Genomic DNA, 56785 nt, shown 5'->3' with positions numbered 1-56785 from the left:
AACCTTCAGCACCGCGCTGACCGCAGCTAACGCCGCGTTCAACGGTACGGTTCAGTACTTCTTCGATGATGACACCACCGACGGCTTCCTGTTTGTCGATACCGACCTGGACGGCACCGCCGATCTCGGCCTGGTTCTGACCGGTGTGGCCGCCATCGTGGCTGGCGACATCGTCTAAGTCGAACCGACATAGATACGGAAAAGGGCGGCCCGAGGGCCGCCCTTTTTGTTTGGTGAGCGCCGGGTTTGCATTGCTTTAACGGCCGCAGAGAGGTGGTTGCCGAGCTTGTGAATCCCGCCCGGCCGCATGTCCGGCAAAAAAGCATGGCGCTGTCGGGGAACTATGGTAATCCAACCGCCGAGGAGAGGGCGATACCGTCCCAAATTAGGCGGTTATCCGGCATTCCCCACCCGTTTAACCAACTGGCATAGGCCGTTGGTTTCTAAGTTCAGAAAATTGATAAGGACGCTAAGGAGTCCCGCGACATGACCGTAACCCTGTTTTCCCAGCTAACTGACGGCCAGACACTTGCCTTCGATCCGGAAAACGATGTCCTCATCATCGATACAGCCACGGCCGCTGATACGCTTATTTTCGATAATCCTGATTTAAGTACGACCATTAATGCGGGCGGTGTCACGATCCGTATCGTGGGCGGCATTGGTGGCTTTACCTCGGACAACATCACCTTTGCCGACCTATCTGCCTTTGTCATTGGTGACAATACCACCGGCCTGGCGCTGGATGATGTGTCAAACACCTTCGATTTTGGCACCGACTTCAACATCAATACCGAGAGCAGCCAGTATATTGGCCTAGGCGGCAATGATGATGTCGACTTCGCCAATGGCTCGAACCTCGCTTACGGCAACACCGGTCGTGACACCTTTGATGGTGGTACCGGCATCGACATCCTCTATGGCGGCCAGGATGATGACGAGCTGGACGGCAGCGACGGCGACGACATCCTCTATGGCAATAAGGGCGATGACAGCATCGATGGCGGCAATGACGACGATGTTCTCTATGGCGGTAAGGGTGATGACACCCTGGACGGTGCTGGTGGCGATGACAGCCTGATTGGTGGTTCGGGTGATGACAGCATCGCTGGTGGTGCTGGTGATGACCTACTCCTCGGTGGCGTTGGCGATGACAGTCTGAATGGTGGCAGCGACAACGACATCCTCTACGGTAACCAAGGCGCTGACTCGCTTCGCCTCGCTGATGACGATCAAGGCTTCGGTGGTCAGGGCGATGACCTGCTGAACGGCAGTGGCGGCGGTGAGCTGACCATGTATGGCAACAAAGGTGCTGATACCCTTGAAGGTGGAACCGGTAACGACGCCCTTTATGGCGGGGCGGATAATGATGTTCTGACCGCCAGCGCCGGTGAAGACGTAATCCTGGGCGGCAAAGGCGATGACAGGCTGATCATTGATAGAAACAATTTCGACGGCGTGACCGGTAACGACACGCTGTTTGGCAATGACGGCGATGATCTATTTATTTTGGACGCGACCCAAGCCTCCCAGCAATCGATCCTGCTGGGCGGTGCTGGCACCGATACCTTGATCGTTGGTTCCGATACGGCCGTTGGTACGCTAACTGGCAGTATTGTGTTCAGCTCTGATCTGGCGGGCTTTGAAAATGTGCTGATCCACTTGGAGCGAGCGGGTGGTTTCGAGGTTGAGTTTACAAACGTTACCTCGGGACTGAACATTTCAGGTGGCCCGCTGATCACCAACGAAGATCTTGGTATCCTTGGTGGTGAGGGCGCTGACACCATTACTGGTGCAGATGGCAACGATAGCCTGGACGGTGGTCAAGGTAGCGACTTCCTGACCGGTGCGGATGGTAATGACCAGCTTAATGGCGGCGACGGTGATGACACGCTTGATGGTGGTGCTGGCAATGATAGCCTAACCGGAGGTGACGGTGCTGACAGTATTTCTGGTGGTGATGGCAATGACAGCATCACCGGTGGCGATGGCCTTGATACCCTGTTAGGCGGCCTCGGCGATGATAGCTTTTTCATAAATGCTGGTAGCCATCATATGGCTGGCGAGATCATCGATGGTGGCGATGGTCAGGATACAATCTTCTTTGGTGGCTCAAATAGCGACCCAGATTTGGTTCTTGATCCCGCAACCACAGGCATTGAGACGGTTGATCTGACTGGTGTTTTCAACATCAACCTCGATGCCTCCGTGATTTCAACCAACCTGACCATTAGCGATAACAGTGGCAACAACGTGATCAATGGCGGCAGCGGTACCGACATTATCATTGACGGCACTGGCGGTGCTGACACCATCAACGGTAATGCTGGTGACGACAACATCGTGGATGGCTCGGGCAACTCGGTCCTCGACGGTGGTGCTGGCCTAGACATCATCGATGGCGGTACCGGTGACGACATCATCATTGGCGGCGCGGGTGGCGACAGCCTCGTCGGTGGCGGTGGTGCCGACACCCTAACCGGTGGCACGGGCGTCGATACGATCAATGGTGTTGCTGATGGCGATGCTGACGTGTTCGTCTTCGCCGCTGGCGATAGCGGTATCACCAGCCTGTCTGCTGACACGGTTGAAAACTTCACCACCACCACTGACTTCTTCGAGTTTGGTGGTGATGCTGGTACCGGTACGAACTTCACCGATGCCAACACCGGTGGTGCAACCTTCAACACTGCTTTGACCGCTGCTAACGCCGCGTTCAACGGTACGGTTCAGTACTTCTTCGATGATGACACCACCGACGGCTTCCTGTTCGTCGATACCGACCTGGACGGCACCGCCGATCTCGGCCTGGTTCTGACCGGTGTGGCCGCCATCGTGGCCGGCGACATCATCTAAGTCAGACTGATACAGATACGGAAAAGGGCGGCCATCGGGCCGCCCTTTTTGTTTGCCCGACCAGACCCCTTGCCCTTGATCACTGTTCGCAACGGCCAACTTCACGTAAGGTGGTTGCCAATGATGGGTGGGGGCTCAATCAGTGATTGTGAAATCAGATACTCTCAAACGGGACCCGGATGGGCGGCAATCGGCCTTGAACGCGCCGAGCCACCACATGTCCTGGAAACGGCGCCGGCCCGTTGTCGCGCGGGCGCAGCGTCGCCTTTGGTCGCGATTAAAGCCGTTGGCAAAGGCGTCACCAGACTTGGCCTTAACCTTTCGCCGCGACTACCCAATCATGCTAGGCCCCGATCTGGGCGTGATTGCTGATATCGCCTGCGTCGAGCTGGCCCTCATCATCACGGTGGAAGATGACGTCGCCTTAAAGCGGATGAGCCCGGCCGAGCTTGAGCATGAGGCCATAGCTAAGGCAGCGCTGGAGGATGCCGAGTGGCTTATGCTCAACCTCTGGTACCGCGATGTGATGGAGCGGATGGATGGCTGCCTGATCCAGATTGACCGCGCCATCATGCGCGCGCGGGAGGCGTTTGAGTAAGCCTAGCCTAAGCGGACAGCGCTAAACGGCATCGATCTTCGCAATGACCTGCTGCAGATGCTCAATCAGCTTCGGTGTCGTCTCATGGCGGTTATCCCAGAGCAAGCGATACCAGCTGAGCCGCTTCTCGATCTGTTGCGATGAGAGCCGCTCACGGCTGACATAAGCCCGTGCGTTATCACCCAGGCGTTTTGCCTCTTTCAGATCCTTCGCCAGTTTCAGAAGGCTAGCGCCGAACTCATCCGGTTGTTCCAGTAGTAGCCCTGTCTGGTCGTGTTCCAAGGTAGCTGAATAGACCGTTGGGCTTGCCAGCACCGCCAATCCAGCGGCACCCGCTTCAATGAATTTGAGATCCGACTTACACTGATTGAATAGATTGTCATTGAGTGGAAGAAGGGCAGCTTCGCAGCGGCCCAAAATCTCGAGGTATTTGGGGTAGTCACAAGTTGGCGTGAAGCGTTTGATTTTGGTCTCTAAGGCGTCGAAAAAGCCCTGGTCATGGATCACCTCAAAGCCAATCTGGATGCCGGCTTTCTGTGCTTCGGCCAGTGCCTTATTGATGCCCGGCATGATCGGGCCCCAATCCTCTTCCCGGTTAAGGGCACCGAAGAACACCCGCAGACGGTTATCAGTGAAGTTCCGCCGCTCTGGCAGTTGCATCACCGCATTCGGAAAAACCGCGATGTCCGGTTGATAGGGCGGTGGCTGCTGATCCTTGAAGATGTTGGCCAGCACTTGCGTTGATGTCTGCACGCCATGGCAACCAGTCAGGGTCAAATACTCGTGCTTCTCAATCCCTTCCCATCGCATCGTGTGGTCATCAAACTCAGTGACGACGATGTAGCCCTTATTCACGATATTCAGCAGGCTCTTTGCCGCCTCATAATGATGGACGGGGCGTTGCCAGATCATAACCTTAGGTTGCTCGGCGGGGCGCTCAAATAGTGATGCCGATCTGACCGTCGCATGGACCTCAATCTCAGGCAGGCTGGCAGCTGATTGTAGCGGCTGACCAACGCGCACATCGTTCACCCCGCCAACCGGCCGCAGCATGATAGATTGCAGCAGCATCCGCTCCGATGGTTTCCCCTGCTTAACACCGCGGACCACGAACTGAAGTGGCTTAGCCTTGGCGGCGAACTGCTCTGGCGTCATGCCGAGGGCGGGCAGGGACGGCGCCATCATCTGGGCAAACTTCTCAAAGCTATGCTCGCCACGCTGCAGGATGAAATTGCGCGGGGTGACATCCGTGGTGCGGAGGCCAGCCTGGCTGAACAGGTCGATCATGTTTTGAAGGCTGAACCAACGCAGGTGCGTCCGGTCGAACAGGCCCTCTGAATGGTATTCAAAGCCCCGGCCCATAACGGCCTGCATGAACCACCAATTCTGCACATTCGGGATGCAGGTCATGAGGCAACCGCCATCGCTCAATAGCTTGGCGAAGTCGCTGACCACCTGCCACGGGTCATAGAGGTGCTCTAGCACATCACCGAAGATGATGGCGTCAAACGGCGCACCATTGGCGACCTCATCGGGCAGCTGGTCCTTATCCGCATTGAACAGATAGACCTCATCCAACCGATCCTTCGCCATCTCAGCGGCATCTGGGTCAAGCTCAAGCCCGACATACTCAACATCTGGATTGCGCGCCTTAAACGCGTTGCCGAGGGCACCAGCACCGCAACCAAGCTCCAAAACCCGCTTTGCGGTCATGGGAATCCGGATCAACAGGTCATCATTAACCCGGTTGTAGTACCCACGGATTGGCTGGCCATCGGCGGTGGTCGTATCTTGTTTGGAGGCAGGTGCGGACATGGGGCACTTGTCAATCAATGGAAGATGGTTTGGATGCCGGTGTCATGCCACGGGTCAGGGGCTAGCGCCAGTCTTGGATGCCGGTTTGCCTGTGCCAGACCATCACTTTCCCCTTTCACCGTTTGGCTGGCTTGGATAGGAAAGGGCACTGGTTTTCTAGCTAATGGTTGGTTTCGCGATGGCGCGGATATTTTGTGCATGGGAGTTTGGGGCTGGGCTTGGGCATTTGACCCGGCTTGTCCCGATCGCGCGCCGCCTACATGACGCGGGGCATGACATTGTCCTGGCGGTGCCGAACCCCGATGCTGCCAAGCCGGTACTGGATAAGAACTTTCCAGGGGACCGCAGCCAATATCGCCTGCAGGTGATTAAGGGCGGGCATTGGAAGGTCAAAAACAACGACCCGGACATGCGCAAGAAGCCAACCCATGTGTTGGCTGATGTTCTGCAACTATTCGCCTATCACGATTTGGACGAGCTAGAGCGGCAGACGCGTATTTGGCGTGATCTGTTGGATGAGCATAAGCCAGATCTGATTGTCGCCGACTTTGCACCAACGCTACGTTTGGCCCATTGGGGCGATGTGCCCTTTGTCATGACCGGCAATGGCTACACTGTGCCGCCGGGCGGTCGTGCCCTGCCACCAATTCGGCCCTGGCAGACCAATCTGCACCCCTTCAGCCGTAAGAATGAGGCCGCCGTTCTCATGGCGATGAACGAGGTGAGGGAGCGCTTAGAGGGGCCGCCGGTCGATTATGTCGGCGATATGCTGAACGGCCATCGCTCTTACGTTTGTACGATCCGGGAGTTTGATCCCTATCGGCCGCACCGGCAGCAGCCGACCCTGATGCCGTTCAACGTGCCCAACATCACGAAGTTCCCGACGATTGAGCAGCGGGGCGGTGAGAAGGCGCCGATCTTCATCTATCTGCCGGCCACCCACCCCATGCTAAAGGGCATCCTGAAGCTGGTCTCAGACCGTGGGGTACCAGCCCATGTCTATGTGAGCAGCATTCCAGCTGAGAAGCTGGCCCCATTCGCGGGCAAGAACGTGGCGATCCATCGCCGCCCGATTAATTTTGAGGATGACCTGTGGAAGTTCCGCGGCATCATTCACCATGCGGGGCTGGCAACCGCCTATGCCGCCATTAAGGCCGGTACGCCGCAGCTACTACTGCCGGTCAATCTTGAGCACACAATCACGACCCGTGGCGCCATGCACCTTGCTGGGTCACTCACCGCCGATGCGAAGGATAGCGATATGAGTGCGGTCGGCGATGCGCTTGATCGCATCTTGACTGACCGTAGCCTCTGGCAACGAACGCATGAGGCCGCGAAAGCCGTCTCAACCCGTAAGCAGGGCGACGCGGTTGGTGAGGTCGTGCATGGATGCCTGGAACTAATCGGCGCAAAAGCGATTAGAAATACCGGGCCGAGCCCTCAGACCATTCAACGCATTCAGGAAGATATGGTGATGGGCGGCGGGGCCGACATCATCATCGATGGGCCAGAGAAGTCGAGCGAAGCGGCGGCGAGTTAAGGCGCAGCCCTAGTCTTCCAACAGCCCAAGAAGATACTGGCCATAGGCATTCTTCTTCAGTGGCTCTGCCAGCTTGATCAGCTGCTGTTCATCAATCAGGCCGCGGCGGAACGCAATCTCTTCAAGGCAGGCAATTTGCTGACCTTGTCGGTTCTCAATCGTCTGCACGAATTGGCCGGCTTCAATCAGGCTGTCGAAGGTGCCGGTGTCGAGCCAGGCGAAGCCACGACGCATGACCTCAACCGACAGCTTGCCCCGTTCCAGATACAGGCGGTTCAGGTCGGTAATCTCCAGCTCCCCACGCGGTGACGGCGCCAGATTAGCGGCCAGATCACACACCTCAGCGTCATAGAAATAGAGGCCGGTGACGGCATAGTTCGACTTTGGCTGCTCGGGTTTTTCCTCAATCGTGATCGCCCGGCCCTTGTCGTCAAATTCAACAACGCCATACCGCTCCGGGTCGCTGACGTGATAGCCGAAGACGACGGCGCCATCCTCAACCTCGGAGGCGCGGCGAACCATTGATTCAAGATCGTGACCAAAGAAGAGGTTATCGCCGAGGATCAGGCAGCTTGGCTCGCCATCGATGAAATCCCGGCCGATGATGAATGCTTGCGCAAGGCCGTCAGGGCTCGGCTGGACGGCATATTCAAGGCGCATGCCCCATTGGCTACCATCGCCCAGCAGGGTCTTAAACGCGGCATTGTCATGGGGGGTGGTGATGATCAGCACTTCGCTAATGCCAGCCAACATCAGGACTGAGAGCGGGTAGTAGATCATCGGCTTGTTGTAGACGGGCAGGAGCTGCTTACTAACGCCGCGGGTGATCGGATAAAGCCGGGTGCCGCTGCCACCGGCGAGAATGATGCCCTTCATCGGTTTAGTGCCTTTTCAACGTATTGGATTAGCCAGCCTGGTCCAGCAGCTCGCTCACCACCTTCTCAAGTGATTGCTGCCATGGCTTGGGGTTAAGGCCGAGGCGGTCAGCGATCAAGCTGCAATCCAGGACCGAATTCGCCGGACGCTTCGCTGGCGTTGGATATTCATCCGTGGTGATGGCCTCAACCTCTGGGCGCCGTTGCCAGTGCGGTTCGGCGAGATCAAAGATCGCATCAGCAAAGCCATGCCAGGTGGTCGCATTGGCGCCGGTGTAGTGATAGGTGCCCCAGATGCCGCTGCGCTTATAGGTTAGGACCTGACGCATCGCATCGATGCAAGTCTCGGCGATATCGGCTGCAGCGGTTGGGATGCCATGCTGATCGGCAACCACCCGCAATTCATTACGGCTCTCACCAACCCGTAGCATGGTTTTCACGAAGTTATTGCCATGGGCGCTGTAAACCCAGGCGGTGCGTAGGATCAGGTGTTCTGCGCAGGCCTCGCGAACGGCGATTTCACCAGCGGCCTTTGACCGGCCATAGGCGCCGATGGGGGCGATGGGGTCATCCTCAACATAGGCGCCGTCTTTACTGCCATCGAACACGTAGTCGGTGGAGATGTGCAAAATAGGGATGCCCATATCCTGGCAGGTCGCAGCCATGGCGCCTGGTGCTTCGCCATTAATGATGGTGGCGAGCTCTTCCTCTTCCTCTGCCTTGTCGACAGCCGTGTAGGCGGCGGCATTGATCACGCCGTCGGGGCGGTGCTGTTCAATGACATTCCGCAGGCTGCTGGGCTCACTAAGATCGGCTTCATCCCGATCAATGCAGGTGAGGCGAATTGCATCCGGGGCATCCGGATCGGCAGAGGCGCGTTTGCCGANCTCTGTGCCAACCTGGCCGCCAGCGCCGGTTACGAGAAGGTGGATAGGCATAGAACTAACTCAGTCGCGTCAATAAAGCTGGGTTAGCCGTTGGCGGCCTTAAGGCCCAAACGCTGTCCAGCGTAGTTGGCCTCACGGATCTCTTGCCACCAATCTTCATTACCCAGATACCACTCAACGGTGTCGCGGATGCCGGTCTCGAATGTCCATTTCGGCGTCCAGCCAAGCTCGCGATCAATCTTGCTGGCATCAATAGCGTAGCGCTGGTCATGGCCCGGGCGGTCGGTGACGTAGCGGATCAGCTCACGACGACTGGACATGCCTTCGAGGGCCGGGGCCAGTTCATCGAGGTGATCGCAGATGGCATGCACCACCTCGATATTCTGCTTCTCGTTATGGCCACCGACATTATAGGTCTCGCCCGGCTTACCTTGGCGAAGGATGGTGACGAGCGCATCGGCGTGATCGGCCACATGCAGCCAGTCACGGATATTGGTGCCCTGGCCATAAACCGGTAGCTCTTTGCCCTTTAGGCCATTGATGATCATCAGTGGGATCAGCTTCTCAGGGAACTGATACGGCCCGTAATTATTTGAGCAGTTTGAGGTCACCACTGGAATATGGAAGGTGTGGTGCCAAGCCCGAACCAGGTGATCCGACCCCGCCTTACTGGCGGAGTAGGGGGAGTTCGGCTGGTATTGGCTTTCCTCAGTGAATAGCCCTTCATCGCCTAGCGAGCCATAAACCTCATCGGTTGAGATGTGGTGGAACCGGAACGCGGCCTTTGCCGTGTCGTCCAGCGTGCTCCAATAGCGAGCTGTCGCATCCAATAGGGTGTAGGTGCCAACAATATTGGTTTGGATGAAGGCGGCTGGCCCGTCGATTGAACGGTCAACATGGCTCTCAGCGGCCAGGTGCATCACCGCATCAGGCTTGTAGGTTGTGAAGCAGCGATCAAGCTCTGCCGCATCGCAGATATCCACCTGCTCAAAGCTGTAGCGTGGGTCTTGGTCGATGCTGCTAAGCGCCGTAGGCGTCGCGGCATAGGTCAGCTTATCGATATTGATGACCCGGGCACCGGTTTCACCAATCAGCTTGCGAATAACCGCGGATCCAATAAAGCCGGCCCCGCCGGTGACAAAAATGGTGCTGGTGAAATTGTCGCTCATGGCTCGCTTAATCCATTACTGCGTATGGGTGAAATAGGTCGGGCTATCAGCCAGGGTTGGATGCTTGGTGTCCTTTTCAGACAGCACAACGTCATCCGCCTTAACTGGCCAATCAATACCGATATCAGGGTCGTTCCAGGCAATGCCCCGATCAGTTTCCGGGGCGTACTTACCGGACACCTTATAGACCACCTCGGTGTCGGGTTGCAGGGTGCAGAACCCATGGGCAAACCCAACCGGTACAAAAAGCTGGTGCCAGTTCTCTGCACTCAGCTCCATGCCAACCCATTGGCCAAAGGTTGGCGAGCCGTGGCGGATATCAACCGCGACATCAAAGATGGCGCCGCGCACCACCCGAACCAGCTTGGCCTGGGGGTGTGGGTCAGTTTGAAAGTGTAGGCCCCGCAGGGTGCCCGGACGCGCTGATAGCGATTGGTTGTCCTGAACAAACTCAGCCTTGATCCCGGCCTCAAAGAACCGCTCTTTGTTGTAAGTCTCTGAGAAGAAGCCGCGGTGATCACCGAATTTCTGCGGGGTGATCAGCTTAACTTCTGGGATGGCGAGGGATTTGACGTCCATCGTGTCTAACAGCTCTCTAACGGGCTAAATGCTGAATGCGCTTGATTGCGCATGGCTATCTGGCAAAACAGCGTGGCGTTTTGATTTGGCCCAACAGCCACTATGCCGTCGGCCATGAAAGACGCTTGCTGTCATGTCGCGCTGTGTTAACGATTTAAGGCCTTCAGGTCGAGTGCTGAGGGCTTAAAAATCCCTGGAAATCCGCATATCACCCATCGGTTTTTCAGCTAGTACCCCGTCTTGGGCCAATTTGGGCAATTTCACTATGACCATCGCCGTGATCATGCCGAGCTATAACGGTGCTGCCTATCTGGGCGCACAGCTCGACAGCATTCGTCATCAGACCCGGCCGCCAAGCCAGGTGCTGATCCGCGATGATGGGTCTGGCGATGCCACCAACCTCATGCTGAACCGCTGGGCTAAGGACTGGTCGGCAATCCGGGTGGTTGAGGATGAGCATAGTCATCTGGGGGTGACGGCAAGCATCCAACAGCTGCTTAAGGTTACCGCTGACCAAACCGACGTCCCGTTGATTGCGCTGGCAGATCAAGATGATGTTTGGCTGCCTGAGAAGCTTGAATGGGCGGAGGCGTGGCATCGCGAGGTTGGGGATGATCAACCGGCGCTCTACTGCGCTGGTGCTAATCTGGCAGGGCAGAATATGGAGCCGTTGGGCCGGGCGCCAGTCTGGCGCAAGCCCATGGGGCTGCGAAATGCCTTGGTTGAGAATATGGCGCTGGGCTGCACCACGGTGATCAATCGCAAGGCGCTCGATCTGTTAGTCGGTGAGTGGCCAAAGAGTGTGATTGCCCATGATTGGTGGGCCTATCTGGTGATTGCTGCCCATGGTGGCCTGATGCATTACGATGAGCGGCCGGTGCTGAACTACCGACAGCATGGGCGCAATGCGATTGGCTATCTGCCGTCTGTCGCTGGGCGCTGGCGACGTCGCTTGGGGCGGTTATTTGGTGGCAGCATGCCGCCATTGTTTGCCCAGGCGCGGGGGCTCTTGAGCCAATACGGCGATGCGATGTCACCAGAAGCGCGGGCGGTGGTCGATGAGTTTCTGGGGCTGTCTGACGGATGGCAGCGATTGCGCGCACTAATTCAGCCGGTCGGAGAGCGCCAGCGACTGCTCGACAACATCGCGCTGCGTCTCCTAATCGCGGGCGGCTCCATTAAGTGACGTTGTGATAGTCACGATACCAATCGACAAATTGCTGTAAGCCGTCGGCCATGCGGGTCTTGGGCTCAAAGCCAAGCTCTGCCTTGCTTCGGGTGATGTCTGCATAGGTTTCAACAACGTCGCCAGGTTGGGCCGCAACACGCTCCAGCTTCGCCGTATGGCCCGTTGCAGCTTCGATAGCAGCAACAAAGTCCTCCAGCGTTTCCGCCTGGTTGTTGCCTAGGTTGTAGACCCGGTGCGCGGCGCGTTCGCCATCGATTTCCCTGGGTCGATCAATCGCTGCCACCACACCGGCGACGATGTCGTCGATATAGGTGAAGTCACGGCGCTGCTTGCCATAGTTGAAGAGGCGGATCGTTCGCTCTTCAAACATCGCCTTGGTAAAGATGTAGGGCGCCATATCCGGACGCCCCCATGGACCGTAGACGGTGAAGAACCTTAGGCCGGTCAGGTCGAGATCGTAGAGATGGGCATAGGTCTCTGCCGTTAACTCTGCTGATTTCTTAGTCGCCGCGTAGAGCGATGCCGGGTGGTCCGTCCGGTCTGTCTCCGACCAGGGCATCTTGGTATTGCGACCATAAACCGAGGAAGAGCTGGCATAGACCACATGTGGTCGTTGCGGTAGCTGCCTTGCGAGCTCAAGGATCGCGACCTGGGCATGGATGTTGGCATCCACATAGGCATGGGGGTTCTCGAGCGAGTATCGAACCCCAGGCTGTGCCGCTAGATGAACAATGCCGTCGATCTCGCCCAGCTCATCCGTCGGGGTTTTCAGGCCCTGACAGAAGGCGGTGACCTCCGCCTCGATGAAGCGATAGCCAGATTGATCAGCAAGGGTTGCCAGCCGTGCCTGTTTCAGTGACCGGTCATAGTAGTCATTGATGCTGTCCAGGCCGATAACCCGATGCCCCTGGCCCAGCAGTGAATGGGCCACATGCATGCCGATAAAACCGGCGACACCGGTGACGAGATACTGGCCCATGGCCTAGTCATGCCTCTGGTTCTCGGCCCTGTTTAGGGGCGGCTAGCTATCGCTTGGATGGCGAGTGCCCTGGATAACGATTAGTTTTCTGGCGCTGCGTTCAGGATTGGTGCGTTGCCTGCGGGTTGACCCTCCGGAACCACCAAGAGTGAGCGTGGGTTTGCTTCACGCCAATCATCGACGAAATCGCCAGCCATCTCAGCGGTCAACTCACCGATATAGCTGCCATGGTTGCTGAGCTCTGATGAGGCAATAAACGCATCATCCCAGAGCACAACTTGGGCAATGGCGCCCTCTGGCTTGGTTGGGTGCGGCACTTGGGTGAAGTAGTTCACGCTAAAATCAACAGCTGAGAAGCAGATCTCACCAACCGCTGCGGTGCTGATGTTTAGGTATAGGGTCGGGCCAGCCTCAGCCAAAACAAGGCCGGTATCGGCAACCTCAGCTCGGATCTGCTCGGCCAATACGGTGCGGTCCAGGCCACATTGCTCTGATTGCTCGGACATGCGCTCGACCACCAGCACCATTTCTTTCAGGGCTTCCAGGCCTTCAGCAAAGTTCTGTGCCTTTGCCTCTTGGGCGGTGGCGAGTGATGTTGCTGCGACCAGGGCGGCGGCGGCAATGCCGGTGTGGCTAAGGAATTGGCTGAACATATGGGGCCTCATGGTGCTTTTGTCCGCGAGCCGCAGATAACCGGGCACGCCATTTACGGCGTTCGTAACCTTCGGTTGTTCCCGAATGCGGCGGCGAGCCTTCGTGATTTTGTGGCTGGTTGTATCCTAGCTAGGTCCAGCTACAGTCTTGAATCTTCGACATTATTATGCCGGAAGCGGGGGGTGATTCGCAATCGGTCTGATGCTCAGCTTGTGGGAAAGCCCAAGGATTAACGCCGTTGGTGGCAGGAAAGCTGCCTTTACAAGGCGTTGATCACGTAACCGCGACTAGGCGTTAACTACGGTAAACCTTTTCTTTCTGTGGCTTATTTTGTATAACTGGTGTGATCGGCGAGAAAGCTGTGTGTGACATCAAGGGGAGAAGCCAATATGTCCGATATTCAGTTTCCGCGTGGTCAGCAGTCTGTTGCTGAACTCGCAGCGGCCTCTCAGGTCGCAAACAACACCCCGCCAGCGCAAGACGCGCCTGAGGCGGCCGAAGCTCCACCAACCAATCCGGCGCTGTTCATTAGCCCGCGTGCTGTTATCGAGGACGGTGACGTCTTGGTGCAGTTCCGTGATGCTAATACCGGCGAAGTTATTCGTAGCTTCCCGCCGGATCAGGCGAGCTCGGTTTACCAAAACCAACAGCAGAATAACGAGCGTGTGGCCGCTGATGCGGCAGCGGCAGCGGCGCCAGGCCCATTTGATGTGGCACCGGCACCAGCTGAGGCAGCTCCAGCACCTGCTGCTGCAGCTCCAGCTCCGGCACCAGCTGATCCAGCGCCTGCTGCTGAGGCTCCATCTGCTGCACCGGCCAGCTCTGGTGGCACTGAAGCAGGCAATCTGACTGCTGCAACCCAGGCCCCATCAAGTCAGGCCAGTGGCAGTGATGCTGCCCCTGATGATGGCGAGATTAGCCTGACCAGCGCCTAAGCCTAGCTAGGTAAACAATTTTGAAGAGGGCTCGCTTCGGCGAGCCCTTTTTGTTTTGGCGCATCAGAATGCCGAGATGGCAACGCGGAATAGCGATCTTTGATTGTTTCCGTTTTGTCGACAAAAGGCCCGATATCGCCTTTGATCTTTCGTAATTAGCGCATAAAACACTATTAGAAACGAAGGATTGTAGAGGTGGGGTGTTCGATGGCACCGAGGTTTTTGGCAGATATCGTTGGTCAGTTGTCGATGGAGTTAGCAACAAACCAAGCCGTGTCAGACTTGGCCTATGATTATAGAGCGCAAAAGGCCGTTGAAGGTGTGCTCGATAGCTGGGGGCAACGTCGTTTTGAGCCTCTAATCAACGTTAACTCTTCCGCCCAAATCTCAATACCGCTTTACGCCGGTGATGGCCTGGTCGCCAAGGTGACGCCGGCCCGTTATGAGGACACCACGCCCAAGCCGTTCGTCCTGCCGGCCATTCAACGTAAGACGATTGAGTCCGACTATGTTGAGTATCACGTGCAGATGTTCCCATTCGTCGCCACCGGTGGTCTGGGCAAGGTGGATGTTGAACATATGCGTCGGCAGTTGGATGAGGCCGGGTATGAGTTCGCCAATGGCGATGACCGTCCGGACAATCTAGGTCGCCTGCCTGGTGGTGAGTTGGTGGTTGTCGATCATGGTGCGGTCCAGCCAAAGCGTGGGCACCGGGCCCAACCAAGCGATGCCAATGAGTGGCTGACCAAGGTTCACCAGATTTACGGCCCGCTCTACGGTCCTGACGGCGTTAAGCCACAGTCAGAGGAAACTAAGTTCGACCGCCGCCCAGCCAAGCCGCATCTGGTCATGCACTACAATGAGACGGCGGCAAAGCCCAAGCAGCCTGAGCAGGCCCCCGTCTGGCAACGCTTGCTGGGCTTAGGTCGCTAAACACACCCAACACAGCCCCCTGATCACAAACTAGCAACGGTCATTCGCAAAGGCCCGGCTTTCCAGCCGGGCCTTTTTGCGTTTGGCCGTGCTTTGCCATGGAGCACACCATGCCTTCAGCCCACCCCACAACTTCCTGGGATTTTGGCCTTCATCACTACGATATGGCTTGGGCAAGCCATCACATAAGGCTGGATATCGCACCGGCGTTATCAGCCTGGCAGCCATTGGTGGCTGAGGTGGTTGGTGAGCTTGATCAACTTATCGCAACAGACCTGACCATAGGGCCTGCGGTAAACAATGAGCCACGGATTGAGTTCAGGTCACTTACGCAAACCGGGGCGCCAGATGGGCCGGGCGTGCTTGGCTATGCCGAGCTCTATGTAAGCGATGATTTCTCAACGATTGTTGGCGGTCGTATTGGCCTGCACGTTGATTGGCAGGGTCAGGCGCTAGCAACCTATGTCCTGCGGCATGAGTTGATGCATATGCTGGCCGCCACGCTCGATTACACGGTACTAGACCGGATTAGTGGTGATCCGGAACAACGTGCCCCCGGGCCGTTACAGACGGTGATGAGCTATGAAGCTGATGGCAGGCAGGATGGGTTTGGCGCCGCTGATATCGCCTGGCTTCAGACCCTGTTTGGCCCATCCCCAGATGATGATGTGATCGTTGGCGGCCCGGGCGCTGGCAACATCTTGGGTGGTACTGGCGATGACATAATCTATGGCAATCAAGGTGCAGATTGGCTCTACGGCAATCAGGGCGCTGACACCCTGTTTGGTGGTCAGGATGCCGACTGGCTGCATGGCGGCCAGGGTGATGATCTGCTGATCGGTGTGAAGGGGGCGGACACCCTGATCGGCGGCCTTGGGCAGGATACGATTGTGGCTGATGCCAATGATGTAATCATCGGTTCATATGGTGATCTAATACTGATGGCCTGAGCAGGCGATGAACGCTAAACCTGCCCACGCTCCAAACGAACACCACCTCTTAAACGGGTCTAAAGCACCCGGGATCCGTTCGCGCTGAACCAAGAACTATGACGATGCAACAGCCAGCTCAGCGTTCAATTAAGCTTGGTATTCAAGCCTTCCTCAACGGCGACAATCAGCAAGCCTATGAGCAATTTCGCCAGGCTATTGAGCTTGCGCCAGAGCACCCTGATGGCTGGATCAACATGGCAATCCTGCATAGACGTGCCGGCCAGTTGGGAGAGGCGCATGCGTTTATAAACAAGGCGTATGAGCTGCGGCCTGACAGTGCGGCTGTCCTCTCAAATATGGGCAGCGTACTGGGCGATATGTACCGGCATGATGAGGCACTGGAGTTCCATAAGCGTGCGGTGACTGCCAGCCCAGACAACCAGGGGATGGGGCGCAATCATCTACAGGCACTTAGGGAGGCTGGGCAGTTCGAAGGGTTCCTGGCTGGTTGTGAGGCCTATCTCAAGCGGCATCCAGACGACACATCGGTTCGATGGTTCAAGGCGCAGGCTCTGTTCTACCTTCAGCGGTTCCCGGAGGCCTGGCGGGCCATAGAGGAGCGCTGGCAAATCGCAAACATTCGGGGCGCGCTACCGACTGATATTTCATGGTGGCAAGGTGAGCCATTGGATGGGCGCTCAATCCTAGTGGTGGATGAGCAAGGGTTCGGCGATAGCATTCTATGCAGTCGCTACATTCCGCTTTTGGCTGAGCAGGGCGCAAACGTGACGCTCTTATGTCGGCCAGCGTTGCATGACCTATTCAAAGACCTGCCTGCCAATATCGTCGGCGAGCTGGCCGAGAATCAGCCATTTGAGTGTGCTGCGATCATTCACCGCTTTTTCAAAAGCTCCCCCGATGATGTTGGAGGTGACCCAACTGTCAGTCAGTCTTTTGACTACGCGACGGCCATGATGAGTCTACCGGGTTGGTTCAAAGCCAACCTTACGGAGGCGCCGCCAGCATCGCCGCCTGTTCATAAAGATGAGTTGCTTCCCCCATCGCTGCAGAAGCCATTGGATGAAGCAGGGGAGGCGTTGAAGGTCGGCATTGTTTGGGCCGGTAATCCCGAGTTTAAGCGCAATGCCCAGCGTTCTGCGCCTTTGAGCCATTTTGCCGATCTGGCCACGGTACCTGGGGTTCAGCTGTTTAGCCTGCAAAAGGGCCCAGCCGAAGCCGGGCTGGAGAGTTTGGATGACCCAGGCGCGGTCACGCCGCTGGGGCTTCACCTAGGCAACTTCACCCAAACCGCAGCGGTCATTGAGCAGTTGGACCTGATCATCATGACCGATACCTCGGTTGCCCATCTGGCGGGCGCACTCAATAAGCCGGTTTGGAACCTGCTTGATACTTGTCCGTACTGGATATATGGGCTGACCGGTGAGGCCACGGGCTGGTACCCCAGCATGCGCTTGTTCCGGCAAACGCAGCCAGGCGATTGGGCACCAGTATTCGCGTCCGTGAAAAGCGCATTAACCGCGTTGGCGGAAGAGAAGAGCGGCTAGCGATATTGGATAAAGAGGGCTGGTGCTGCCGGAGAGAATTGAACTCTCGGCCTCTCCCTTACCAAGGGAGTGCTCTACCCCTGAGCTACGGCAGCGTACCCGTGATCAACGCGGGTGCAACATCACCAGCGGATCGAGCGCGGAACATACAGAGGGCGCCCCCGGGACGCAAGCCGGATATTGGCCACCGGGCGTTGGTTTTTTCGGTTTTGGCACTGTTATCCCGAGAATGCCGCGAAACGGCCATGGCAATGGCTTGATTCTGCCCGCCCCGCTGGGCCATAGAACTGGGTTCATATTGCACCGCGAATAGCTGGTTTCAGTGTTCCCCGGTGTGATCAGCAGGAGTAACGGCAATGGGTGATGAAGGGCAGGGCGATCGCGCCGCCCGGCGGGCAGCTGCGCTGCGTGCCAATCTTCGCCGCCGTAAGAGCTGGCAACGGGATCAGTCCAAGCCAGCAAAAGATGAGATCGCCGCTGAACCGGATAAAGGGGCAGCAGATGGAAGCGATCAAGATTGACGCGTTAGAAGGTAAGACAGGCATGGGCATTCTTCCCGATCATTGGATCCGCAAGGCCGCGACCGAGAAGGGTATGATTGAACCCTTCGTTGAGAAGCAGAAGCGTGAGGGCAACATCTCTTACGGGCTGTCCTCCTATGGCTATGACGCCCGGTTAGCGCCGGAGTTCAAGGTCTTCACCAATGTCGATAATGCGCTGATTGACCCCAAGGATTTCTCAGAAACCGGGTTTGTGACCCGCACCGGTGATCACTGCATCATCCCGCCGAACAGCTTCGCGTTGGCATCTACGGTTGAGTACTTCCGCATCCCCCGCGATGTGCTGGTGATCTGCCTTGGCAAAAGCACCTATGCCCGCTGTGGCCTGATTGTGAATGTGACCCCGCTGGAACCTGGTTGGGAAGGTCACGTCACCCTTGAGATTTCGAACACCACCCCGCTGCCAGCGAAAGTTTATGCCAATGAGGGCATCTGCCAGTTCCTGTTCCTGCGTGGTGAGGGGGAGCCTGAAGTCTCCTACGCTGATCGGGCAGGCAAATATATGGGCCAGAAGGGCGTAACCCTGCCGCGCCTGTAAGCGGCGTTGGGCGATAGGAGAACCGACGGTGGATCAGATCAGGATTGAGGGCGGACGGCCGCTCAACGGAACCATCAAGATCAGCGGTGCCAAGAATGCGGCGCTGCCGCTGATGGCGGCTACCCTGCTATCGGATAAGCCGCTGGCCCTGACCAATGTGCCTGATCTCGCCGATATCCGGACATGCGCCGATCTGCTTGCCCATCTAGGCGTGAAGGTTGATCGTCCAGGTGACAGCCAAATCACCCTGACCTCAAACGGGCCTAAGGACCTTGAGGCGCCCTATGATCTGGTTCGTAAGATGCGTGCCAGTATCCTTGTGCTCGGCCCCATGGTGGCCCGCTATGGCGCGGCCCGGGTGTCGCTGCCCGGTGGCTGTGCCATTGGCAATCGGCCCGTCGATTTGCACCTAAGCGGTCTTGAGAAACTGGGCGCCGAGATTGAACTCGCCGGCGGCTATGTTGAGGCGAAGGCACCAAATGGCCTGATCGGCAGTGATGTCGTGTTCCCGAAAGTCTCGGTCGGTGCCACGGAGAACCTCATGATGGCGGCCGCCCTGGCCAAGGGTCAATCCCGCCTGATCAATGCTGCGCGCGAGCCGGAGATCACCGATCTTGCCGAGTGCCTCAATGCCATGGGCGCGAATATCAGCGGTGCTGGTACCGACATCATCACGATTGAGGGTGTTGAGAGCCTGGGTGCTGCCACCCATCCCGTCATCGCTGACCGGGTTGAGACCGGCACCTATGCCATGGCAGCAGCCATCACCGGCGGTGACCTGACGCTTGAGGGCGGTGATGCCAAGCATCTGGGGGCCGTTATCGCAACCATGGCCAAGGCTGAAATTGCCGTGGAAGAGGTTGAGGGCGGCCTTCGGGTTCACCGGCAAAACGGCCGTATCCTTGGTGTGGACGTGATGACCGAACCATTCCCCGGCTTCCCCACCGATATGCAGGCGCAGCTAATGGCCCTGATGACCCGGTGTGAGGGGGCGGCCATGCTGACCGAAACCATCTTTGAGAACCGGTTTATGCATGTGCCGGAGCTTGCACGGATGGGGGCCAATATCACGGTCCATGGCGCCTCTGCCTTGATCCGTGGTGTGCCGAAATTGATTGGCGCGCCTGTAATGGCCACCGATCTTCGCGCCTCGGTCTCTCTGGTGCTGGCTGGTTTGGCCGCTGAGGGTGAGACCACGATCAATCGTGTCTACCACCTCGACCGGGGGTATGAGCAGTTGGAAGCCAAGCTCGCGCAATGCGGTGCCGTCATCGAACGGGTGCAAGAAGCGGCCTAGGGTTTGCCGCCTGCCATCCGATGGCGATAGGCTAATCCTCATGAAGTTTGGCGCCCTCAAATCCGTTGGTCACAACATTGCTGACTCGCTGGCAAGCGGGTGCTGTCTGCTGATCGGTGACTATTTCCAGAATGTCTTCGGTGAGGCATCGAAGAGCCCCGATAGCTTTATCGAGATCGATTTCCTAACCGGCGACATTACCGGTGGGAGGGCATCGCCTAAGCTTACCGCCGCAGCGAGGGAGCTGGCAGGCGTGGTCCCTGACCAATGCAGTAAGCAAGGCGTTGAGATTGAAGCCGTCGAAACACTCACTGCCAGGTTTCTGAGTGATGCCAAGGGCCGCCGCTTTATCGTGACGGTCGAAGACAAAGATGGCCGCCGGTCGGTGGATGAGTATCTGGGTACGCCCGGAAAACGAGTGCGAGAGCTCGACGCCCACGGGCGTATTCGGCGTAGGTCGGGCCATAAAGGTGACGAGTCTACATGAGTACGTCCAACGCTAAGGTGTTGAAAAAATGAAGTTTCAACCCAGCTTAAAGCGATGTTTGGGCGATCCCTGTTGACCGGAAACGCTGAGGGCGTTTAATGGCCACCATGACCAAGAAGCAAACCAGTGACGAGCTAGCGCCTCGCGCTTTGCGCCTACGTGCGGTTGATGAGGAGGATCTCTTCATCGTCTCGGCGATGGCGCAGGATGCCATCGTGCCGGTGCGTGACATTGGTTATGACGAAGAGATGCTTCGCTTTGCCATGGTGGTTAACCGCTTCATGTGGGAGCGGTGTGACGCCAGCGTTTTGGAAGGCGAGCCGGATGACGCAAGTGAGGCAGCAGACGATGCCGCATCTGATGAAGCCACTAAGTCCTCCGATGATTGTTTCTATCGCACCCTAACCGCGATCCGGTTTGAGCAGGTGAGCCGGGTTGAGCAGCGCGGGATTGATCCCGGCGATGGTTGGAAGATGTTGGACCTGCTAACCATTGAATGGGTGGATGAGCATACCGTGCTGATCCATTTCGCCGGGGATGCCAGCATTCGCCTGACGATGGTTAAGACCGAATGCCATTTTGAAGATCTGGGGGAGGCATGGCCGACCCAATGCCGGCCAACCCACAATCTGGATGGCAGCCGCACGGTTGAGTGCGCGGATGAGGCCGAGGCCGTGGCCCGCACAGGTGAACCAGCCAAGGTCGAGTAGGGCAGTTTAGCCAAACACTCGATCTAGGATTTGCGCCAGACCCATGGCCGCTACCCGGCTGGATGGCTTGTAAAATCAGCGCCAGCGGGTCAAAACTCCCAAACACCGAACAGAGTAAGATAACAAGGCGCCAAACCAAGTGGCCGCATCCTCTTCAGACACGCTGACCATCGCCGTCCCAAAGGGCCGCATCCTTAAGGAATTGCAGCCCTTGCTATCACGGGCTGGGATTGAGCCAGAGCCCGCCTTCTTTGACAAAGAGGCGCGGCAGCTTCGCTTTGCCACCAACCAGCCGCATGTTGAGCTGGTGCGGGTGCGCAGCTTCGATGTTGCGACCTTCGTGGCGTTTGGCGCTGCCCAGATCGGGGTCGCCGGTCGGGATGTGCTGCTTGAGTTTGATTTCCCCGAGCTGCTCTCACCGGTTGATCTGCGCATTGGTGCCTGCCGCCTCTCGGTTGCTGCGCCGAAGGATTTGTTGGATCGCGAAGACCCGAAGAGCTGGAGCCATGTTCGCGTGGCGACCAAGTATCCCAACATCACGGCTAAGCACTTTGCCCGGAAAGGTATCCAGGCTGAGTGCATTAAGCTGAATGGCGCGATGGAGTTGGCACCGACCCTCGGCCTCTGCCGCCGTATTGTAGATCTGGTTTCTACCGGCAGTACCCTTAAGGCCAATGGCCTCGTCGAACTGGATGTGATCACCCAGATCACCTCTCGATTGATCGTCAATCGCACCGCATTGAAGACGCGACCCGAGGTTTTGGCCCCGCTGATCCAGCGCTTTGAGGAGGTGCGTGATGCCGCATAGGCTGGCCCTCAGCGATCCAGACTTTGATGCTCGCTTTAAGGCACTACTCGGTGCACGGCAGGGTAGTGATAGCGATGCCGCCAATGCCGCACGGGACATCATCGCCCAGGTTCGGGCCGATGGTGATGCGGCGCTGATTGCGCTGACCAATCGCTTTGACCGCCTATCTCTAGCGGCGCCCGATGACCTGCGTCTGTCACCCGAGCGTCTCAAAGCTGCGGCGGCTGACTGTCCGGTTGATGTGACCGATGCTCTGCGTTTTGCCGCGGACCGCATTCGTAGTTTCCATGAGCACCAACGGCCCAACAATCTGTTGTTGGATCAGGATCATGGGATGCAGCTGGGTTATCGGTTTACGCCGATGGATGCGGTTGGTTTGTATGTGCCTGGCGGCACGGCCGCCTATCCAAGTTCGCTGCTGATGAATGCCATCCCGGCACAAGTTGCGGGTGTTAAGCGGCTAGTTGTGACAGTGCCGACCCCAGATGACGCATTATCACCGGCGCTGGCCTCGGCGCTGCTATTGCTAGGCATTGATGAGATCTACCGTGTTGGTGGCGCCCAGGCGGTTGCGGCCGTCAGCTATGGTACAGAGACCATTGCGCCAGTTGATCTGGTTGTTGGCCCCGGCAATGCCTATGTCGCGGCGGCAAAGCGTGAGGTTTATGGGCAAGTCGGTATCGACAGCCTGGCGGGACCATCTGAGATCCTGGTTATCGCTGATGATAGTGCAAACCCGGATTGGATTGCCGCTGACCTGCTGTCCCAGGCTGAGCATGATGAGGCAGCACAATCCATCCTGATCACCGATGATGCGGCCTTTGCCGATCAGGTTGCCGAGGCAGTGGATCGGCAGCTTGCAGCCCTGCCACGTCAGGAGATTGCCGCGGCCAGCTGGTCAACCCATGGTGCTATTATCACGGTGCCCGCATTGGCCGATGCAATCCCGCTGGCCAACCAGGTTGCCGCCGAACACGTTGAGATCATAAGCCGGGATGAGCAGGCGCTGGTGGACGGCATCCGACATGCCGGGGCGATCTTTATTGGCGCCTATAGCAGTGAACCGATTGGCGATTATGTCGCCGGCACCAATCATGTGCTACCAACCGCAGGCAGTGCACGTTTTGCCTCCGGCCTTGGTGTGATGAACTTCATGAAGCGGACCAGTTTGATCCGGTGCACCGAGGGTGCATTCCCTGACCTCGCGGGCCCAACCATCGCGTTGGCCGAGGCTGAAGGGCTGGGCGCCCATGCTGAGGCTATTCGTCAACGCCTGCCAAAGGCGGCGGAGTAGGGGCCATGGGCGAGAGCACGGATACCTATCGCATCACTTCCGTTGATCTTGATGAGCGCACCGTCGTCCGGCGCAGCGCTGAGATTGAGCATGAGCGGGCAGTCGCGATCTTTGACCTGTTGGAAGAGAACGCCTTCAAGCCCAAGAACTTGCCAGCCGGGCCTTATGCCATCGCCCTGGCTGTTGAGGAGCAGCGGCTGAACATTAAGGTTCAGAATGCCGACAAGTCGGAAGAGCTGGGCGTGGTCGTCCTGCAGCTTCGGCCATTCCGGCGGATCATCCGCGACTATTTTTTAATTTGTGAGAGCTACTATAGCGCGATCAAGGATTCCTCCCTGGCACAGATTGAGGCGATCGATATGGGCCGCCGCGGCCTTCATAATGAAGGTGCCGACCTCCTAACCGAAACGCTGTCCACTGATGTCGAGCTCGACAATCCAACGGCGCGACGTCTCTTCACCCTCCTTTGTGTTCTGCATATTCGTGGGTGATCTATGACAGCGATGAGTGAGCAGAAGACAGATCAGGACGGTGAGGGGACACCAATGATCCCCGACGCTGGGGCTGCTGTCTTATTCTCCTGCACGTTGAATTCGGTCCGCTCCCCAATCGCTGAAGCGTTGATGAAGCATCTGACGGGCACGCAATACTACGTTGATAGTGCGGGTCTGCGCCGCGCCGTTGGCACGGAGGATAAGCCCCGTGCCCACCCAATGGCGGTCCAGATCGTTGAAGAGCTAAGCCTCGACCTCTCCCGCCATAAGGCGAAGACCTTTGATGATCTGCGCGGCGAAAGCTTCGATCTGATTATCACTTTGAGCAAGGAAGCGTTTGAGCGTGCGCAGGAGATAAGCCGCCTGAACGCTTGTGAGGTAGAGTACTGGCCCGTGGATGATCCGCTGCTGGCCGAGGGCAATCAAACCAGCCGACTCGCTGCATTTCGGGCCCTGCGGGACGATCTAGAAGCCCGAATCAAAGCCAGGTTTGCACTAACGGCAACCGGCTAAGTACGGAAATCGTTGCCTAGTCGCTGGTTTTCTGCGTTTCCAAGGCAACATTTGGCCCCGTTGCCACCGCGAACCGCTCTCACTTTCCTCAGTTTTGCGAAGTTCCGGTGTTTTTTGGTATGTTACTTGCCATATTAGCAGGTGATCCGGTTGGACTTTGTCTAACCGAGTTTATTTTGTTGGGTGCCAAACAGATTTTTTGGGGGCGTACATGCCTACTATTCCAGGCGGCGTTGTTAATGTCAGCGGCGATGGCCTTTCCGGCCAAGACGAAGCGTTCATCAGTGATTTTCTGAATCAGAACTCCGTAACTGACGATACGACCACATTCACCACAGTTACATCCGACACCACGATCACAGGAACTGGTGGCGAGACCTACACCTTGCTGTCGAGTGGCGCGGACAATGCGACGGGCTCCAGCGATTCCGATTTCGTGGTCGGCAACTCTGGTAACAACCAGATCATTGGCGGTGCTGGTAACGAGACGGCATTTGGCGGTGATGGTGGCGACACCCTTGATGGTGGTGACGACAATGACGTTCTCTACGGCGGTGGCGGCGATGACTCAAATGTCGGCGGCAACGGCGATGATGAGCTTTACGGAAACGCCGGTGCTGATACGCTGAATGGTGGCGCAGGTAATGACGCGCTCTTCGGTGGTCAGGGTAATGACGTGATCACCGGTGGTGATGGCGACACCTTATTTGGTAACGCTGGCAGCGATATGGTTCAGGGTGATGGCTCTGAACAGCGCGCCTATGGCAACCAAGACTCCGATACGATTGATGCTGGCGGCGGTGACGATGTGGCCTTCGGCGGTAAGGGCAATGACATCGTTGATGGTGGCGCTGGTAATGACGAGATCCACGGCAATGCTGGTAATGACACGCTGACCGGCGGTGCTGGCTCTGATAACTTCGTGTATCTGCGTTCGACCGATGGTCAGGACACCATCCTCGACTTCACGATTGGGACGGATGTCATCCAGATTTCACAGGCACTGCGGCCGGATGGCGTTACCCAGCCATCCCAGCTGACGGTGACCGAGGTTGGTGGCGACGCGGTTATCCAGCTGGCTGGTGACGCCTCAATTACCCTCACCGGTATTACTGAGGCAGATGCCGTTGCTCAGCTTGAGAATATTGTTCAGTTCATCACCCTGTAATCTCGATTATCGAGGGTGAGTTGAGTTTGCGCCGCTGGGCTTAACAGTCCGGCGGCGCTTGCTGTTTGAGGCTTTAGGTTGTACGGCCTGACCTCATTGAGCTTATGACCCGTTAGTAGCCAGCAACCATGACCGGCCTTCAGATATTGAGTAAGCGCTCCCAGGCTTTTTGCATTGGCCGGCAACATGCGCTTATCACCTATAAGCAACCTAAGACCGATAGTGATGCGGTTCTTGGCCCAATGGTTGTCCGGTTGGGTGAAGATGCGAGGGCGGCTGTCTGGTCATTAGGGCACGCCAATGGCATCGAACTGGCGCTGATAACAACGAATGCGCTGAATCTCCGCGATCATCCGGATATCTCGCTCAGCCTGGCCGGCAATCTCGACATGAAGGTTAGTAGCTGGGCCGGTCGAGATGATTTCCTGGAGGTTATCTCCGATCTACAGATTGACCCGACAAGGCTAGCGAATGCGATTATTGAAGGGCGATGTGATTGGGCTGGCCCCGATGTAACAGAGTTAGTCTCGGTCACTGGCCTCGGTATCGTTGCGCAGATTTGTCAGGTGATGATGAAGCGCGGCGCAAAGGGGATGGCCGCTAAATTTCTTCCCTTCGCACTTCGACAGGCGAAGCCACTTTGGCCACCGGTCAACAATATTGGCGGCGCCTTAGAGAATGCGGTCATCAGCCCGGATGGCAAACATCTGGTCACCGCCGGTTGGTTGACCCACCCAACCCACGATGATGTGCGGCTATTGCTTGGATTCACAGGGATGGATCCCTTGAAGTGCAAGCAGATCGAACGGTTCCCACGTCGAGAGGTTGGTTCGTTTCTGCGGGCAAATTGGGGCGGCACGGATGCCGACAACAAAGACGCCCCTGATCATCCTTTCAAAGGGGTTTCAAAGGCACCTGGGGACCTATCAGAATGTCATGGCGTGTTGGCCACTCTAAGCGCGGCGCATCCCTTGCCGATCGGCGGGCAAGCCTCCTGGGCGGTTTCTCAAACTGGGGAGCAGGCGCCCGGTATGCAAACCATGCTTTTCGGCTCTCCTTCTCCTACGAAAGCAAGCGCCAACCGCTTGGCGGTCGCTCGTATGATCCCGACCTATGGCTTGTCCGATGAGATCATGGAGCGGGCAATTCACCCAATCATGTCTGCTTGGCATGCCAAGTGTTTAAGCGAGACCCGCACCGAGGTGGTTCGGGAGTACGGGAAGGGGCCTGCATCGCCTGCAGTCAGCGTTGTGATCCCAATCTATCGGGATATGCGATACCTGCGTCAGCTATTGCTGGCGATTGCTCGATCATCGAAGGATGTGGAGTTCATTATTGTTCAGGACGAGCCAGATGATGGCCCGCACCTGCACGATGAGCTATTGGCCCTCCAACGAATGGCAGGGCTATCGACAAGGTTGGTTGTTCAGAACACCAATGGTGGTTTCTCCACCGCCGTTAACGCTGGCGCGGCAATCGCAAAGGCCCCGATTCTGGCGATTTTGAACTCTGACCTGCTCCCTGCCGACCGGCGTTCACTTCCCAGCCTGATCGGGGCGTTGGTGGAGCAGGAGGATATTGGGGTCGTTGGTGCGCGCCTGCTATTCCCTGATGGCGGGCTTCAGCATGCCGGGATGACGTTCCGAATGGGAATGTTGGCGCGCTATTATAATGCCCATTACTTCAAGGGCTTACCGGACGGTTTTGCGAATTCAACTCAGAGTCGTGCCATGCCTGCGGTCACTGGCGCCTGCTGGGCTGTGCGTCGAGATCTCTGGGAAGAGATGGGCGGTTTGTGCACCGATTACATTATCGGCAACTTTGAAGACTCTGATTTTTGTCTGCGTCTACATCAGCGCGGCTACAAAAGTTGGTATTGCGCGGAAAGCCGGTGGTATCATTTTGAAAACCAATCGATTGCCAGGGCAGATAGCCAAGCCAAGACCGGTACCAATGAGTACAACCGCTGGCTTCAACATCACCGTTGGCGGTCCGTTATCGATGATTTAGTCGCTGATCCGGCATTCTCAGATAACGCGGTGGCTTAGTGTGACCGGCAATACTGCTCGGTTTTTTGTCAGCCTTGAAGCCATGGGGCAGAGAGCGTGAGCGACGCCAATAATCAATCCGGTGAGAACCGCGCCGAGGTCAGCCTTTTGAATGAGCTGACCCACCGCTCAATGCCTGGGCTGGTCATCTCATTCTTTGCGAGCTTCTTTGTTGCGCTGTGCATGTTGGGCCTACCGCTCTACATGTTCCAGACCTTTGACCGCGTGATTGGCAGCGGCAATCAGAATACCCTATGGGCGCTGACGGCCCTGACGATTGGGTTCATGATCGTCTACGGTCTGGTCGATTTTGGTCGCCGTAAGATCCACCTGATTTTGAGCAATTGGGCCTATGAACGGCTCAATTTGGACAGCCTTCAGGCAATGGTTTCCGCCAACCTAAAGGGCGGGTCATCAGCAAATCAGATTGTCACCGATATCGGCCAAATCAGACGCTTCATCGCTGGGCAGCACCTGGTCGCTTTGTTTGAAGCTGTTTGGTCGATCTTGTTCATCGCGGTTGCGTTCTGGATGCACCCAATTTTTGGTCTGGTCCTGTTAAGCGGCATCATCGGCCTAATTATTCTGGCTGTGGTCAATCAGATGATGTCCTCACGGGCGGTGGCGGACAGTCGTGATGCCTCGACCCGTTCTAATCTTCAGCTGAATATGGCCCTCCGTAATGCGGAGCTTATTCAGGGCCTTGGCATTCTAAATGTCATTGGTGAGCGTTGGCGTCGAACCGAAGCCCACAACATGAAGGTGGGCGAGAAGGGCGTTAACCGGGCCAATATCATTATGGCCATGTCGCGCAGCTTCCGCCTCATCATTCAGGTGGCGGCGATTTGCGCCGCAGCTTTCCTGATCCTGGCTGGTGAAGTCTCGCCAGCGGTCTTTATTGCCATCCTCTTGATCATGTCCCGGGCGCTGGCACCTTATGAGCAGTTGATTGACGGTTGGTCACAATGGGTCGCTGCTGGCCGGGCCTATAACCGGCTTTCTGATGTGCTGGGTGAGAAGCAGCTTCATCAGCCAACCATGTCTTACCCTCGGCCATCTGGTCTGATTGAGGTTGAGCGCCTGGTCTATATCCCGCCGGGGCGGGACAGCGCTGTTCTGCGGGGCATTAGCTTTGCCGTGCAACCTGGTCAGGCCTTGGGGATTTTGGGGCCATCAGCCGCCGGAAAATCAACGCTGCTTAGGCTTATCATGGGTATCCTTAAACCCAATGTGGGGGCCGTCCGATTTGACGGGCAGGATGTGACCCAATGGGCGCGTGACGATTTGGGCCCCTATCTTGGCTATGTGCCCCAGGAAACCGCGCTGTTTGATGGCACCATTCGTGAGAACATTGCCCGGATGACGGATGCCGATCCACTTAAGGTGATCGAGGCAGCGAAGCGTGCAGATGTTCATGAGATTATTGGCCGTTTGCCAGCGGGTTATGACACACCGATTAACAGTGCTTCCGCCGTTCTAACCGGTGGCCAGAAGCAGCGGATTGCCTTGGCCCGTGCCCTTTTTGGTCGGCCGAGTATCCTGCTGCTTGATGAGCCGGATGCCAATTTGGATCGTGAGGGTGAAGCCGCTCTTCAACGAACGATCCGGAAGGTTAAACAAGAGGGCACAACGGTGGTTTGCGTTTCTCACCGTCGCTCTGTTTTGGATCAGATGGACGCGTTGCTGCTGTTGGAGGAGGGCTCCATCCGACGGTTCGGTGCGCGCTCCGAGGTCTTACCACTGATTGAGCAACGCGGTGCGAAAGGCCCAACAGCACAGCCAATGCGGGCGTTACCGGGTGGCGGTGCCCAGGGCAATCAGCCCGGTGGTGGAACCAAAGCGGCAGGGGCATAGGATAGTCATATGACCAAGCTTGGATATCTAAGTGGGCCAACCATTGAGGTTGAAGAAGAAGCGCCAGCACCGCAGCAGTCGAAGCCAGGTCTTGGCGGGGTGTTCTTTTATCTGACCCTGGTGATTGCCATCAGTTTCGGCGGGTTCATGACCTGGGGTTTTGCGGCGCGGCTTGATAGTGCGGCCTATGCAACTGGCGTCATCGCCGTCGAGAGTAAGCGCAAGACGATCCAGCACCTGGAAGGTGGGATCATTCGGGAGATCGCCGTCCGTGAAGGGCAGCTGGTTAAGGGGGGGGATGTCCTAATCGTTCTCGATGATACCCAAACCCGGGTGAATTTGGATGTGATTGAGGGGCAGCTCTATGTGATGCAGGCCCGCCGGGCGCGTCTGATCGCAGAGCTGGAAGATGCAGAGCTGATCAACTTCCCAGAGACCCTGCTCAGTGCCCGCGGTGATCCAGATGTGGAAGAGGCGCTGATCAATCAAACCGATTTATTCACCGCCAGACGCGATGCCTACCGCACGCAGATTTCGCTGCTGAACAGCAAGGTTGTTGAACTTGAAGAGCAGATTGGTGCCTTCCGGGCGCAATCGAGCGCGGCGGTTGAACAGCTGCGATTGATTGGTGAGGAGATCGAGGCCGTCTCAGTCCTGCTTGAGAAGGGACTTGAAACCAAGCCGCGTTTGCTAGCGTTGCAGCGGGCGGCCTCCCAGCTTCGGGGGCAGCGTGGTGAGCTTGAGGGGCGGATCGCCCAATCACGCGAGAGTATCGGCGCTACCCAGCTTGAGATCATTGATCTGGAGAACCAACGCCGCACGGATATCGTGAATGATTTGGACGGGGTCCAAACCAGTATTGCAGACCTAACCGATCGCGCGACCGCTGCACGGGATGTGTTGAGCCGTGGCGTAATCCTGGCGCCTGAGGATGGGATTGTTACCGATCTTCAAGTGACCACAACCGGCGGTGTCGTCACCCCGGGGCAGGAGCTATTGGATCTAGTGCCACGGGAAGATCGCCTGGTGATTGATGCAAGGCTAAACCCTGATCGGATCAACTCGGTTCATCCGGGCCTTCAAGCCCAGGTGCAGCTGCCATCGTTTAGCCGTCGTCGTGTCCCGCTTCTGCCGGCACAGGTGACCCATGTTTCTGCCGATCAACTGCAGGACCCACAGGGTAATCCCTATTTCGCAGTGAAGGTTGAGCTGACCGAGGATTTTCACGCCGCCTTGCCCGAGTTTGTTGAACTGGTACCTGGTATGCCAGCCAATGTCCTAATCGCTTTAGGAGAACGGCAAGCGATTGATTATATTCTCTCACCAATCATGGATGCAGCGTCACTCGCCATGCGCGAGCAATAGGCTGGGAACTTAATAGATGAGCAGCACAATCGAGCCCAACATGACGCTTGAACCCGATCAGCTACTGGTTCGTGGCCATATCGACGCCATTGAAGGTGGTCGTGTCTATGGTTGGGCCTGGGATCCAAGTGACCCAGAGACCCAGCAATCTGTTGCGATCTATCACGGTAGTGACCGTCTGGGCGTTGTGATGGCCAACCGGTATCGTGAAGACCTACTGAAACTTGAGGTGGGCGAGGGGCACCATGCCTTTGTCTTCGATTTGCCAGCCTCGCTGAGGCAACGACCAGCCTCTGAGTTCAGCGTCTATTTTGAAGGTTCAGGCATGGCCCTAGAGCGTGGGCCGCGCGTCTTTACCATCCAACCTGATGGCTCGGTCGATAACGATGAACAGGCGGATGCAGGCATGGCCGAAGATTTGGCCGACCCCGGTGAGGTCGCGCATAAGCTGACCGATCAGGTCCGGGCCATCAGCTTCCGCCTCGATAAGGTCGATGAGAACTACACCAAGCTGGCCCGTGTGCTCAGCGGTATCGACCAGCGCCTGCTTGAGAAGGCCGATGGTATTGGCCAGCAGTTGGGTAAGCAGCTCGCTGACCACACCAAAGCATCGGATGCCAAAGAGGCGAAGAAGCCAGCCCCGAGTGCTGCAGAGCTTAAGAAAATTCAGCGCTACCTGAAGGTTTGTTGGCGCGATATCAAGGGTTTACGCAAGGATTTGGAGGCGGTTGAGCTGTTTGCCGTGCGCTTTGATGAGCGCCTTCAAGGTGCCGCCGATGCCGAGAATTTAGAGGCGGTTGCCAAGAAGGTTGCACAAGCGCGTGGTCTTGCCGTGGTCGCCGTTGCGTTAGCCGCTCTGGCTGGGCTGTTTGGTGCGTTCAACCTGTTCTTTGGCTAGTCGCTGACCCGGTCAGGTTTGCGAACAGAGCTAAGTGCTCTTCGGCTATTTCTTGGATGCCGCGTACTGGCCCGATCCCTTTTCGAAGTTTGTTCAGCAGGCCGCCCTCTGTGGCCAATTGCTCAATGCGGTTGGCCAAAGCCATCGGATCACTTGCGGTGAAGTGAAGCCCATTGATGCCGTCTTGTATCCGCTCAGCCATGCCGCCAAGGTCGCTACAGATCACCGGCTTATCCTGGGCGAAGGCCTCTTCCAGAACTAGCGGGGCGTTTTCCCACCATTGTGAGGGCATGATGACGGCATCAATGCCGCTAAGCAGGTGGGGTAGGTTGTCTGGCTTGTAAGACCCATGGGCGGTCACGGTGCTGCCTGCATCGGTAATCGCACTGTCTAGCTGTGCTTTGAAATCCGTGCTTTGCAGGGCAGGTGATCCATACAGGTGGATATGAAAGTCAGTAAAGCCCCGTTGCTTCAGGATGCTAGCCGCTTCGAGCGCCACCAGGGTTCCCTTCATCGGGCTCTGATTGCCGAGCACGGCAAGGTTAAGTGGGCTGCTCGGATCCGGCGACCGCTTGTTAGCCTTTGCGTGATCACCAGGATCCACTGTGCTTAAGCCATTGCGCACAACGACGATCTGATCGGGATGAACTCCGTGATCGACAAAGCGCTGCTTCAAAAACTCACTGGGGGCGATCAGCTGATCGACCTCTTCAAGCACTGCGTTGGTCGCCAAGGCGCGCCGACGGAACGCCCAGGTTGTGATGTTCGGAAAGCAGCTGTTGCAGGCGGTTGGCTCACTCTCATAGCAGAGAGTAGGGCGGGTTGAGAGCCGCTTCTGCGGCGCGCTATTCGCTGTCCTTTTAACCATCAAACCGTCATGAGCGCACAGCAGATAGAAGTCGTGGAGCGTCAGTACGATCTTCGCCTGCGGTGCTGCATGCCGAACCACATCGATAGCCTCGGTGCCTAGCAGCAAGATGTGATGGAAATGAACGACATCCGGGCGCCAAGCAGAGACCAGCTCTCGCAGAGCCTGATGGCTGTGCAGCATGTCTAGCTGACTCATAGTGAGTGGCTCGAAATGCTGGCCCCAGATCAGGGCCACATCATCGCGATGTCTATGGGCCATCGCGCTTGTGCCCGGATGCGGGGATTTGTGCAGCTCATCCACGGCGGCGGCAAAAAAGGCATCCACGCCGGCACGCTCCCGATAATGCTGATGTAGCGCCCACGCCAGAATCTCTGTGCCGCCAGCATGAAAGTCCGGGTGGTTATGGGCGAGGGTCAGGATACGCAAAGTGTCGCCTGCAAATTGATCAACAGTGGTGTTGATGATGAGCGGATGGCCTTAGCAACCCTTGTAAGCCCAATGCAATCAATATAGCCAATGGGTTAGCACCGGTTGAGTTCATTTAAGCCGTCACTGGACACTATGCTAGATCGCTTCAATCCCGAGAGGCAAAGCCCCTTATCCGATACGGCTATTGCACGCCGAGATGCCGCACTGTCCAAGGCACGTGCGGCGGTCGACACACCGCACCCTCCAGATGAACTCATGTTTGTTGGTGGTGGCGATTTCAAAGCTGTGGGGCAAGAGGTTCTTGGGCGTATTGCGGCGCATACCGGCCTTCTGCCCAATCACACAGTGCTGGATGTGGGGGCTGGATCCGGCCGATTGGCGGTTCCAATGTCCAGTTACCTCTCAAAAAATGGCCGATATATCGGCCTTGAGCCGGTGAAAAAGGCAGTTGATTGGTGTGCCCAGGCAATCGGGGCGGTGCATCCCAATTTCAAATTTAAGCATGTGCCTTGGCATCATCCTGACTACAACCCCGTCGGCAGACTAGATCCTAGTAAGGCGCGGTGGCCGGTTGAGAGTGGTAGTGTAGACCGAATTGCCAGTGTCTCCGTGTTTACGCATTTGAGCGTTTCGGCAATTCGACAATACGCCCTCGAAAGCTGTCGCTGCCTGAAACCGGGCGGTGTTCTGTTCGGCACCTTCTTTCTCATCGATGAATGGTCATTGAAGTCGGCGATGAAGGAACCGTTGGCGCTCAAATTTAAGCGTGATGGGCGGTTAAACGCCTGGGTCATTGATCCCGATAAAAAGTTGGCGGCTATCGGCTTTAGGCCGGAACAAATTGAAGAAGTCTTCAAAACGGCAGGCCTAGTTGATTTTGGTGGGATCACCAGGGGGCACTGGTCAGGTGTGGCAAGCTTGCAAGGTGATGCGCCCTACCAGGACATCTGGTGTTGGCAAAAGCCGCAGTAATGCTGGTCTGCAGCGATTGCATTGAAACCTATTTGCGTGTCGATAATCAGGCGGATATGGTGGCGGTTCGCGCCCAGAACGGGATTGGTGAACCATTTTAAACAATGGTTTCTATTTCGCGCTTGGCACTTTCATGAACTGATCACAACCTAAGAATGAACGCGTGATCCAGTTGGATTGGTTGTCCCAGAGAATTTGGGGCGTTGGTTCAGGTAGATGCGCTTTCATAGGTGAGTGTTTAAATGGCTACACGGAAAATTATCACGGTCACATCCGCAGCTGATTACGGTCAGTGGTGGGTGAAAGTGAAACCGGAAGTCGTAGCGGAAGTGGCGAAGGACATGCAGTTCTCCCCCACCAGCCGCCAGGACTACAAAACGGTTTACGTGTCTGAGGATGATTTCCCGGAGTTTAAAGAGCGGGCTCGGTCCGCCGGTATCGTGGTGAAGGTCGATCCTAATATCGAATTTCACGATGGCTGGTCCCCGATCCGTGAGTACGGAATGGTTGATACCAACATTGATAAGAGTCTCGAAGTTGGTGACGTGATAACGCTAGCCGATGGTCGGCAGGCAACCATTGAACGGTTCGTAGAAGTGGNAGAGGAAGATGCCTAATTTTATTATCGCAAGAACGGCTGATGATGAGCAGGTGCGGGTGCCCGCAACTGACGTAACTTCATTCGCTACTGGTGTTCAGCGTGATCGTCGCTTGGATAACACCGCTGACGTTCGCGCTAAGGTCGAACCACCTCGCGGCATGAAAATGTAATTAGGCTTTCCGCCAAGCGGTATTGCTTGGATTTGGAAGCTTTACCGGCACACGTTTTGCGCGTGTGTATTCAGGAGCGCTCACCTCTTTGGTTGAGCGCTTTTTGAGTCCGCTGGCGATGCTTTCTCAATTGGTGTTTGCTGATGTCACCAGATTCAGCCTCGTTCGCTGAATGTTTAGGTAATCAGGCAACGATTTTAGTCGCATAGCCCAAAAACTCCCGATAACTAGGGGGCGGTCATTGGCATCAGCTTCTCGATGGTGCTAGTGTCGAAATTCAGCTCGTCAGACCGTTTGATCCTCATAAGGTGACCTATGGCTTTCTTTGGCCTAGCCATCACATCCAGATATATGTCGATTGGCCAAGCGCTCTTGCGCTCGGACAGCGCCGCCGGTCGTGCCGGTGGTGGCCGCAAGGGGCGCTCTTCCTGGAATGATGAGCAGATCAAGAAGCTCCGTCGGATGTGGCTTAGCGGATCTACCGATGCTGAATTGATCCAAGAGTTTGGCCGATCCGCTAATGCGATCGCGATTAAGGCGCACCGGCTGGGTCTACCACCCCGTGCAGAGGCGGTGGCCACCAACGCGGTTGATGAATTGCCACCAGAGGCACCACGTCGTTCAGATGCAGTCGATTACCCTGGTGAGGATTTCGGTGATGAGCCGAAACCGAAGAAGCCGAAATCAGTTGGTAAGGTTCGTAACTGCCTAATGTGCGGTGTTGAGTTCTGGTCCAGCCACGCAGGTGAGCGGATCTGCTCAAGCTGTAAGTCCACTGAGTTTTGGCGCAATGGCGCTTATGCCTTCGGGCATTCCGGCGGTGGTGGCGACGACTGGTAATCGCCTTTGATGGCCGTTACACGCTCCTAAAAATCCTCAAAACACGAATAGATGCGACGTTTTGCGAAGCGTTTGGCGCTGGCCCCTGCATGGCCGCCATGCCACGTTTTTGGCTGAATGAGAGCGAAAATGTCTAATCTTTGCCGACAAATCGGTGTGGATTGGCTATAGTCCAAACACTTAATTGGGCGTAGTCGCTGGATCACGAATCGTATTGGCCAGTTTTGGGGATGGTCGGATTCGGTAGCGAGTCGGGATTTTAGCGCAAGCGCACAGGTTGGGGATCGTTTATGTCACGCCGCCATGACGCCATTCAGACAGTGATGATGCGTCACGAGTTCTACCGGGACCGTTTCCGGTGGATGCTCTATGCCATGCTGGCACAGTCGGTGGCGCTGGTTATCGCTGGATATACAATATATTACCTGGCAAACGACCGTCCCTCTCCAGAGTATTTTGCGACCACGCAAGATGGCCGTCTGATCAAGATGGTACCGCGTAGCGAGCCGATGTTGACCCAGTCAGCGATCCTGACCTGGGCCGGTAAGGCGGCAACTGACTCGTTTACTTTTGACTTCGTTAACTTCCGTGAGCAGCTTCAAGAAGCAGCAAACGCATTCACGCCCGATGGGTGGCGGTCTTTCCTTAAAGCGTTGGAAGACTCCCGAAACCTTGAGGCGGTGCGTGAGCGTAAGCTGATTGTAAATGCCGCGTTGCAAGGTGCACCGGTAATCCTCACCGAGGGGGTCGTTAACGGCGTTTATTCATGGCGGATCGAAATGCCCATTGTGGTGGCCTACCGTTCGGCTACCGACGTCCAGCGACAGAACCTGCTGGTCAATATGACGGTGTCACGTGTTCCAACCCTGGAGTTTCCAGAGGGGGTTGGCATCACACAGTTTGTGGCGCGTCCAAACTAACTCAACTGACTGGTGCCTTTGCGCTTAGCGTTGCTCTGATGCCGATGAGCTGGGCTCAGGCGCAGCCGGCATTGCCATCTGGTGCCCCGCAACTGCCGGGGAGTGTGCCGTTACCATCTAGTGCGCCACAATTGCCACCCGGCTTAGGGGTGCCTGGCGGTCCAAACACAGCCCAACAGCCAATTGCGCAACCGAGCGCACCAGCGCCGGCAGCTAATTTGCCGGTTGCGGCCCCTCAGGGGGCGCCCGTCCCAGGTGCGGTGCAGACCGGTGGTTTGCCACCATTGGCAGGTAATCCAGCCCTCGCACCAGGTCAGGCGCCAGCACAGCCGTCTACACCAGTTCAATTTGGTGCGCCGGGCGCTAGTAGTCAGCTTCCGGCAGGGGTACCGCCTCGCGTCTTGTTACCAGGTGGTCAACAGCCAAACCCTGATACGCCAGTTCGTATCGACCCGAGGGCCGTTGGTGCTCCGATCGGTTTGGAGCAGGCAGCAACGGCAACCGGTTTCGCGCAGCCGCCCGGGCCAGATGTGGATTTCAGCAAGCTGGCGGTGACGCCTGATGGTCGGATTGTGCCGATTGATCAGATCCCTCCGGCTGATGAACTGGCCTTTGAACAGGTCATCAACAACCTGCTGCCCCTTAAGCCAGATCAGATCCGTGAGTTGCGGCGGCAAATCGATATCACTGACCGTGCAGCTGCTGACCCCGTTCGCCCTGAGCAACCAAGTGTAAGCTCGCTTGATATCTCACTAGCACCGGGCGGGCAGCCACCACAGATCAGGACCGCTGCTGGTCGTGTGACCGCGTTATCCTTCTATGATGTGACTGGTGCACCTTATCCGGTGTCATCGGTTGTAGTTGGTAACCCAGACCTGTTTCAGGTTGGGGCGCCGATCCCAGAGGGTAACCTAGTCACGATTACGCCACTCGCGCCCTATGCTGAGGGCAATATGGTTATCACCCTGGCTAATCAGCCGGTGCCGATCCTGGTTAAGCTGATTGCCGGTACTGAGGTTGTTGATTACCGCCTTGATATGCGGGTGGCGGCGCGGGGGCCACTAGCGTCAGCCCCGATCCAATTTGTTGATGCTTCACCCCAGGTTGGTGGCCCGGTGATCTCTGGTTTCCTTGATGGTTTACCACCTGAGGGGGCTGAGCCAGTGGCTCTTGATCAGCCTGGATTGAGTGCTTGGCGGTTTAATGGTGCGTTGTATCTCCGCACCCAACTGACCCTGTTATCACCCGCTTGGACCAATAGCGCTGCCGGTGCGAGCGGCCTCAGGGTATATGTTGTGCCTGATGTACCAGTAATTTTGGCTTCCGATGACGGTCGATTGGTATCGGTTCGAGTGGTTGACCAAGAAAGCTGATATAGTTGACGTCAAACGGGCGTTACGGAGGGCGCAAGCAAGGCGCTGCAACAGAGTATGATGGTCTTAGGGCCCTATTTTTGGGTTTTGTCGGGCCATCCCAACTTGGCAGGATTTGAGCTGTGGCTGAGAAAAGTAAGTTAGCAGCAGGCTTGGCAGCCCAGGCCCGTGACCCAAAGACCCGTTTTCTGGGCATTTTCGCGATTGGTGTCGCCATCGTTGGATTGTCGGTTTCCTATGTCGCAATCAGCGATCAAGAAACCGTGCGCACCGGCGCCAGGGTAACGTCCACACCACAAGTCCAGTCGATCCCAGGTGAGCTTGGGTCACCTTTCTACGAGACGATACTATCCGACTTTAACGAGCGGGAAGCCCAGCGTGCCCTAGAGCGCGGCACGGCATTCGTGCCGGTACTGCAGGGGCAGCTTCAGATTGATACCGATCTGACCCTGCCACTACCGCCGGCGCCAGTTCCTAAGATCGTTGAGTCTGCACCAGAAGATCCGGATGCACCGGTGCTGCCACGGCGCACCAACTTAGCCGCGCCTATCGCGCCGCCATTGCGCCCAATTCCTGTTGTTGAGGTACCGCCGCCGCCGCCGCCGGATGCAATCCCGCAGCCACTTTGGATCCAGGCTGATCAAGGCTTGGCCAACCGTATGCAATCCCAGATTGGTGGGTTGATTGGTGGCTGGCAGCCGCAAGAGAGCGATGCAGTCGTGTTCTTTGTGCCGTCTTCACCGGCACAAGGGCAGACAACGGCACTTCCGGCATCGCCACAAGTGGGCAGCACGGTTGGCGCCCCGGCGTCACAACAAATGGCGCCCCAGCAAGTTGAACGCCTCGTCCACCCCGGCGATATCCTGTTCGCACGGATGGTGACGCGGGCAGTGTCCACCAAGCCTGGCCCGGTCCTAGCCGAGCTGGTGGGGGGCGAGCTAAATGGTCGACGCCTTATTGGTAGCTTCACCCAGCGTGATGACGTTTTAATCCTTAACTTCTCTACGTTGGTTTTCGAGGACGGTTCGACCACCAGCATCAGTGCTGTGGCCGTTGATCCGGCTGATGGAACAACGGGGCTTGCGACCAGCGTTGATCGCTTCTTCTTTGAACGCTTTGTCGTTGCCGGTGCCGCTGCCTTTATCGAAGAGTTCGCAGGTGCCGCATCTGAACCCGAATCAAGCATCATTATCTCAGTTGGCACCGGTGGTACGACCACGCAAGAAAGCGCTGAAGAGCGTTCCTTCGAGGAGTCAGTGCTCGCCGGTATTAGTGACGCCGCTGAGGTCGTAACTGACGAAATTGATGATCAAGCCGACGATTTCCGTACGCCAGAGGTGGTTATCGCCCAGGGTACGCTGTTTGGTCTGATGTTTACCCAGGAGCTTCTGGGTGAGCCAAATCGGTAACCACAATGCTTAGGTTTTGCTGAAGCCTTGAAAAAAGACTGGCGGGTACCGCGTTCCATCTAAGCTGTAGATCAGCGGTATTTTGGGGAGTGGCTCAACGCCATCACTGGCAGGTGCGATATGTCTGGAACCAATGACGACTTCGAAGATGACGATCTGGAGCCCGTATGGGCATCGCCAGATGATGCTGAAGACGATTGGGATGATTCCTTCGAAGGTGACGACGACTTCGATGAGGGCGATGAGTTCTCTGCCGAAGGTGGCGATGACTTCGGCGATGATGATTTTGAAGAGGATGGCGGCTTAGAGGCCGACGATCCATTCGATGATGACGAATACGGCGACGAGTTCGGCGATGATGGTGGCGATGAATTTGCCGCCGCCGACGATGATTTCGACGACGAGTTTGAATCCTCATACGATGATGAGGATGAAGACGGCGGCGAGTACGGTGATGAAGACGACTTCGACGAAGACGGTGTAGACGAAGACGGTGCCGCTGGCGGCGATGACCGCACGTTCATTCAAAAGCAAATGCCAAACCTGATGATCGGCGGCTTTGTGCTGTTTATCGGGTATTTCGCGTATTCATTTATTCTGGGCGGCGGTTCTGAGCCACCGCCACCACGGCAAACCTTGCCACCGGTTACGGGGCAAACAGCGCAGAACCAGAATGCGCCGGATCCAAGTGGTCCAACGCAGGTTGCAAACAATACGCCTCAACAAGCTGATCCATTGGCGCCTGGCATTCCAAATGCACTGCCTGGTGATCTTGGTAATTTTGTGCAGCCGGATCCACTTACGCCGCCGATTGGTCAGCCTGTGGTGACCGGGCAGGGCGGTATTGGCGATCTCGCGAATAACCTGCCGGGTATAGACAATATTCCATCCCCGGATCTTTCCCAGGTGTCGCCACCAAATCTTGGCCTACCACAGCCAGTGACCGGCGGCATTCCAACCGATTTAGGTGGGTTGCCTCAGCCAGCTACGGGCGGCTTGCCAACTGACCTTGGTGGTATTCCTGATCTCGGGGGGCTACCACAGCCAGCGACCGGCGGTTTGCCAACCGGTGGCGGCAATGTTGATATTGCAAGCCTGGGTCAGCCAACAACACCAGCGCCAATCGGCGGGGGCGCACCGAGCCTCCCACCACCGACAACGCCAGGTACTGGTTTGTCTCCATCTTTGGGGCTTTCCACCGATCCGCTGCCAGAGCCAGTACAAGCGCCGGCGCCTGCTCCTGTCGCGGCGCCTACGCCCGCGCCTGCCGTACAGCTGCCGACCGGACTATCCGGTGGTGTGTCACAAGCTGACCTTGACCAGATCGCCACCAATCTCCGCGGTGATCTGAGACAAGAGATCCAGAGTGGTATCAGCTCTATTCGTGGTGAGTTGCGATCAACGGTTGAGAGCGTATTTGAAGAAGAGCGTGTCTTGCTCGAGGCCAAGATCAACGGCTTGGAGCGTCAGATTGACCTGATCCGCGAGCAGCAAGAGGTGATGGCCTCTGCGCCGACGCCAGTCGCAGTGGCACCAGCCTCGGCGCCGGTTGCTGAGCCAACCGCTATCGAACCTATGATGGCTGAAGCATCAGAGCCAGCAACGCCAGAACCGGAGACGATGGAGGTTGCGGCAGCAGCCCCGGATGCAGTGGCTGATTTGGAAGCGCGCATGAACCAAGCGCTTGGGGTTTCTGGTGGTGCGGATGCTGCAGCCTCGGGTGAGGCTATGATGGAAGCATCAGAGCCTGCTTCAGCTACCGCTGCGCCAACCCCGGTTGTTGCAGCCGCGCAGGCAGATCGTCCACCAGTGATCCGTCGGTCAGCGGCGCCACGCACACCACCACCAGTGCCGGCACAGAAACCTGGTCGCTTCTTGGCCCAAGGCCCATTGACCCAGCCCGGCCCATTTGGTGCCCGCCTGCCGGTGCAAGTTGCCCAAGCTCAGCTGGCACAACCTAGTGGCGCCTATCTGCTGCGCGGTGTGGCTGCTGGTACCGCTTGGGTCTCTGCCCAAGACTCCGGCACGGTTCTGACGGTTAATCGAGGTGATTTCCTGCCTGGTCTAGGCCGGGTGACCGAAATCCGCCGCAGCTTCAACGGTTGGGAAGTGGTCACCGAGCGGGGCATCATTCGCCAGTAATATGAATTGCGCGCTAACCCTTGCAGGTTAGCTAGAGATTAAGCCGCCCCGTACAAGCACTGCGGGGCGGCTTTCTTATGGTGCTATGCGGCGGAAGCAGCACGCAAAACTCGACAAGTTGATTGTCGCAAAACCTTAACTCGAAAAATTCTAAAGCTCTTGAGATACTTCAATCTTGGGGTTTGCGGTTTGCGTCCACGGTTGATTTGCCTGAAGGGCTGATCTGGGTAGCGAACTTTTTGGAGGGTGTACAAAGATGGATGAGGCAATCATCAGGTTTGGCGAGGCGTTATTCGGCAGCGATGCTGTTAGCACCCGCAATGATGGTACCTTCGGCGATGGCATCGCCTTCATTCTCGTTGCAGCCTTCTGTTACATCGTCGGCCTATTGATCATGGTGCAGTCACTTGTTCGACTGTCCCGCGCCTCCCAGTTTTCTGGCGGTTTCTCGCCAACCCAATCCCTTTACGCTGGTCCTATTGTTGGATTCCTAGTCGCTGGCCTACTGATTGGCCTGCCTGGGACATTCCAGACCGTTAATGAAACCATCTTCCTTGAAGAGGGTGCCAACAACATTCTGTCCTATCGTGGGCTTGGCGATGGCTTTGGTGCCGGAGGAACAGTGATTGCGTTTGCTGATAGGTGGAATCAGGTTGTCATTGTCTTGATCCTGATTGTCCAGTTGGTGGGCTGGATTGCCTTTGTTCGGGGCATCCTAATGCTTAAACGCGCTGCGGAAGGGTCCGGGCAGGCGTCCTATGGAACCGCTGCTACCCATATTCTGGGGGGCGTTATGGCGGCGAACGTCATTGCCTTGGTTGACCTGATACAGGAGACGATTTGTGACAGTAAGTGTCTAGTTGCGGTCACTTAGCGAGGAAATCACAGGTAGAATCTGTCATCTTTATGCGGGTCAGTGGGGCAATAAGTAAATATTATCAGTCAGTTAACCGCTGCCTAAGAGTGTAACAAAAATTTTGTTATAATTTGGGCAAAAATGTTGATAACAAGGCATGCAGGTTGACGAGTTAGTGGGTTGGCGCTGCTGATTGCGGCAACAACAGCTAAGGAAATCATGATCATCGTGAGCAAGCGACTTGTCGAAGCTGGCGTGATCTGCAACCTCCCAGCACTCAATGTTGAGAAGCCGGGTTCAGGATGAGGGGCATTAAAATGAGAAACAAAACAATAATCGCGATCGGGTTGGCCGTTGCGGCGGTTGCCGTGGTCCCAACCTCTGAGGCGTTGGCTAGCGGTGGCATTGCCGGAATGGGCGCCCAGCTCCAGGGGCAAATTGGCTCGCTGACTGATCTTATTGGTGCGGCTTCCTTCATTGTTGGCCTGGTGTTTGGTGCCAGTGGCCTGCTGAAGTTCAAGCAGCACTCTGAGAACCCACAGGGCACGCCATTATCCCACGCTATGGTTCGCCTGGTTGTGGCTGGTGCGCTGATCGCCCTGCCAGCAGTGCTCGGTACCTCGGTCGGTACGTTGTTCGCCAACGGTCCAAGCTCTGTCACCAACTCTGGCGGCGGTAACCTGACTTCGATCACTCGTCAGTAGATTTATTGGTTGCCGTGTGTACAGGCGCGGTTTTGAAATCCAGAAAGCTAAGTTTCTGAACTAAAGGATGGCTACAATGAAAAAGCGTACTCTTCTCATCGCTGGTGCAAGCCTTATGGCGGTTGGTGCCAGCCTTCTGATTGCTTCACCAGCATTGGCCAATGGCGGTATTGCCGGCATGGGTAACCAGCTTCGCGATCAGATCGGTTCCCTGACTGACCTTATCGGTGCGGCTTCCTTTATCGTTGGCCTGGTGTTTGGTGCCAGTGGTCTGCTGAAGTTCAAGCAGCACTCTGAGAACCCACAGGGTACGCCATTGTCCCACGCCATGGTTCGGTTGGTCGTGGCCGGTGCACTAATTGCGCTGCCGGCGGTGCTTGGTACCTCTGTCGGTACTCTGTTTGGTAATGCTGGGAGCAACTCCACTGATGCGAATGGTGGTGGCCTGACCTCTATTACCCGTCAGTAACGAAATTTGGGGCTGGCTTTGGCTAGCCCCGTTTCTTTTTCTTCGGCGCGAGCCGATTTATGAAAGGACCATGAAAATGGCTAAGTTTACTCGTAAAAAACTTCTAATGGTCGGCGCTGCGCTGTCGGCTGTTGGTGTCTCCATGATGATTGCAACCGAAGCATTAGCCAACGGCGGTATTGCCGGCATGGGTAACCAGCTTCGCGATCAGATTGGTTCTTTGACCGACCTTATCGGTGCGGCTTCCTTCATCGTTGGCTTGGTGTTCGGTGCCAGTGGCCTGCTGAAGTTCAAGCAGCACTCTGAGAACCCACAGGGCACGCCATTATCCCACGCTATGGTTCGCCTGGTTGTGGCCGGTGCACTGATTGCGCTGCCAGCGGTGCTCGGTACCTCGGTTGGTACTCTGTTTGGTAATGCTGGAAGCAACTCCACTGATGCAAATGGTGGTGGCCTGACGTCAATTACCCGTCAGTAATCGATAGCGGCATTAAGCCCGCTATTGAGGGTGCAAATCTCAGGAAACCGCCCGGTCATTGGCCGGGCGGTTTTCGTTTGGTAATCTGAGTGCTCTTCAACTCACCCCGGCGCTAGCGGCGCTGGTTGCTTTTTAGAAGTTTGAAACGTGGCCGCATCTGAGAAGAAAAAGCAGAACGAACTACGTCTGGTCCTAGGGGCTAAGCGCGCGACTTGGCGCGGCGAGGACGAGGCTAATGCCCAAGCTGATGAGCGCTTTCGTGCCGTGAAGCCGAAGGTGTTCAAGCGGGATCAGTTCAAATGCAAATTCTGTGGTTTCCAATCCCGTAAATGGCAGGAAGTGCATCACCTGGATGGTGATCACAGCAATCACGACCCCAGAAACCTCGCCACCATCTGTAGTTTTTGCCACATGTCCTTCCATATCGGTCGGGCTGGTCTAGCCGGTGAGGGGGAGCTGATCTGGCTGCCTGAGCTCTCGCAAACGGAGCTGAACCATTTGAGCCGCGGTTGCTTTGTCGCCATGCGTACGAAGGGCACAACCAACGAAGCCGGGGAGTCCATCTTCTCTGGCCTCCGTATCCGGGCTGAGGAGGCGCGCCGCCGTCTGGGCACCAGTGATCCCGCAGATTTGGGTGAGGCGCTTCTGGCTATCAGTGAAGAAGCTTATGAGAAGCGGGCAGAAGTGTTGGATGGTGTTCGCCTCCTGCCGTTAGGCCGGAAATATGTTGGTGAGCGGGACGTCTTCCCCAAGATGGTTGATTTCTGGGTGTCTCGCCATGGCCCCTTTGCAAAGTCGCGGCCGAAGCAATGGCGAGCGGCGGCGTCCAAGTTGGTTAAGCGAATTCCAACCTCTTAAGGCTAGGCAGGGCGACGGGATGCAGCGGTGTTGGCCCCGTGCAACCGCGAAAGCGCTTTCGTGCATCAAATAGTCACCTCGCCATCGCACCCCTTGTTCAGAACCGGTTCCACACGTATCATCTCTGTTCTTGGGATGGGTTCAGTCTAGGCCATTGGATGGGAAACCAATGGCTTAACTGGGAGTAAAGGCGCTACTGCGTGGCTATTCTCGATCATGTTGATCAGATACTGGCAACTCTAGCCTTAACGGCTAAGCAGCCTATTGGGTCGTTGATGGCGTTAGAGACCGTCGACGATAAACGCACATTCGTGGGTAATGATGGGTCGTTGATGACCCTGATGCGCATTGATGGTGCGCGTAAAATCGTTGGCGGCGTTGAGCTTGAAGAGCTGAACGAAGGCGCCCGTATCGCATTGGCTCCTTATCTCGATCGAGCTGGCCATGCGTTCCAGGTCTGGTTTGTCAGGGACCCCGATGGCGCACCAACCTCTGTTGCTCGGGCATTGCAGCCGGCGGAAAAAGCAGCGAGCGCAATTGGCCTAGAGCTCGATGATTTGTTCAATGAACGTAAGCGCCGACTGCCGAGCTATTTGGCGGCTGAAGGCTTATATATGGCGCTCTGGACGCGCCCCGTCAGTCTCACGAAATCGCAGGCTGAGCAGGCCAAAAAAGAAGCCGGGGATTTCCTAAAGGGACAGCCCAAAAACGTACGCGGTATGCGCTTGGCCTTTACGCCGGAGAATATCCGCTCTCGACACCTTGGCTTTATCACCTCTATGCAGCAGGACATGTCGGCGCTGGGGCTTCGCTGTGAGCTGATGGAGGTGCATGAAGCCCTCCGGACCATCCGAACCGCCGTTTACCCAGATACGATCGATAATCAGTGGAAGCCCAGCTTGCCTGGCGATCCGACACCAAGTCGCGGCCTAGATGGAGGGGAGAAGAACGATATCTCCGCGCTGATCTGGCCGACCTTGTCGCAACAGATGTTCAACCGGGATGCCGAGCAGATATCACCGACGGCGGTCCGGGTCGGCGATTTGCTGTTTACGGGCGTTGATCTGACCCTAGCACCGGAAGAGGTTCAGGCATTCTCTGCATTGCTGTCCCGCCTGACTGAGAACCGTATGCCCTGGCGCATATCCTTCCTGTTTGAAGGTGGCGGTGCAGACCAAATTTCCATGAAGGGCATATTTGCATCCCTGCTGACCTGGGCCTCTGATGACAACAAGCGGATCAACAACGCCATCAAGCAGTTGAAGGCCTCCACGATCGAGGGTGAAACGATTGTTAAGTTCCGGGTGTCTTTCGCCACCTGGGCAAAGGTTGATGAGGAGAAGGTGCTGCGTGAACGTGGTGCTGTACTCCTTCGGGCGATTGAAGGCTGGGGACACTGCCAGGCATCCGATATGGCCGGTGACCCACTAGAGGGCGTCATGTCTTCTGGTCTGGGACTGGCGGTTCGATCAACGGCCCCAGCAGGGATCGCCCCCATTAAGGATGCGGTCTACTGGTTGCCATGGGGCCGCGCGGCAAACCCTTGGAAGGCCGGGCCGGTTCTATTCCGAACGCCAGATGGTAAGCCCTGGCCATATCAACCGGGCAGTTCACAGCAGACATCTTGGATCGATCTGGTCTTCGCGCCGCCTGGTTACGGTAAGTCGGTTTTGATGAACACCATCAACCTGGCCTGCTGTCTAGCGCCCGGCACTAGCACCGGGTCAGCCAAACTGCCGCGTATCGCGATCATTGATATTGGCCCATCATCATCTGGTCTGGTGTCCCTGATGCAGGAGGCCCTGCCAGAGGGGCGGAAGCATGAGGCGATGTATAAACGCCTGCAGATGCGCCCAGACAACGCGATCAATCCGTTTGATACCCAGCTCGGCAGTCGCCATCCGCTGCCATCAGAGCGTGCGTTCATCGTGAACCTTCTGACGCTCCTCGCGACCCCGCTTGGTCAGCCCAACCCTTATGATGGGATGAGCGACTTGGTCGGTATCGTTGTCGATGAGATGTACAAGATGTTCTCAGAGGCCGGTATGCCGCGCCCTTATTCCCAGGGCGATGACACGACGGTCGATCAATACATCAAGGACCACAATATCAGCCTCCAAGAGAAACCAACTTGGTGGGAGGTTGTTGACGCCCTTCATGACTCTGGGAATGAGCATGGCGCCATGCTGGCCCAGCGTTACGCCGTTCCGGTCCTTCAAGATGTGGTTGTGGCCGCCCGTTCTCGCGCGGTTGAGGATCTGTTCGCTGATACCAAGATCCCTACTGGTGAGAGTGTGATCGTCGCCTTTACGCGGATGATCTCGGGCTCGATCCGTGAATATCCAATTCTGGCCTCTCCGACCCGCTTTGATATTGGCGGTGCTCGTGTTTGTGCGCTTGACCTTGATGAGGTTGCGCCGCGTGGTGGTGCCTCGGCCGATCGTCAAACGGCGGTTATGTATATGCTGGCGCGGTATGTGTTGGCGCGGGACTACTTCCTCAATGAGGAAGTGCTGAAGAGCTTTACGCCATCTTACCGGCCCTTCCATATGGCCCGTATCCGGGAGCTTCGGGAATCACCGAAGCGCCTTATCTATGATGAATTCCACCGTACCGGTGCGGCGGATGCCGTTCGGGCCCAGGTAAAGATCGATATTCGTGAGGGCCGGAAGTGGGGCGTGCAGATCTGCTTGGCATCTCAGCTTCTCGATGACTTTGATGACCAGATGGTCGATCAGGCGACGGGTATCTGGATCCTTGGCGCCGGTAGTGAGGGCGCCGTTAAAGAGTGTACGGAGCGGTTTGCTCTCGGTGCGACGGCGAAATTTGTCCTGCGTCACCGTTTGAGTGGCCCAACCTCCGCGGGCGCGCCGTTGATGGCCGTTCTCTCGCTTAAAGATGGTCGCTACGAACAGTTCCTGGTGAACACGCTTGGCCCCGTTGAGCTTTGGGCCATGTCCACCACCGCTGAAGACGCGGAGATCAGGAAGCGCCTTTATAACAGGGTTGGACCCAGGACAGCTCGCTCCCGGCTGGCCGAGCGGTTCCCATCTGGATCTGCGAAAGGCGAGATTGAGCGCCGCGTTGCATCCATGGCGGAAAGTGCTGATGACGGGCTCGACGAAGAAGCCGCTAACAGCTTGATTGATGTGATCGTCGAGGAGTTAGTGCAGATGCGCTCAACTGAAGAGTTGGAGGCGCAAAGCGGCGGTAAACTGGCCGAGGTTGCTGGCTACGGGAAACCTAAAGGCAGCGGTGGTGAGCGAAAGGGCAAGCCACGTAAAGGACCGTCAAAAGGCAAACGCCCGCCTGCCGGTGCCAAGAAGAAGCGTCGACAGGTGCCTGCCGAATAGCGTGCTTGAAACAGAGTCTCCGACACGACTCGCTCTAAAATTTTCAACTTTTTGAAGTTTGGCCATCAAATCATTTGGTGGCCTTCTTTGTGTTTGGGCGGGCGAATCCGGCCCGACTCGGGCATTTTGTGGATAACAACTGCACTTTACAGTGCACTTTTTGAACATTGGCTATCCGGGGCGGTACCGCGATTGACAGCTTAGGGTGATTTCGATCCGATCACATATCTGAGAAGGGATGTTTGAGGGCGAGGCCCGCACTGTGAGCAAAGTATTGAGCAAGCTGCGAGGGGTGGCGGCCATGGCCGCGATGGCAATCGGCGTGTCCGGTTGCACCGGCGTGCCGGCACCATTTGAAACGGCAGCAGCGATTTCACCGCCCTCGGTCGTGACGACCTTGGACCCTGTGTCCCAGTCGTTACTTGCAGCCGCAGAGCGTACATCAACGGCCTTAGATCGTCTGTCTTTAGTTGAACAGACGAGAACGCCAGTGCCTGACCCGGGGCGGGTGGCACAGGCGCCGCCGGGGCTGGACCGCAAGGCTAATATTGATTGGAACGGACCGCTGGCATCGCTGGTGGCAAGGATTGCTGCTGAGGGTGGGTATGAATTCCGCACCGTTGGCGATCAACCGACCGTGCCAATCGTCGTTGATATCACTCGCGATAATGAGAGCTTGGTCGAGATACTCCGCAATGTTGGTTATCAGGCGACAGGCCGTGCACTGGTTTCGGTTGATGTAGCCCAGCGCCGAATTGAGGTCCGATATGGCCCTAACTAGGCGTAACCCTCGCAGTATGTCATGGCTTCCACTGGTGCTGATCGCCGGTGTGTTGCTTGCTGCGTGCGGTCATGCCGAAGATCCGCCGCGGTTGCGGGTCGATCTGCCTGAAGCATTGGCACCTGATTTGGCTGAGCCGCTTGAGCTCACGACCTTGCAGGAGCTTGCCGCCGAGATTGATGAAGACAATCTTGGCCCGGTCCTGTTTGAGGGTCTGCGCGATGCTGCACTTATGGTTGGCGCGCAAGCGGGGCTAGCCCGACGTTCTTTCCAGATTAATGCGATGCTGGAGCGTCATGAGCTTCAGCTGAACCGTATTTTCCAGTTACAACGCCTAGCGATCACCGCACCGAACGGTTCGATCGTCATGCCGCCAATCGTTAATGAGGTATTGGACCTCTACCGTGTTTCCGGTGACGGACAGGTGGCTTCATCCGCCGACACGATCTACCGCATCGTGCAACCGGGGCGCATCGTAACCACCATGCCCAACTGGCGTGATTATCTTGTCCGCACCTGGGATGAGGTGGAGATGCCGGCCGCTGAAATCCTGCCAAAGACGGATGAGGAACGCACAGTCTGGCGCCGCTATGTGGCCGAGGGCTGGAAGCAAGGCATTGCCCAGGCTGAGGATATTTTTGAGGCTGATCTGGCCAAGCTGGAGCGCGATGTCGCTGGCATGGTCCGCTACCGTGCGCTGGTGGCCCAGGGCATCCTGTCTGAAATGTACTTCGCCGCAGCTGACCGTGGTGTTACCGGCGGTGGTAATGAGCTGAAGATTGGTGATCGCCTGGTACGGATCACCGTACCTGCACGCTTGAATGAACGGTCCAGCACCTGGACACCAGTGGTGGTGAGGCCGAAATCATGAACAAGCCGGTGAAGGGTGTTCGCCTGAAGAAAAAGTCAGCGATGATGCTGGTTGAGCCAAGCCGGCTCTCCGACGACGCCATCGATGATGTCTTCAAATGGTGCTTCGAAATTCAGGCCTCAGATATCACGTACCAAACCGGGCAGCCGGTTTGGGCCGATGTTTATGGCCGTATCCAACCGGTGACTAAGCGGCGGTTGAGCCCGGCTGAGGTTGTCGATGTTCTGAACCGGATTTATGGCCCCAACGGTGCGGCCCAGATTGCGTCTGGTCGAGACATCGATATCGCCTATGAGGTGAAGGTTAGTCGTAACCAGCGTTATCGCTTCCGTATCAATGCGACCGGTATTCTTGTTGATGGTACCGACGGCATTCAGATCACGGCCCGTACCTTGCCGGAAGATCCACCCAAGCTCTCATCAATGAATGTTGAGCCGGAGATCGTTGAAAACTACTCACCGCGACAAGGCATGGTGCTCGTCACCGGCCCAACCGGTTCGGGTAAGAGTACGCTGCTTGCGGGGATGATCCGCGGTCTAGCCGAAGATCCTGATGCCAACCACAAGATCCTGACCTACGAAGCGCCGATTGAATTCGTCTACGACAATGTGGCTGGGCCCTCGACGATCATCTCTCAAACCGAGATCCCGCGTCACCTACCAAGCTTTGCGGCCGGTGTTCGTAATGCGCTGCGTCGTAAGCCGACCATCATTCTCGTTGGTGAGGCGCGGGATGCTGAAACTATCGCCGCCTGTGGTGAGGCCAGCCTGACGGGTCACTTGGTTTTCTCAACGGTTCACGCGAATGGCGTTGCAGAGACCATCCGACGGATGAGTGCGGTTTTCCCCGCTGAGGAGCGGCAAGGCCGCGCGATCGATCTTATGGAATCCCTGCGCATGGTGATCACCCAGGCGCTGCTTCGAACGATTGACGGCAACCGGGTCGCGATCCGGGAGTACTTGGTCTTTGACGAGTATGTCCGGGACAAGATGCTCCAGTTTGATGTGGACGATTGGCCCGATGCGTCGCGGCAACTGCTGAAAGAGCGCGGTCAGACCATGGAGATGGCGGCTCGAAAAGTGTTTGAGCAAGGCGTCATCGACGAACGGACGCTGAAACTTGTAACGGCGCGCGCCGAGGCGGGAGGTCACTAACCATGGCTCACTGGCGCGACACCATGCGACCCATGCGGTTCTTCGGCATCGATGCCCGGGCAACGATCCCGTTGCTCTTGTTCATCATGCATGCCGAGACCTGGACCTTCATGTTGGCCGTTGGCACGGCGACCCTGTTTACGTTTTTGGAGCGTAAGGGCCTTACCGTGCCTGCCGCGATTAGGGCGGGTCGCGCCTGGATTGCCGGCGAGGTTCGGCCAGCCGTGCCGTGGTGGGAGCGTCGGCACCATGTGGATTATCGGAAGTAGGAGCGGTGGCCCAGTCTTGGGCCGGGATGAGAGCATTGATGATGAGTTGGAAACCAACTGAACAGCAGTCACCGGGACGGACCGCGGGAGGCCATCGATGAGCAAGCGAGTGGTCATTCACCTTCGGCCTGACGTGCCGGTTGAATGTGATTTCTTGGATGCCTATGCGGCCATGCCGCGTCGGGCGGAATGGGTGAGGCGCACCTTGCTGCGTGGCTTTGTTGAAGAACAGCGCCGCCGCAATAGTGATGGCCGGATGCAAGAAGAGGGCGCCTTCGATGGCGACCCGTATGACGCAAGTGGATTGATTGGTGGCGGTATTCCGCTGCCTAGCCTGAATGGCGATGCAAAAGGAGATGACCGGTGATGAACCGTCTCACGAAGCTCATGGCGGGCGCTGTCGCCATACCAGCTGCTGCCGTTTTGGCTATCGGGCTGAATATGTCCGGGATGCCAGCATTGGCTGGATTTGAAATTGTGGATCGGCCACCGGAGCCCATTGGTGGCACCGGCGAGGATGAGGCCCTTGTTGAGGGTTTCGGTAAGGATCTACCGCTCGATCTCGTGGTCGCGCAGGTGGTGCCACCCCGCTTCCAGGTGGTCTTTGAGTTCGATGTCGATCGAACCGCAACGACATCTTGGGCAGGCGGTCGTCCATGGCGTGACGTACTGACCGAGGCGGTTGCCCCACTTGGCCTCTCTTTCGTTGAGGATGGCCAGGGCAGCCTCATGGTTGTGCGGGCGGCGCCACGGGTTGCATCACCAGAAGAGCAGGCCTTGGCAAGCTTCGGTGAGGGGCAGCTCGCCGGCCCTGAGGAAGTGCCAGCCTGGACCGCGCTCGGTGGTTCAACGCTTCGCCAAACACTGGATGAGTGGAGCGGCCAGTCCGGCTGGGTCATCGCTTGGGAAACGGAGCGGGATTACCCACTTCGTGCCTCAGCCGAGTTCTACGGCGATTTCCAGACCGCGGCCTCTAACCTGATCCGTGCGTTCTCGCGCGCAGAGCCACCAGTTCGGGCAACAGTCTTCAAAGGTAACCGCGTCATTGTCGTGACCAGCGGCACTGATAAACAGGATTAATCATCATGAAAAACATGAAGCATTTATCGGGCTTGGGCCGCCACGCAGTTGGATTGCTGGCTGGTGTCGTTGTCCTGACCGGTTGCCAAGCCTTCAACGCAGCCGAAGTTGCGATGCAGGTTGATGCCGCTGAGGCGCGGGTGACATTGGACCGCTTTGTTGAGCGGCCTGGTCCGCTGCGTGCCCCTGATACGGTTCAGACCGATGACGGTATCTGGCTTGGTGGCAATAGTGTTCGCATCGCTAAGGGCGACCCGCTACCACGGTCCACCGATATGGTGACCCTGATCTCAGCAGAGCCGCTGGGCATTCAGGATATCGCGACGGAAATCACTACCCTGACGGGTATCCCGGTACTGATCGACTTCACGGTTGATGAGTTTGGCGGTGCTGCGCCGATCCCCGGTGATCCAACACTGGGAGCTGGTTTCGGTGCTGCTGGCGGGTTTGGTGCTGCTGGTGGGTTTGGTGCGCCAGGTGGTGCGCCCGCACCAGTTGGATTTGGTGGTGGCTCATTCGTTGAGCCAAGCGGCGATACTATTCAGCTGTCTTATTCCGGCCCCCTTGGTGGGCTTTTGGATTTGTTGTCCACCCGGTTCAATACAAACTGGGAGTACAAGAACAATACGATCCGCTTCTTTGAGCTAGAGACCCGGGTCTTCACCCTTTTGGCACTCGCTTCGATCCTCGATACCAATACAACGGTCGGGACGACGGCATCTGGTGATGCCGACACGGGTGGCTTTGGTCTCTCATCCAGCATTGAGGCAAGCAGAAGCACTGCCACCGACATGTTCAATGAGATCTCTGAGCAGGTGATTGGCCTGGTGGGGACGAATGGCCAGGTAGCCGTTTCGCCCTCCAGTGGCACGCTATCGGTGTCTGCCCGTCCGCATGTTCTCGATCTAGTCGCTGAATTCATTACAGAGCAGAACGAGAAGCTGTCTCGCCAGATATCGCTGAATGTACAGGTTCTATCAATCGAGCTTGAGCAGTCAGATGCTATTGATTTCGATCTTTCCCTGTTCTTGGAGAATGCGCTTCAGGTCACAACGACTACACCAGGTACGTCGCTTGATCCTGTGGCATCCACTGGTGCGATTTCTGCCTTGGTCCTCGATCCAATTGTTGGCGGGAGCGAGAACCTCGACAGCATTGCTGGCAGTCGGGCAACAGCACGGGCAATTGCCCGTGAGGAGAAGGCCTCGGTTGTGAACTCTGTGACGCTCGTGACCACAAATGGCATGACAGTTCCGTTCCAGCAGGTGACCCAAACCCGGTTTATTGCCGAGGTCGAGGAAGAAACTGAAGATGGCGGCGATGGTGGCGACACAACGACGATTACGGCAACAGTCGAGGATTTGGTGACCGGTTTCTCGATTGAGATGACGCCAAAGATCCTCGCCGATGGTGGTGTTGTGCTTCAGTATGCCATCAACATTAGTGAACTAGTCTCCCTGGTGAATGTGGCCTTGGGGCTTGGGGATAGCGCGGCGGCCGTGCAGATCCCGACGGTTGATGTCACAAGCTTTATTCAACAAGCCATCGTTCGAAGCGGTCAGACCCTTGCACTGGCTGGTTTTGAAGAGGCTAGCAACGACACAACTGAGGTTGGGCAGGGCGTTCCAGAGAATATTGCTCTTGGTGGCTCCAAAACGGCCGAAGTTGCCCGTGAGATTGTTGTTGTCCTGATTACACCAAAGATTCAGAACTCTAGAGAGCTTCTGCGTGGTGATTTGCTGTAATCGGTAGTGCTTTTAGGCCTTGCGGGGCGCTCGCTGAGACTAGCGAGCGCCCCGTTGGTGTTTAAAAAGCGTGTTGTTAAAACGACTCGCTCTACGAATCCTGCATGGGTGGGGCAAATTTCGCCCCGACTTACCGTGAACCTGCTGCTATAGTGCGTCTAATCAAGTGGGCTAGGCTTGATTTAAGGGGATTCGCATGCAGGATCAGGAACGATCGGGTTCGATTTCAGTCGCTGACCAGGAATATGCCGTTGGCATGTTCTGGCAGACTGCTGAAGATCCTAAGACAGCAAAGCGCGAAGCTAAGGTCGCGGCAAAGCAGGAGGTCAATCAGGCCGACCTCTTTGTCATGCGCGAGGGTTTCGTCGCTCAGTGGGCTATCGGCTGGACCAGCTATGGCCATAAATCCGGTATGCCTGCAGGGGCTGCGTGCCTTGCGGATGCGTTAACCGGTAACTGGCTGGCGGTGTTTGCTACTGATAATGGCTGGTGGTTTGTCGCCTCTCGCCGTGATGCCATCCTTCCGGATGGTGATGTTCTTTATGACAATGAGGATGAGCCGCGGACCCGGTTTGAGACCGAGTTCGTTCGTGGCGGCTGGGATCAAGTGTTTACCCCTGAGGAGTGGGGGATGGGTGGTGATACCACCCCGCTTGACGAGCTGCTGCAGGGGCATGAGGAGCCTAAGCTCTCCTATCTGAATGACTTCTTTAGCCGCTTGCCGAAGTCGGTGAAGATCGCGGCTGCGGCTTCTGTTGTTGGTGTCGGTGTCCTTGGTTATCTCGGGTATTCGATCTACCAGGGGATGCGGGCGGAGGAGATTGCGCGCCAAGAAGAGTTGATGCGTAAGCAGCAGGAGGCTCTGCGCGCCCGCCAGGAAGCTGAGCGGCTGGAGGCTGAGCGGCTCGCGGCGTTGAGAAATAAAGAGACGGTTGCCCGGATTTGGGAGGCTGCTTCCTTGCCGTCGGAGTGGGCTGTCTCTTGTGCTGCTGCTCTTGACCGGCTGTCGGTCGAGGTTCCCGGTTGGTCGATGCAGACGCTGCGTTGCACCGAAAGTCGCGCCCAGGTCGCCTGGACGCGTGTGCCTGGTGGTTCAATTGCGTCTGCTCAATATGGCTTGGATGGCATTGCGGATCCCGCGATCGGTGCCTCCGGCAATAATATGCGTGGTTCGCTCCGCCTGGATGGCGAGGCGAGGGGTGAGCAGGTGGCTTGGAAGTTGCCAGAAATTCGCCAGAACTTTCTTGAGTTATTTCAGGGGCTTGAGTCCCGTGTGATCCTTACCGAGGTAGCGCGCCCGCCAAAGCCGCCAGATGAGGACCCAACGCTTGCGCCGCGTCCGCGTCCGCCGGCCCATTTTACTTTCAGCTTTACCAGTGAGCTTCCGCCTCTTGTTTGGGCTGAGATATTCGATCGCTTCCCTGGAATGATCGTTGATTCGGCCGATTATAAGATTGGTGGAACCACCTGGTCGTATGCCGGTAGGGTTTACGAAGAATTAACCGATGAAGAAGTCCAACAGCAGAATGCCGCTCTGGAGGGTTAAAATGTTAGAAAAACGTTATTATTCAGGTGTTTCCGTCGCCTCGGTTGTTGCCGCAGCGATGATTGCAATCAGTGTGCCCGGGGCTTCTGCCTTGGCGCAGGGCGATGCCTCACAGTTCGCGCCCGATGCTTCTGTGTTCCGTCAGCTAACCGATCTGCAGCGCCAGATTTCGGTCCTCGAGCGCGAGGTTGTCCTGGAAGATTTGAGGCTTCGTCGCCGCGAGTTGGATCTCCAGATGCAAGAGCTTGAGCAGCGGAACGCGGATCGTCGTCTGGACCGTGAGCGAATTCAGCGCGAAGAGCGGGAGGCGCGTGAGCGTCTGCGTGAGGAAGAGGAGAAGGCGGTCCTAGAGGAGGAGCGTCAGCGCGCTATTCGTGAGGCTGAGGAGGATCTTCGGATCTCTGAGCTCCGCGCGCAGCGCGAGGCTTTGTTGCGCTCGCTAGAAATTCAGACTCAACGTGAAGAGCAGGCCTTAGAGGCTGAGGAGGCCGCAGCTGCGGCTGCAGCAGCTCAGAATGAGGCTGACAGCGCAGCTGAAGCGGCTGGTGTCACGGTGGACGCTGCCCAGGTTCGGCAGCGTCAACGGGTAGAGCGTACGGTTCCTCGTGAGGGCAGTTTGATTGTTGCGCCTGGTGCGCCGGTTGAATCTCCAACATCGCTTGTGGCAGACCCCAATCCTACGGTTGGTGCCGCTTTTGATGCCGATTTAGATGAGTTGGCGAGCTTGATTGGTGTGTCCACCCCATCTACAGCGCCGGCCGCTGAGCCAGCGCCAGAGGAAATTGAGGTTGTTGAGCCAGAACCTGAGCCAGAGCCAATCGCCCCGGTGGTTAAGCGTCTACGTGGCACAGGTGGTATCCTTCGTGCTAATCTAGTGATTGCAGAAGGGGGAGAAGTTGAGGTTTCAGAAGGCGATAGCATTCCGGGTGGGTGGACGATCACTTCGATCGTGCCCGATCGTGTCGTTGCGCGGCATGAAGATGGCGATGAGGATGTTCGGCTGATTTTTGCAACGCGCATTGCGATGGCTGACGAACCAGCATTGCCGCCAATGCCGGCGGTGGTGCCGGAGCCTGGCTTGTCTGGTGGATTTAATCCAATTGGAACAAACAGTGTCCAGAACGGCACCTTCCCGGTTCCTGGAGGATTTTCGGGCTTTTAATGACCAACTTGTTTGTTGAGAGACTGCTGGGGCCTAAATCTAAGAGCCTCAAATCGTCGAAAGCGAGCCCAGAGCCCGAGCCCGCTAATGCCTCTGCTCCAGATAATTTTGGGGCATCGGCGGAAAGCGGGAAGTCGGTTTCTGAGCCGTCATCGAGTTCAGTTGCCGCTGTTCAGGCCAAGCTCGCTCAAG

Annotated in this window: 52 protein-coding genes and 1 tRNA gene (1 of these 53 only partly in view); 44 read left to right on the top strand and 9 right to left on the bottom strand. The window is 56.8% G+C overall.

Annotated elements, in window-relative coordinates; genetic code table 11:
- Window positions 1–486: 486 nt before the first annotated feature.
- Entirely contained in the window at window positions 487–2856 is a 2370-nt protein-coding gene (locus KI792_07545) for a hypothetical protein (GenBank protein MBV6632870.1), read from the top strand.
- Window positions 2857–3163: 307 nt separating this feature from the next.
- On the top strand, window positions 3164–3454 hold the full coding sequence (locus KI792_07540) for a hypothetical protein (protein MBV6632869.1): 291 nt from the start codon (window positions 3164–3166) through the stop codon (window positions 3452–3454).
- Window positions 3455–3475: 21 nt separating this feature from the next.
- Here the strand turns inward: KI792_07540 and KI792_07535 are convergent, their stop codons facing one another.
- Window positions 3476–5269, bottom strand: coding sequence for a methyltransferase domain-containing protein (locus KI792_07535; protein ID MBV6632868.1), 1794 nt, complete (start codon window positions 5267–5269; stop codon window positions 3476–3478).
- 226 nt (window positions 5270–5495) lie between these two features.
- On the opposite strand from KI792_07535, the gene KI792_07530 reads away from it, so the two are divergent.
- Complete coding sequence (locus KI792_07530) at window positions 5496–6809, top strand: hypothetical protein (GenBank protein MBV6632867.1); 1314 nt, start codon at window positions 5496–5498, stop codon at window positions 6807–6809.
- A gap of 9 nt (window positions 6810–6818) precedes the next feature.
- On the opposite strand, the gene rfbA is transcribed toward KI792_07530, so the two are convergent.
- The 4 genes from rfbA to rfbC form a co-directional block, all read right to left on the bottom strand.
- Window positions 6819–7685, bottom strand: coding sequence for a glucose-1-phosphate thymidylyltransferase RfbA (gene rfbA / locus KI792_07525; GenBank protein MBV6632866.1), 867 nt, complete (start codon window positions 7683–7685; stop codon window positions 6819–6821).
- A 28-nt stretch (window positions 7686–7713) separates the two neighbouring features.
- The gene (gene rfbD / locus KI792_07520) at window positions 7714–8616 is read right to left on the bottom strand and encodes a dTDP-4-dehydrorhamnose reductase (protein ID MBV6632865.1); all 903 of its coding nucleotides are present in this window, start codon (window positions 8614–8616) and stop codon (window positions 7714–7716) included.
- Window positions 8617–8654: 38 nt separating this feature from the next.
- Window positions 8655–9740 carry a dTDP-glucose 4,6-dehydratase gene (gene rfbB, locus KI792_07515; GenBank protein MBV6632864.1) on the bottom strand — a complete coding sequence of 362 codons (1086 nt, stop codon included), beginning with the start codon at window positions 9738–9740 and terminating at the stop codon, window positions 8655–8657.
- A 15-nt stretch (window positions 9741–9755) separates the two neighbouring features.
- Window positions 9756–10319, bottom strand: a complete 564-nt coding sequence (rfbC, locus tag KI792_07510) for a dTDP-4-dehydrorhamnose 3,5-epimerase (protein ID MBV6632863.1) — start codon at window positions 10317–10319, stop codon at window positions 9756–9758.
- A 265-nt stretch (window positions 10320–10584) separates the two neighbouring features.
- Here rfbC and KI792_07505 point away from each other — a divergent pair, with 265 nt between their 5' ends.
- A complete protein-coding gene (locus KI792_07505; protein ID MBV6632862.1) occupies window positions 10585–11505 on the top strand; it encodes a glycosyltransferase family 2 protein in 921 nt (306 codons plus the stop codon).
- Here KI792_07505 and KI792_07500 read toward each other — a convergent pair.
- Together KI792_07500 and KI792_07495 are read right to left on the bottom strand one after the other, a co-directional pair.
- A complete protein-coding gene (locus KI792_07500) occupies window positions 11498–12487 on the bottom strand; it encodes a GDP-mannose 4,6-dehydratase (protein MBV6632861.1) in 990 nt (329 codons plus the stop codon). The genes KI792_07505 and KI792_07500 overlap by 8 nt on opposite strands.
- An 80-nt stretch (window positions 12488–12567) precedes the next feature.
- Window positions 12568–13140 carry a hypothetical protein gene (locus tag KI792_07495; protein MBV6632860.1) on the bottom strand — a complete coding sequence of 191 codons (573 nt, stop codon included), beginning with the start codon at window positions 13138–13140 and terminating at the stop codon, window positions 12568–12570.
- 390 nt (window positions 13141–13530) lie between these two features.
- Between KI792_07495 and KI792_07490 the strand changes: the two genes are divergently transcribed.
- The 4 genes from KI792_07490 (at window position 13531) to KI792_07475 (ending at window position 17506) form a co-directional block, all read left to right on the top strand.
- Window positions 13531–14076: a hypothetical protein gene (locus KI792_07490; GenBank protein ID MBV6632859.1), complete on the top strand. Its 546-nt coding sequence runs from the start codon at window positions 13531–13533 to the stop codon at window positions 14074–14076.
- 207 nt (window positions 14077–14283) lie between these two features.
- The gene (locus KI792_07485; GenBank protein MBV6632858.1) at window positions 14284–15009 is read left to right on the top strand and encodes a hypothetical protein; all 726 of its coding nucleotides are present in this window, start codon (window positions 14284–14286) and stop codon (window positions 15007–15009) included.
- A 110-nt stretch (window positions 15010–15119) separates the two neighbouring features.
- A complete protein-coding gene (locus KI792_07480; GenBank protein MBV6632857.1) occupies window positions 15120–15959 on the top strand; it encodes a hypothetical protein in 840 nt (279 codons plus the stop codon).
- 104 nt (window positions 15960–16063) lie between these two features.
- Window positions 16064–17506 (top strand): glycosyltransferase family protein, encoded by a 1443-nt coding sequence (locus KI792_07475; protein MBV6632856.1) that lies wholly within the window; start codon window positions 16064–16066, stop codon window positions 17504–17506.
- Between the two features lie 20 nt (window positions 17507–17526).
- Here the strand turns inward: KI792_07475 and KI792_07470 are convergent.
- A tRNA-Thr gene (locus KI792_07470) sits at window positions 17527–17601 on the bottom strand.
- Window positions 17602–17862: 261 nt separating this feature from the next.
- Between KI792_07470 and KI792_07465 the strand changes: the two genes are divergently transcribed.
- From KI792_07465 to KI792_07400, 14 genes are all read left to right on the top strand, one after another.
- Window positions 17863–18027 carry a hypothetical protein gene (locus KI792_07465; GenBank protein ID MBV6632855.1) on the top strand — a complete coding sequence of 55 codons (165 nt, stop codon included), beginning with the start codon at window positions 17863–17865 and terminating at the stop codon, window positions 18025–18027.
- Between the two features lie 22 nt (window positions 18028–18049).
- Window positions 18050–18604, top strand: a complete 555-nt coding sequence (locus KI792_07460) for a dCTP deaminase (protein ID MBV6632854.1) — start codon at window positions 18050–18052, stop codon at window positions 18602–18604.
- A 28-nt stretch (window positions 18605–18632) separates the two neighbouring features.
- A complete protein-coding gene (murA, locus tag KI792_07455) occupies window positions 18633–19901 on the top strand; it encodes a UDP-N-acetylglucosamine 1-carboxyvinyltransferase (GenBank protein ID MBV6632853.1) in 1269 nt (422 codons plus the stop codon).
- Window positions 19902–19941: 40 nt separating this feature from the next.
- The gene (locus KI792_07450) at window positions 19942–20388 is read left to right on the top strand and encodes a hypothetical protein (GenBank protein ID MBV6632852.1); all 447 of its coding nucleotides are present in this window, start codon (window positions 19942–19944) and stop codon (window positions 20386–20388) included.
- A gap of 98 nt (window positions 20389–20486) precedes the next feature.
- The gene (locus KI792_07445) at window positions 20487–21098 is read left to right on the top strand and encodes a DUF2948 family protein (GenBank protein ID MBV6632851.1); all 612 of its coding nucleotides are present in this window, start codon (window positions 20487–20489) and stop codon (window positions 21096–21098) included.
- A gap of 139 nt (window positions 21099–21237) precedes the next feature.
- Window positions 21238–21906 (top strand): ATP phosphoribosyltransferase, encoded by a 669-nt coding sequence (locus tag KI792_07440; GenBank protein ID MBV6632850.1) that lies wholly within the window; start codon window positions 21238–21240, stop codon window positions 21904–21906.
- Complete coding sequence (gene hisD, locus KI792_07435) at window positions 21896–23200, top strand: histidinol dehydrogenase (GenBank protein MBV6632849.1); 1305 nt, start codon at window positions 21896–21898, stop codon at window positions 23198–23200. Before KI792_07440 ends, hisD begins: the two co-directional genes overlap by 11 nt.
- Window positions 23201–23205: 5 nt before the next feature.
- On the top strand, window positions 23206–23691 hold the full coding sequence (locus tag KI792_07430; GenBank protein MBV6632848.1) for a UPF0262 family protein: 486 nt from the start codon (window positions 23206–23208) through the stop codon (window positions 23689–23691).
- Window positions 23692–23745: 54 nt separating this feature from the next.
- The gene (locus tag KI792_07425) at window positions 23746–24207 is read left to right on the top strand and encodes an arsenate reductase ArsC (GenBank protein ID MBV6632847.1); all 462 of its coding nucleotides are present in this window, start codon (window positions 23746–23748) and stop codon (window positions 24205–24207) included.
- 211 nt (window positions 24208–24418) lie between these two features.
- Window positions 24419–25375 (top strand): calcium-binding protein, encoded by a 957-nt coding sequence (locus tag KI792_07420; GenBank protein ID MBV6632846.1) that lies wholly within the window; start codon window positions 24419–24421, stop codon window positions 25373–25375.
- 128 nt (window positions 25376–25503) lie between these two features.
- Window positions 25504–27423, top strand: coding sequence for a glycosyltransferase family 2 protein (locus KI792_07415; protein MBV6632845.1), 1920 nt, complete (start codon window positions 25504–25506; stop codon window positions 27421–27423).
- A 57-nt stretch (window positions 27424–27480) separates the two neighbouring features.
- Entirely contained in the window at window positions 27481–29277 is a 1797-nt protein-coding gene (locus KI792_07410) for a type I secretion system permease/ATPase (GenBank protein ID MBV6632844.1), read from the top strand.
- A 9-nt stretch (window positions 29278–29286) separates the two neighbouring features.
- The gene (locus tag KI792_07405; GenBank protein MBV6632843.1) at window positions 29287–30642 is read left to right on the top strand and encodes an HlyD family type I secretion periplasmic adaptor subunit; all 1356 of its coding nucleotides are present in this window, start codon (window positions 29287–29289) and stop codon (window positions 30640–30642) included.
- 16 nt (window positions 30643–30658) lie between these two features.
- Window positions 30659–31540, top strand: coding sequence for a hypothetical protein (locus tag KI792_07400; protein ID MBV6632842.1), 882 nt, complete (start codon window positions 30659–30661; stop codon window positions 31538–31540).
- Here KI792_07400 and KI792_07395 read toward each other — a convergent pair.
- Window positions 31521–32837, bottom strand: a complete 1317-nt coding sequence (locus KI792_07395; GenBank protein MBV6632841.1) for a glycosyltransferase family 4 protein — start codon at window positions 32835–32837, stop codon at window positions 31521–31523. The genes KI792_07400 and KI792_07395 overlap by 20 nt on opposite strands.
- A 105-nt stretch (window positions 32838–32942) precedes the next feature.
- Between KI792_07395 and KI792_07390 the strand changes: the two genes are divergently transcribed.
- From KI792_07390 to tadA, 22 genes are all read left to right on the top strand, one after another.
- Window positions 32943–33812: a class I SAM-dependent methyltransferase gene (locus tag KI792_07390; protein MBV6632840.1), complete on the top strand. Its 870-nt coding sequence runs from the start codon at window positions 32943–32945 to the stop codon at window positions 33810–33812.
- A gap of 1122 nt (window positions 33813–34934) precedes the next feature.
- Window positions 34935–35423, top strand: a complete 489-nt coding sequence (locus KI792_07385; protein ID MBV6632839.1) for a hypothetical protein — start codon at window positions 34935–34937, stop codon at window positions 35421–35423.
- Window positions 35424–35713: 290 nt separating this feature from the next.
- Window positions 35714–36343 (top strand): type IVB secretion system apparatus protein IcmL/DotI, encoded by a 630-nt coding sequence (locus KI792_07380; protein MBV6632838.1) that lies wholly within the window; start codon window positions 35714–35716, stop codon window positions 36341–36343.
- 479 nt (window positions 36344–36822) lie between these two features.
- A complete protein-coding gene (locus tag KI792_07375) occupies window positions 36823–37716 on the top strand; it encodes a hypothetical protein (GenBank protein ID MBV6632837.1) in 894 nt (297 codons plus the stop codon).
- Window positions 37717–37838: 122 nt separating this feature from the next.
- The gene (locus KI792_07370; protein ID MBV6632836.1) at window positions 37839–39125 is read left to right on the top strand and encodes a DotG/IcmE/VirB10 family protein; all 1287 of its coding nucleotides are present in this window, start codon (window positions 37839–37841) and stop codon (window positions 39123–39125) included.
- A 120-nt stretch (window positions 39126–39245) separates the two neighbouring features.
- The gene (locus tag KI792_07365; protein MBV6632835.1) at window positions 39246–41267 is read left to right on the top strand and encodes a hypothetical protein; all 2022 of its coding nucleotides are present in this window, start codon (window positions 39246–39248) and stop codon (window positions 41265–41267) included.
- Window positions 41268–41523: 256 nt separating this feature from the next.
- On the top strand, window positions 41524–42141 hold the full coding sequence (locus tag KI792_07360; GenBank protein MBV6632834.1) for a hypothetical protein: 618 nt from the start codon (window positions 41524–41526) through the stop codon (window positions 42139–42141).
- 299 nt (window positions 42142–42440) lie between these two features.
- Window positions 42441–42827 carry a hypothetical protein gene (locus tag KI792_07355; protein MBV6632833.1) on the top strand — a complete coding sequence of 129 codons (387 nt, stop codon included), beginning with the start codon at window positions 42441–42443 and terminating at the stop codon, window positions 42825–42827.
- A gap of 76 nt (window positions 42828–42903) precedes the next feature.
- On the top strand, window positions 42904–43296 hold the full coding sequence (locus KI792_07350; GenBank protein ID MBV6632832.1) for a hypothetical protein: 393 nt from the start codon (window positions 42904–42906) through the stop codon (window positions 43294–43296).
- A 76-nt stretch (window positions 43297–43372) separates the two neighbouring features.
- Window positions 43373–43774, top strand: coding sequence for a hypothetical protein (locus KI792_07345; protein MBV6632831.1), 402 nt, complete (start codon window positions 43373–43375; stop codon window positions 43772–43774).
- Window positions 43775–43921: 147 nt separating this feature from the next.
- The gene (gene icmJ / locus KI792_07340) at window positions 43922–44632 is read left to right on the top strand and encodes a type IVB secretion system protein IcmJDotN (GenBank protein MBV6632830.1); all 711 of its coding nucleotides are present in this window, start codon (window positions 43922–43924) and stop codon (window positions 44630–44632) included.
- Between the two features lie 275 nt (window positions 44633–44907).
- Window positions 44908–47985, top strand: coding sequence for a hypothetical protein (locus KI792_07335; protein MBV6632829.1), 3078 nt, complete (start codon window positions 44908–44910; stop codon window positions 47983–47985).
- Between the two features lie 301 nt (window positions 47986–48286).
- Entirely contained in the window at window positions 48287–48766 is a 480-nt protein-coding gene (locus KI792_07330) for a DotD/TraH family lipoprotein (protein ID MBV6632828.1), read from the top strand.
- 16 nt (window positions 48767–48782) lie between these two features.
- Window positions 48783–49637, top strand: coding sequence for a type IV secretory system conjugative DNA transfer family protein (locus KI792_07325; protein ID MBV6632827.1), 855 nt, complete (start codon window positions 48783–48785; stop codon window positions 49635–49637).
- Window positions 49638–49681: 44 nt separating this feature from the next.
- Window positions 49682–50791, top strand: coding sequence for a Dot/Icm type IV secretion system ATPase DotB (dotB, locus tag KI792_07320; protein ID MBV6632826.1), 1110 nt, complete (start codon window positions 49682–49684; stop codon window positions 50789–50791).
- Window positions 50792–50793: 2 nt separating this feature from the next.
- Window positions 50794–51060 carry an IcmT/TraK family protein gene (icmT, locus tag KI792_07315; protein ID MBV6632825.1) on the top strand — a complete coding sequence of 89 codons (267 nt, stop codon included), beginning with the start codon at window positions 50794–50796 and terminating at the stop codon, window positions 51058–51060.
- A 97-nt stretch (window positions 51061–51157) separates the two neighbouring features.
- Complete coding sequence (locus KI792_07310) at window positions 51158–51427, top strand: hypothetical protein (GenBank protein ID MBV6632824.1); 270 nt, start codon at window positions 51158–51160, stop codon at window positions 51425–51427.
- Window positions 51427–52140, top strand: coding sequence for a toxin co-regulated pilus biosynthesis Q family protein (locus KI792_07305; GenBank protein ID MBV6632823.1), 714 nt, complete (start codon window positions 51427–51429; stop codon window positions 52138–52140). Before KI792_07310 ends, KI792_07305 begins: the two co-directional genes overlap by 1 nt.
- Window positions 52141–52145: 5 nt before the next feature.
- Window positions 52146–53885 (top strand): hypothetical protein, encoded by a 1740-nt coding sequence (locus tag KI792_07300; protein MBV6632822.1) that lies wholly within the window; start codon window positions 52146–52148, stop codon window positions 53883–53885.
- 196 nt (window positions 53886–54081) lie between these two features.
- On the top strand, window positions 54082–55431 hold the full coding sequence (gene pilO2, locus KI792_07295) for a type 4b pilus protein PilO2 (GenBank protein ID MBV6632821.1): 1350 nt from the start codon (window positions 54082–54084) through the stop codon (window positions 55429–55431).
- Between the two features lies 1 nt (window position 55432).
- The gene (gene pilP, locus KI792_07290) at window positions 55433–56593 is read left to right on the top strand and encodes a type IV pilus biogenesis protein PilP (GenBank protein MBV6632820.1); all 1161 of its coding nucleotides are present in this window, start codon (window positions 55433–55435) and stop codon (window positions 56591–56593) included.
- Window positions 56593–56785: the 5' end (the start) of a Flp pilus assembly complex ATPase component TadA gene (tadA, locus tag KI792_07285; GenBank protein ID MBV6632819.1), read on the top strand. 2660 nt of this gene lie beyond the right edge of the window; 193 of the gene's 2853 nt are visible here — the first part of the coding sequence; its start codon is at window positions 56593–56595; its stop codon lies off the right edge, out of view. Before pilP ends, tadA begins: the two co-directional genes overlap by 1 nt.

Source organism: Alphaproteobacteria bacterium SS10 (genome assembly GCA_019192455.1).
Classification (GTDB): Bacteria; Pseudomonadota; Alphaproteobacteria; order TMED2; family TMED2; genus TMED2.
This window is presented reverse-complemented; position numbering and strand designations above follow the sequence as displayed.

Excerpts from the sequence above, each read along its gene's own strand:
- KI792_07405 (MBV6632843.1), top strand. The coding sequence starts at position 29,287 with ATGACCAAGCTTGGATATCTAAGTGGGCCAACCATTGAGGTTGAAGAA.
- KI792_07535 (MBV6632868.1), bottom strand. The coding sequence starts at position 5,269 with ATGTCCGCACCTGCCTCCAAACAAGATACGACCACCGCCGATGGCCAG.
- KI792_07355 (MBV6632833.1), top strand. The coding sequence starts at position 42,441 with ATGAGAAACAAAACAATAATCGCGATCGGGTTGGCCGTTGCGGCGGTT.
- KI792_07485 (MBV6632858.1), top strand. The coding sequence starts at position 14,284 with ATGGCACCGAGGTTTTTGGCAGATATCGTTGGTCAGTTGTCGATGGAG.
- KI792_07490 (MBV6632859.1), top strand. The coding sequence starts at position 13,531 with ATGTCCGATATTCAGTTTCCGCGTGGTCAGCAGTCTGTTGCTGAACTC.
- KI792_07420 (MBV6632846.1), top strand. The coding sequence starts at position 24,419 with ATGCCTACTATTCCAGGCGGCGTTGTTAATGTCAGCGGCGATGGCCTT.
- KI792_07305 (MBV6632823.1), top strand. The coding sequence starts at position 51,427 with ATGAACCGTCTCACGAAGCTCATGGCGGGCGCTGTCGCCATACCAGCT.
- dotB (MBV6632826.1), top strand. The coding sequence starts at position 49,682 with ATGCTGGTTGAGCCAAGCCGGCTCTCCGACGACGCCATCGATGATGTC.
- KI792_07300 (MBV6632822.1), top strand. The coding sequence starts at position 52,146 with ATGAAAAACATGAAGCATTTATCGGGCTTGGGCCGCCACGCAGTTGGA.
- KI792_07505 (MBV6632862.1), top strand. The coding sequence starts at position 10,585 with ATGACCATCGCCGTGATCATGCCGAGCTATAACGGTGCTGCCTATCTG.
- KI792_07385 (MBV6632839.1), top strand. The coding sequence starts at position 34,935 with ATGTCGATTGGCCAAGCGCTCTTGCGCTCGGACAGCGCCGCCGGTCGT.
- KI792_07335 (MBV6632829.1), top strand. The coding sequence starts at position 44,908 with ATGGCGTTAGAGACCGTCGACGATAAACGCACATTCGTGGGTAATGAT.
- KI792_07445 (MBV6632851.1), top strand. The coding sequence starts at position 20,487 with ATGGCCACCATGACCAAGAAGCAAACCAGTGACGAGCTAGCGCCTCGC.
- KI792_07365 (MBV6632835.1), top strand. The coding sequence starts at position 39,246 with ATGTCTGGAACCAATGACGACTTCGAAGATGACGATCTGGAGCCCGTA.
- KI792_07325 (MBV6632827.1), top strand. The coding sequence starts at position 48,783 with ATGTCATGGCTTCCACTGGTGCTGATCGCCGGTGTGTTGCTTGCTGCG.
- KI792_07430 (MBV6632848.1), top strand. The coding sequence starts at position 23,206 with ATGGGCGAGAGCACGGATACCTATCGCATCACTTCCGTTGATCTTGAT.
- KI792_07360 (MBV6632834.1), top strand. The coding sequence starts at position 41,524 with ATGGATGAGGCAATCATCAGGTTTGGCGAGGCGTTATTCGGCAGCGAT.
- KI792_07380 (MBV6632838.1), top strand. The coding sequence starts at position 35,714 with ATGTCACGCCGCCATGACGCCATTCAGACAGTGATGATGCGTCACGAG.
- KI792_07350 (MBV6632832.1), top strand. The coding sequence starts at position 42,904 with ATGAAAAAGCGTACTCTTCTCATCGCTGGTGCAAGCCTTATGGCGGTT.
- KI792_07465 (MBV6632855.1), top strand. The coding sequence starts at position 17,863 with ATGGGTGATGAAGGGCAGGGCGATCGCGCCGCCCGGCGGGCAGCTGCG.
- pilP (MBV6632820.1), top strand. The coding sequence starts at position 55,433 with ATGTTAGAAAAACGTTATTATTCAGGTGTTTCCGTCGCCTCGGTTGTT.
- KI792_07480 (MBV6632857.1), top strand. The coding sequence starts at position 15,120 with ATGCCTTCAGCCCACCCCACAACTTCCTGGGATTTTGGCCTTCATCAC.
- rfbA (MBV6632866.1), bottom strand. The coding sequence starts at position 7,685 with ATGAAGGGCATCATTCTCGCCGGTGGCAGCGGCACCCGGCTTTATCCG.
- KI792_07450 (MBV6632852.1), top strand. The coding sequence starts at position 19,942 with ATGAAGTTTGGCGCCCTCAAATCCGTTGGTCACAACATTGCTGACTCG.
- hisD (MBV6632849.1), top strand. The coding sequence starts at position 21,896 with ATGCCGCATAGGCTGGCCCTCAGCGATCCAGACTTTGATGCTCGCTTT.
- KI792_07495 (MBV6632860.1), bottom strand. The coding sequence starts at position 13,140 with ATGTTCAGCCAATTCCTTAGCCACACCGGCATTGCCGCCGCCGCCCTG.
- KI792_07500 (MBV6632861.1), bottom strand. The coding sequence starts at position 12,487 with ATGGGCCAGTATCTCGTCACCGGTGTCGCCGGTTTTATCGGCATGCAT.
- rfbC (MBV6632863.1), bottom strand. The coding sequence starts at position 10,319 with ATGGACGTCAAATCCCTCGCCATCCCAGAAGTTAAGCTGATCACCCCG.
- pilO2 (MBV6632821.1), top strand. The coding sequence starts at position 54,082 with ATGCAGGATCAGGAACGATCGGGTTCGATTTCAGTCGCTGACCAGGAA.
- KI792_07330 (MBV6632828.1), top strand. The coding sequence starts at position 48,287 with ATGGCCGCGATGGCAATCGGCGTGTCCGGTTGCACCGGCGTGCCGGCA.
- KI792_07545 (MBV6632870.1), top strand. The coding sequence starts at position 487 with ATGACCGTAACCCTGTTTTCCCAGCTAACTGACGGCCAGACACTTGCC.
- KI792_07415 (MBV6632845.1), top strand. The coding sequence starts at position 25,504 with ATGACCGGCCTTCAGATATTGAGTAAGCGCTCCCAGGCTTTTTGCATT.
- KI792_07310 (MBV6632824.1), top strand. The coding sequence starts at position 51,158 with ATGAGCAAGCGAGTGGTCATTCACCTTCGGCCTGACGTGCCGGTTGAA.
- KI792_07475 (MBV6632856.1), top strand. The coding sequence starts at position 16,064 with ATGCAACAGCCAGCTCAGCGTTCAATTAAGCTTGGTATTCAAGCCTTC.
- KI792_07425 (MBV6632847.1), top strand. The coding sequence starts at position 23,746 with ATGATCCCCGACGCTGGGGCTGCTGTCTTATTCTCCTGCACGTTGAAT.
- rfbB (MBV6632864.1), bottom strand. The coding sequence starts at position 9,740 with ATGAGCGACAATTTCACCAGCACCATTTTTGTCACCGGCGGGGCCGGC.
- KI792_07345 (MBV6632831.1), top strand. The coding sequence starts at position 43,373 with ATGGCTAAGTTTACTCGTAAAAAACTTCTAATGGTCGGCGCTGCGCTG.
- icmT (MBV6632825.1), top strand. The coding sequence starts at position 50,794 with ATGGCTCACTGGCGCGACACCATGCGACCCATGCGGTTCTTCGGCATC.
- KI792_07460 (MBV6632854.1), top strand. The coding sequence starts at position 18,050 with ATGGGCATTCTTCCCGATCATTGGATCCGCAAGGCCGCGACCGAGAAG.
- KI792_07400 (MBV6632842.1), top strand. The coding sequence starts at position 30,659 with ATGAGCAGCACAATCGAGCCCAACATGACGCTTGAACCCGATCAGCTA.